The sequence below is a fragment of the Roseococcus sp. GW821-FHT12F05 genome (genome assembly GCF_058806835.1).
The window spans coordinates 166,659-223,164 of the sequence record NZ_JBXAQB010000008.1 but is presented as its reverse complement, the minus strand read 5'-3'; the positions used below and the strand labels follow the sequence as shown (position 1 = coordinate 223,164).

Annotated in this window: 49 protein-coding genes (2 of these 49 only partly in view); 35 read left to right on the top strand and 14 right to left on the bottom strand. The window is 71.1% G+C overall.

Annotated elements, in window-relative coordinates:
- On the top strand, positions 1-75 hold the final stretch of the coding sequence (locus AC1ROY_RS20360; protein ID WP_493150702.1) for an IclR family transcriptional regulator domain-containing protein. The gene continues 720 nt to the left of window position 1, outside the view; 75 of the gene's 795 nt are visible here — the last part of the coding sequence; its start codon lies beyond the left edge, outside the window; it ends in the stop codon at positions 73-75.
- Here AC1ROY_RS20360 and AC1ROY_RS20355 read toward each other — a convergent pair.
- Positions 64-1,047, bottom strand: coding sequence for an Ldh family oxidoreductase (locus AC1ROY_RS20355; protein WP_493150701.1), 984 nt, complete (start codon positions 1,045-1,047; stop codon positions 64-66). The genes AC1ROY_RS20360 and AC1ROY_RS20355 overlap by 12 nt on opposite strands.
- Positions 1,044-1,685 (bottom strand): GntR family transcriptional regulator, encoded by a 642-nt coding sequence (locus AC1ROY_RS20350; RefSeq protein WP_493150700.1) that lies wholly within the window; start codon positions 1,683-1,685, stop codon positions 1,044-1,046. Before AC1ROY_RS20350 ends, AC1ROY_RS20355 begins: the two co-directional genes overlap by 4 nt.
- Positions 1,686-1,799: 114 nt before the next feature.
- On the opposite strand from AC1ROY_RS20350, the gene AC1ROY_RS20345 reads away from it, so the two are divergent.
- The 15 genes from AC1ROY_RS20345 to AC1ROY_RS20275 all read left to right on the top strand — a co-directional run bounded on the left by AC1ROY_RS20345 (position 1,800) and on the right by AC1ROY_RS20275 (position 20,292).
- Positions 1,800-2,777, top strand: coding sequence for a Bug family tripartite tricarboxylate transporter substrate binding protein (locus tag AC1ROY_RS20345; RefSeq protein WP_493150699.1), 978 nt, complete (start codon positions 1,800-1,802; stop codon positions 2,775-2,777).
- Positions 2,777-3,937 (top strand): NAD(P)/FAD-dependent oxidoreductase, encoded by a 1,161-nt coding sequence (locus tag AC1ROY_RS20340; protein WP_493150698.1) that lies wholly within the window; start codon positions 2,777-2,779, stop codon positions 3,935-3,937. Before AC1ROY_RS20345 ends, AC1ROY_RS20340 begins: the two co-directional genes overlap by 1 nt.
- Positions 3,938-4,084: 147 nt before the next feature.
- Positions 4,085-5,041, top strand: a complete 957-nt coding sequence (locus tag AC1ROY_RS20335) for a Bug family tripartite tricarboxylate transporter substrate binding protein (protein ID WP_493150697.1) — start codon at positions 4,085-4,087, stop codon at positions 5,039-5,041.
- Positions 5,041-6,636, top strand: a complete 1,596-nt coding sequence (locus tag AC1ROY_RS20330) for a hydantoinase B/oxoprolinase family protein (RefSeq protein ID WP_493150696.1) — start codon at positions 5,041-5,043, stop codon at positions 6,634-6,636. The genes AC1ROY_RS20335 and AC1ROY_RS20330 overlap by 1 nt, the downstream gene beginning before the upstream one ends.
- Entirely contained in the window at positions 6,633-8,705 is a 2,073-nt protein-coding gene (locus tag AC1ROY_RS20325; protein ID WP_493150695.1) for a hydantoinase/oxoprolinase family protein, read from the top strand. Before AC1ROY_RS20330 ends, AC1ROY_RS20325 begins: the two co-directional genes overlap by 4 nt.
- The gene (locus tag AC1ROY_RS20320) at positions 8,702-9,655 is read left to right on the top strand and encodes a Bug family tripartite tricarboxylate transporter substrate binding protein (RefSeq protein ID WP_493150694.1); all 954 of its coding nucleotides are present in this window, start codon (positions 8,702-8,704) and stop codon (positions 9,653-9,655) included. Before AC1ROY_RS20325 ends, AC1ROY_RS20320 begins: the two co-directional genes overlap by 4 nt.
- Positions 9,656-9,662: 7 nt before the next feature.
- On the top strand, positions 9,663-11,732 hold the full coding sequence (locus AC1ROY_RS20315) for a hydantoinase/oxoprolinase family protein (protein WP_493150693.1): 2,070 nt from the start codon (positions 9,663-9,665) through the stop codon (positions 11,730-11,732).
- A complete protein-coding gene (locus tag AC1ROY_RS20310) occupies positions 11,729-13,294 on the top strand; it encodes a hydantoinase B/oxoprolinase family protein (protein WP_493150692.1) in 1,566 nt (521 codons plus the stop codon). The genes AC1ROY_RS20315 and AC1ROY_RS20310 overlap by 4 nt, the downstream gene beginning before the upstream one ends.
- 210 nt (positions 13,295-13,504) lie before the next feature.
- Positions 13,505-14,635, top strand: coding sequence for an ABC transporter ATP-binding protein (locus AC1ROY_RS20305; protein WP_493150754.1), 1,131 nt, complete (start codon positions 13,505-13,507; stop codon positions 14,633-14,635).
- A complete protein-coding gene (locus AC1ROY_RS20300; protein WP_493150691.1) occupies positions 14,628-15,512 on the top strand; it encodes a carbohydrate ABC transporter permease in 885 nt (294 codons plus the stop codon). The genes AC1ROY_RS20305 and AC1ROY_RS20300 overlap by 8 nt, the downstream gene beginning before the upstream one ends.
- The gene (locus AC1ROY_RS20295) at positions 15,505-16,320 is read left to right on the top strand and encodes a carbohydrate ABC transporter permease (RefSeq protein ID WP_493150690.1); all 816 of its coding nucleotides are present in this window, start codon (positions 15,505-15,507) and stop codon (positions 16,318-16,320) included. Before AC1ROY_RS20300 ends, AC1ROY_RS20295 begins: the two co-directional genes overlap by 8 nt.
- A gap of 17 nt (positions 16,321-16,337) precedes the next feature.
- Positions 16,338-17,615: an extracellular solute-binding protein gene (locus AC1ROY_RS20290; protein WP_493150689.1), complete on the top strand. Its 1,278-nt coding sequence runs from the start codon at positions 16,338-16,340 to the stop codon at positions 17,613-17,615.
- Positions 17,612-18,505, top strand: a complete 894-nt coding sequence (locus AC1ROY_RS20285) for a metallophosphoesterase family protein (RefSeq protein ID WP_493150688.1) — start codon at positions 17,612-17,614, stop codon at positions 18,503-18,505. Before AC1ROY_RS20290 ends, AC1ROY_RS20285 begins: the two co-directional genes overlap by 4 nt.
- Positions 18,506-18,516: 11 nt before the next feature.
- Complete coding sequence (locus tag AC1ROY_RS20280) at positions 18,517-19,794, top strand: extracellular solute-binding protein (RefSeq protein ID WP_493150687.1); 1,278 nt, start codon at positions 18,517-18,519, stop codon at positions 19,792-19,794.
- A 162-nt stretch (positions 19,795-19,956) separates the two neighbouring features.
- Complete coding sequence (locus AC1ROY_RS20275) at positions 19,957-20,292, top strand: hypothetical protein (protein WP_493150686.1); 336 nt, start codon at positions 19,957-19,959, stop codon at positions 20,290-20,292.
- A gap of 6 nt (positions 20,293-20,298) precedes the next feature.
- On the opposite strand, the gene AC1ROY_RS20270 is transcribed toward AC1ROY_RS20275, so the two are convergent.
- Genes AC1ROY_RS20270 through AC1ROY_RS20260 form a run of 3 tightly spaced genes read right to left on the bottom strand, consistent with a single transcriptional unit; the run spans position 20,299 to position 23,332 of the window.
- Positions 20,299-21,267: a Bug family tripartite tricarboxylate transporter substrate binding protein gene (locus tag AC1ROY_RS20270; RefSeq protein ID WP_493150685.1), complete on the bottom strand. Its 969-nt coding sequence runs from the start codon at positions 21,265-21,267 to the stop codon at positions 20,299-20,301.
- Positions 21,264-22,082 carry a D-glutamate cyclase family protein gene (locus AC1ROY_RS20265; RefSeq protein ID WP_493150684.1) on the bottom strand — a complete coding sequence of 273 codons (819 nt, stop codon included), beginning with the start codon at positions 22,080-22,082 and terminating at the stop codon, positions 21,264-21,266. The genes AC1ROY_RS20270 and AC1ROY_RS20265 overlap by 4 nt, the downstream gene beginning before the upstream one ends.
- Positions 22,079-23,332: a M20 family metallopeptidase gene (locus tag AC1ROY_RS20260; protein WP_493150683.1), complete on the bottom strand. Its 1,254-nt coding sequence runs from the start codon at positions 23,330-23,332 to the stop codon at positions 22,079-22,081. The genes AC1ROY_RS20265 and AC1ROY_RS20260 overlap by 4 nt, the downstream gene beginning before the upstream one ends.
- Positions 23,333-23,413: 81 nt before the next feature.
- Here AC1ROY_RS20260 and AC1ROY_RS20255 point away from each other — a divergent pair, with 81 nt between their 5' ends.
- The 10 genes from AC1ROY_RS20255 (at position 23,414) to AC1ROY_RS20210 (ending at position 33,392) form a co-directional block, all read left to right on the top strand.
- A complete protein-coding gene (locus AC1ROY_RS20255; protein WP_493150682.1) occupies positions 23,414-24,382 on the top strand; it encodes a Bug family tripartite tricarboxylate transporter substrate binding protein in 969 nt (322 codons plus the stop codon).
- Positions 24,383-24,812: 430 nt separating this feature from the next.
- Positions 24,813-25,565, top strand: a complete 753-nt coding sequence (locus AC1ROY_RS20250; protein WP_493150681.1) for an SDR family NAD(P)-dependent oxidoreductase — start codon at positions 24,813-24,815, stop codon at positions 25,563-25,565.
- Positions 25,566-25,719: 154 nt separating this feature from the next.
- Positions 25,720-26,769 carry an alpha/beta fold hydrolase gene (locus tag AC1ROY_RS20245; RefSeq protein ID WP_493150680.1) on the top strand — a complete coding sequence of 350 codons (1,050 nt, stop codon included), beginning with the start codon at positions 25,720-25,722 and terminating at the stop codon, positions 26,767-26,769.
- 5 nt (positions 26,770-26,774) lie between these two features.
- Positions 26,775-27,290 (top strand): cytochrome P460 family protein, encoded by a 516-nt coding sequence (locus AC1ROY_RS20240; protein ID WP_493150679.1) that lies wholly within the window; start codon positions 26,775-26,777, stop codon positions 27,288-27,290.
- A 294-nt stretch (positions 27,291-27,584) separates the two neighbouring features.
- Positions 27,585-28,502, top strand: a complete 918-nt coding sequence (locus AC1ROY_RS20235; protein WP_493150678.1) for a helix-turn-helix domain-containing protein — start codon at positions 27,585-27,587, stop codon at positions 28,500-28,502.
- Between the two features lie 3 nt (positions 28,503-28,505).
- Positions 28,506-29,621, top strand: coding sequence for an HlyD family secretion protein (locus tag AC1ROY_RS20230; RefSeq protein ID WP_493150677.1), 1,116 nt, complete (start codon positions 28,506-28,508; stop codon positions 29,619-29,621).
- Complete coding sequence (locus tag AC1ROY_RS20225; protein ID WP_493150676.1) at positions 29,618-31,195, top strand: MFS transporter; 1,578 nt, start codon at positions 29,618-29,620, stop codon at positions 31,193-31,195. The genes AC1ROY_RS20230 and AC1ROY_RS20225 overlap by 4 nt, the downstream gene beginning before the upstream one ends.
- An 85-nt stretch (positions 31,196-31,280) precedes the next feature.
- Positions 31,281-32,318: a helix-turn-helix transcriptional regulator gene (locus AC1ROY_RS20220; protein ID WP_493150675.1), complete on the top strand. Its 1,038-nt coding sequence runs from the start codon at positions 31,281-31,283 to the stop codon at positions 32,316-32,318.
- A gap of 192 nt (positions 32,319-32,510) precedes the next feature.
- Positions 32,511-32,843: a BufA1 family periplasmic bufferin-type metallophore gene (locus tag AC1ROY_RS20215; RefSeq protein WP_493150674.1), complete on the top strand. Its 333-nt coding sequence runs from the start codon at positions 32,511-32,513 to the stop codon at positions 32,841-32,843.
- 36 nt (positions 32,844-32,879) lie between these two features.
- The gene (locus tag AC1ROY_RS20210) at positions 32,880-33,392 is read left to right on the top strand and encodes a DoxX family protein (protein ID WP_493150673.1); all 513 of its coding nucleotides are present in this window, start codon (positions 32,880-32,882) and stop codon (positions 33,390-33,392) included.
- Positions 33,393-33,555: 163 nt separating this feature from the next.
- Here the strand turns inward: AC1ROY_RS20210 and AC1ROY_RS20205 are convergent, their stop codons facing one another.
- The gene (locus AC1ROY_RS20205; protein ID WP_493150672.1) at positions 33,556-34,803 is read right to left on the bottom strand and encodes a cupin domain-containing protein; all 1,248 of its coding nucleotides are present in this window, start codon (positions 34,801-34,803) and stop codon (positions 33,556-33,558) included.
- A 264-nt stretch (positions 34,804-35,067) separates the two neighbouring features.
- Between AC1ROY_RS20205 and AC1ROY_RS20200 the strand changes: the two genes are divergently transcribed.
- From AC1ROY_RS20200 to AC1ROY_RS20190, 3 genes are read left to right on the top strand one after another with little or no spacing between them, the layout of a single operon-like run.
- Positions 35,068-37,371, top strand: a complete 2,304-nt coding sequence (locus tag AC1ROY_RS20200; protein ID WP_493150753.1) for an FdhF/YdeP family oxidoreductase — start codon at positions 35,068-35,070, stop codon at positions 37,369-37,371.
- The gene (locus tag AC1ROY_RS20195) at positions 37,371-38,780 is read left to right on the top strand and encodes a cytochrome ubiquinol oxidase subunit I (RefSeq protein WP_493150671.1); all 1,410 of its coding nucleotides are present in this window, start codon (positions 37,371-37,373) and stop codon (positions 38,778-38,780) included. The genes AC1ROY_RS20200 and AC1ROY_RS20195 overlap by 1 nt, the downstream gene beginning before the upstream one ends.
- Positions 38,780-39,775: a cytochrome d ubiquinol oxidase subunit II gene (locus AC1ROY_RS20190; protein WP_493150670.1), complete on the top strand. Its 996-nt coding sequence runs from the start codon at positions 38,780-38,782 to the stop codon at positions 39,773-39,775. The genes AC1ROY_RS20195 and AC1ROY_RS20190 overlap by 1 nt, the downstream gene beginning before the upstream one ends.
- A gap of 249 nt (positions 39,776-40,024) precedes the next feature.
- Here AC1ROY_RS20190 and AC1ROY_RS20185 read toward each other — a convergent pair whose 3' ends face one another.
- The 3 genes from AC1ROY_RS20185 to AC1ROY_RS20175 form a co-directional block, all read right to left on the bottom strand.
- On the bottom strand, positions 40,025-40,408 hold the full coding sequence (locus AC1ROY_RS20185; protein ID WP_493150669.1) for a response regulator transcription factor: 384 nt from the start codon (positions 40,406-40,408) through the stop codon (positions 40,025-40,027).
- A gap of 129 nt (positions 40,409-40,537) precedes the next feature.
- On the bottom strand, positions 40,538-41,167 hold the full coding sequence (locus AC1ROY_RS20180; RefSeq protein ID WP_493150668.1) for a response regulator transcription factor: 630 nt from the start codon (positions 41,165-41,167) through the stop codon (positions 40,538-40,540).
- Positions 41,167-42,726 (bottom strand): sensor histidine kinase, encoded by a 1,560-nt coding sequence (locus tag AC1ROY_RS20175; protein WP_493150667.1) that lies wholly within the window; start codon positions 42,724-42,726, stop codon positions 41,167-41,169. Before AC1ROY_RS20175 ends, AC1ROY_RS20180 begins: the two co-directional genes overlap by 1 nt.
- Before the next feature lie 240 nt (positions 42,727-42,966).
- Here AC1ROY_RS20175 and AC1ROY_RS20170 point away from each other — a divergent pair, with 240 nt between their 5' ends.
- Positions 42,967-43,389: a hypothetical protein gene (locus tag AC1ROY_RS20170; protein ID WP_493150666.1), complete on the top strand. Its 423-nt coding sequence runs from the start codon at positions 42,967-42,969 to the stop codon at positions 43,387-43,389.
- Between the two features lie 101 nt (positions 43,390-43,490).
- Here the strand turns inward: AC1ROY_RS20170 and AC1ROY_RS20165 are convergent, their stop codons facing one another.
- Entirely contained in the window at positions 43,491-45,068 is a 1,578-nt protein-coding gene (locus tag AC1ROY_RS20165; protein ID WP_493150665.1) for an ABC transporter substrate-binding protein, read from the bottom strand.
- 5 nt (positions 45,069-45,073) lie between these two features.
- Positions 45,074-46,795 carry a gamma-glutamyltransferase family protein gene (locus AC1ROY_RS20160; RefSeq protein WP_493150664.1) on the bottom strand — a complete coding sequence of 574 codons (1,722 nt, stop codon included), beginning with the start codon at positions 46,793-46,795 and terminating at the stop codon, positions 45,074-45,076.
- Positions 46,796-46,906: 111 nt separating this feature from the next.
- Between AC1ROY_RS20160 and AC1ROY_RS20155 the strand changes: the two genes are divergently transcribed.
- Positions 46,907-47,899, top strand: coding sequence for a Bug family tripartite tricarboxylate transporter substrate binding protein (locus AC1ROY_RS20155; protein WP_493150663.1), 993 nt, complete (start codon positions 46,907-46,909; stop codon positions 47,897-47,899).
- On the opposite strand, the gene AC1ROY_RS20150 is transcribed toward AC1ROY_RS20155, so the two are convergent.
- The gene (locus AC1ROY_RS20150; protein WP_493150662.1) at positions 47,879-48,802 is read right to left on the bottom strand and encodes a LysR family transcriptional regulator; all 924 of its coding nucleotides are present in this window, start codon (positions 48,800-48,802) and stop codon (positions 47,879-47,881) included. The genes AC1ROY_RS20155 and AC1ROY_RS20150 overlap by 21 nt on opposite strands.
- A gap of 115 nt (positions 48,803-48,917) precedes the next feature.
- Between AC1ROY_RS20150 and AC1ROY_RS20145 the strand changes: the two genes are divergently transcribed.
- From AC1ROY_RS20145 to AC1ROY_RS20135, 3 genes are all read left to right on the top strand, one after another.
- Positions 48,918-50,963, top strand: a complete 2,046-nt coding sequence (locus tag AC1ROY_RS20145; RefSeq protein ID WP_493150661.1) for a hydantoinase/oxoprolinase family protein — start codon at positions 48,918-48,920, stop codon at positions 50,961-50,963.
- A gap of 5 nt (positions 50,964-50,968) precedes the next feature.
- Entirely contained in the window at positions 50,969-52,957 is a 1,989-nt protein-coding gene (locus AC1ROY_RS20140) for a hydantoinase B/oxoprolinase family protein (RefSeq protein WP_493150660.1), read from the top strand.
- A gap of 67 nt (positions 52,958-53,024) precedes the next feature.
- On the top strand, positions 53,025-54,017 hold the full coding sequence (locus AC1ROY_RS20135; protein ID WP_493150659.1) for a Bug family tripartite tricarboxylate transporter substrate binding protein: 993 nt from the start codon (positions 53,025-53,027) through the stop codon (positions 54,015-54,017).
- Position 54,018: 1 nt separating this feature from the next.
- Here AC1ROY_RS20135 and AC1ROY_RS20130 read toward each other — a convergent pair whose 3' ends face one another.
- Complete coding sequence (locus tag AC1ROY_RS20130) at positions 54,019-55,398, bottom strand: MmgE/PrpD family protein (RefSeq protein ID WP_493150658.1); 1,380 nt, start codon at positions 55,396-55,398, stop codon at positions 54,019-54,021.
- 99 nt (positions 55,399-55,497) lie between these two features.
- On the opposite strand from AC1ROY_RS20130, the gene AC1ROY_RS20125 reads away from it, so the two are divergent.
- Positions 55,498-56,490 carry a Bug family tripartite tricarboxylate transporter substrate binding protein gene (locus AC1ROY_RS20125; protein ID WP_493150657.1) on the top strand — a complete coding sequence of 331 codons (993 nt, stop codon included), beginning with the start codon at positions 55,498-55,500 and terminating at the stop codon, positions 56,488-56,490.
- A 6-nt stretch (positions 56,491-56,496) separates the two neighbouring features.
- On the opposite strand, the gene AC1ROY_RS20120 is transcribed toward AC1ROY_RS20125, so the two are convergent.
- Positions 56,497-56,506 carry the 3' portion of a putative bifunctional diguanylate cyclase/phosphodiesterase gene (locus tag AC1ROY_RS20120; protein WP_493150656.1) on the bottom strand. The gene runs 2,138 nt beyond the window's last position, so 10 of the gene's 2,148 nt are visible here — the last part of the coding sequence; its start codon lies beyond the right edge, outside the window; it ends in the stop codon at positions 56,497-56,499.

The following is a 56,506-nucleotide window of genomic DNA, read 5'->3' as shown; positions in this document are numbered from 1 at the left end:
GCCGAGGCGCTGCGCGAGAGGGCGCTGCCGGTGCTGCGCGCGGAGGCGGAGGAGATCGGCGCCCTATTGGTGTGAGCGCAGCAGCGCGAGCTGCTCCTCCGTGACGGCGATGCCATGCGCCGCCGCCTCGGCGCGCGCCTGCAGGCGGCGCTGGCCGGGGAGGCGCTCGGCGCCGGCCTCCATCAGCCGGGAGACCAGCAGGTCCACACGGGCCGCCGCATCGTGGCGACCCTCGATCAGGATCACGATCTGCCCGGCATTGGCCGTCAGCGCGCCGGGGTAACGAAAGGCCTCGTCCTCGAAGCCGAAGCGCCCGCCGGTCAGCGCGGCGGCGAGCAGTTCCACCATCATGGCGATCGCCGCGCCCTTGTGGCCGCCGAAGGGGAGGAGCGCGCCGCCGTCCTGCATCGCCTTCGGGTCGGTGGTCGGCGCGCCGTGCCGGTCGAGCGCCACGCCGGCGGGAATGGCGCGGCCGTCGCGCGCGGCCATCAGCACGTCGCCATTGGCGATGGCGCTGGTCGCCATGTCCCAGAGGAGCGGAGGGCCGTCGGCGCGCGGGCAGGCCAGCGCGATCGGGTTGGTGCCGAGCACGGCCTTCCGCGCGCCGAAGGGCGCCACGCGGCTGCGGCCATTGGCCATGGCGAGGGCGAAGAAGCCGGACTCGGCGAAGGGCTCGATGTCGGTGGAGAGGGAGGCATAGTGATGCGCGTTGCGGATGGCGGCGCAGGCAATGCCGTTGGCCGCCGCCGCTTCCAGCAGCCGCGCGCGGCCGGCCTCCAGCGCCACCTGCGCGAAGCCGCCGTTGCCGTCCACCGCGATGAGTCCGGGCTTGGGCTGCTCGACCACGGGCAGGGCGGCGCCGTCCAGGTAGCCGCTGCGCAGCGAGGAGAGGTAGCCGGGCACCCGGAAGAGCCCGTGGCTGTGCACCCCGTCGCGCTCGGCCTGCGCGACGGCGCCGGCGAGGATCGCGGCGCTCGCCTCGGGCATGCCATGCTTGGCGAAGGCCCGCGCCAGCAGCGCGTGCAGCTCGGCGTAGGCCAGCCTCACTTCTTCAGCCGCATCGAGGCCGCCAGCGATTTCCGGGACTTGGCGATATGCGCCTCCAGCAGCGCGGCCGCCTTCGCCGCATCGCCCGCGCGGCAGGCAGACAGGATCTCGCGATGCTCGATCTGCGGCCATTCCTTGCCCGTGGCCTGCGAGAGCCGGAGCCGCAGGAACCGGTCCGCATTGGCGAAGTTCGCCTCGATCAGCCCGAGCAGCGTCGGCCGGCCGCAGGGCGCGTAGAGCGCCGTATGGAACCGCCAGTTGCAGGTGGTCCACTGCGCGGGATCCTCGGCCAGGTCGTATTCGGCGAGGATTCCCTCCAGGTGCTCGAAGTCCAGCTCGCTCATGTTCGGGACGGCGAGCTTCAGCGCCAGGCCTTCCAGCGCCATGCGGATCTCCATCCGCTCCAGCGTCTCGTCGAGCGTGAGCGGCGCCACGCGGGCGCCGCGATGCGTGTCGTGGATGACCAGCGCCTCGGCCTCGAGCTGGCGCAGCGCCTCGCGCACGGGGATGCGGCTGGTGCCGAAGCGCGTGGCGAGCTCGTCCTGCCGCAGGCGCGCGCCGGGGGCGATGGCGCCGGACATGATCTCGGCGCGGAGGGCGGAGGTGATGGCCAGCGAGGCCGGCTGGGCTTCGGTCAATTTCTTGCATCCCTGGCGTGATCAAGCGTTAGCGCATCGCCGGATTGGATGTAAAGTTTGACTCTTGGATCCAATCCTGTTGGATTTGTATGTACCGCCGGACAGGAGCCGCCCATGCCCCATGCCAACAGACGCGCCGCCCTCGGCCTGATGATGGCGGGCGCCGCGGCCCCTGCGGTCCGGGCCCAGGCAGGGTATCCCAACCGTCCCGTCCGCGTGGTGCTGCCTTTCGCGGCGGGCGGCGGCACGGACGTGATGACCCGCGTGATCGCCGAGCATCTGGGCAACCGCCTCGGCCAGCGCGTGCTGGTGGAGAACATCACCGGCGCCGGCGGCAATATCGGCACCGAGCGCGTGATCCGCTCGACGCCCGACGGCTACACGCTGCTGCTCTCGACGATGAGCATCGTCTCCATCAATCCGGCGCTCTACCGCAACCTGCCGATCGACATCCCCAACGACCTCGTTCCCGTCTCGCTGCTGCTGGAGACGCCGCAGGTCGTGGTGGTGAATCCGGGCCGTCCCTGGCGCACGCTCGCCGAGGTGGCGGAGGCGGCCAGGGCGGCGCCGCGGACCATCACCTTCGCCTCGGCCGGCGCGGGGACCTCGACGCATCTCTACGGCGAGCTGTTCAAGCACGTGACGGGGACGGATATCGTGCACGTGCCCTATCGCGGCAACGGCCCGGCGCTGGCCGACGTGATCGCCGGCCATGTGGACATGATGTTCGACCAGGTGCCGAACTCGGCGGACCACATCCGCACCGGGACCGTGCGCGCGCTGGCCGTCACCAGCGTGGAGCGCATGTCCTTCGCGCCGCAGGTGCCCAACGCGGCCGAGGCGGGGATGCCGGGCCTGATGGGCACCTCCTGGTCGGGCATGAGCGCGCCGAAGGGGACGCCGCCGGAGATCGTCAGCCATCTCAATGCCGAGCTGCAGCAGGTGCTGGCCAGCCCGGCGGTGAAGACCCGCCTGGCGGAACTCGGCGCCACGGCGCGCGGCAGCACGGCGCAGGCCTATGGCGAGCTGGTCGCGGCCGAGCTCGCGAAGTGGACGGCGGTGATCCGCGCGGCCAATCTTTCGGCGAACTGATGACCGACATCCTGATCATCGGCGGCGGCGTCATCGGCTCGGCCGCCGCCTTCTTCCTCACGGGGAGCGGCCAGGCCGGGAAGGTGACGGTGCTGGAGCCCGATCCGCTCTACAGCAAGGCCGCGACGCCGCGGGCCTCGGGCGGCGCAAGGCGGCTGTTCTCGTGCCCCGAGAACATCGAGATGTCGAACTACAGCATCCCCTTCTACGAGAATTTCGCCGAGCACTGCACCGTCGACGGCGAGCCGCCGGAGATCGGCTTTCGCCGCGACGGCTACCTGTTCATTGTCCCGCCCGAGGGGGTGGGCATCATCGAGCGCAACCATGCGCTGCAGACCTCGCTCGGCGTGAAGGTGGACCTGCTCGACCGCGACGCTCTGCAGCGCCGCTTTCCCGCGATGAACGTGTCGGACATCGGCGCCGCCTCGCACGCGCCGGAGGATGGCTGCCTGGAGCCCAATGGCGCGCTCCAGGGCTTTCGCCGGAAGGCCCGCTCGCAGGGCGCGGAATACCTGGCGGAAAAGGTCGTCGCCATGACGGCCGAAGGCACCGCCGTCCGCAGCGTGACGCTCTCCAGCGGCGAGGTGCTGCGGCCGCAGCAGGTGATCTGCGCGGCCGGCACCTGGTCGGCCGACGTCGCCGCCATGGTCGGCATGTTCCTTCCCGTCGAGCCCATGCAGCGCCACGACCATTTCTGGGAATGCCGCGCGGAGATGCCGCGGCTGCCCTTCGTGAAGGACCTCAACGGCCTCGGCTTCCACAACTGGGACCGCGGCTATGCCGGCAGCGTCGTGGATTTCGGCATCCCCGCCGGCGAGAACTGGGAGGTCGACCACGACTACTTCCAGCGCGTCGTCTGGCCGCATATCGCGCACCGCTTTCCGATCATGGAGGAGCTGAAGCTGCGGGATTCCTGGGTCGGCCACTACGACCGCAACCGGCTCGACGGCAACATGATCCTGGGCAACTGGCCGGGGAAGCTGGACAATTTCTTCGTCGCCTGCGGCTTCTCCGGCCATGGGCTGATGCATGCGCCGGCCGTCGGGCGCGCGCTGTCGGAGCTCGTCCTGCACGGCGGGTACCGGACGCTCGACCTGACGCGCATGGGCTATCAGCGCGTCCTCGACGACGAACCCTATGCGGAATCCGGAATCCGATAGACGGTATAATGACTTCAAGGGAGGCAGCGGCGTCCATGGATGAGGCATTCCGTCGCTGGACGGGGCCAGGGAGTGGGCCGGCGCGTCTTGCCTCGGCGGACCCTGCATGCCGCAATGCCGGCCTGGGATCGTGACCGGAGCATGAGCATGCGCGCTGTCCGCTGGATGGGTTTGCTGGGACTGGTCCTGTTCGCCGGCATGGCGCAGGCGCAGCCGACGCGGCAGGTGCGCATCGTGGTGCCCTTCGCCGCCGGCGGCTCGGCCGACGTGCTGGCGCGCATCACCGCCCAGGCGCTCTCGGCGCGCTGGGGCCAGCCGGTGGTGATCGACAACCGTCTCGGCGCCGGCGGGCATATCGGCGGCGAGAACGTGGCGCGCAGCCCCGGCGACGGGCACACGCTGCTGCTCGGCAGCATCGGCATCCACGCGGCCTACACCGTCTACCGCAACCTGCCCTACAGCCCGAAGGACGAGCTGACGCCGGTCACGATGCTGGCGGAATTCCCCAACGTCATCGTGGTGCATCCCTCGGTGCCGGCCCAGAACCTGCGCGAGCTGGTGGCACTGGCCCAGGCGCGGCCGGGCACCATCACCTTCGGCTCCGCCGGCAACTCCACCTCGACGCACATGGCCGGCGAGCTCTTCATGCTCGTCACGGGGCTGCGGCTGATCCACGTGCCCTATCGCGGCTCCTCCCAGGCGCTGAACGACGTCATGGCGGGCAACATCAACATGATGTTCGAGAACCTGCCGACCATCCCGCCCGTGGCGCGCGACGGCCGCGTGCGCCCGCTCGCCATCACCAGCGCCACGCGCTCGCCCGCGCTGCCCGACGTGCCGACGGCGGCCGAGGCCGGCGTGGACGGCTATGTCGCGACGGCCTGGTTCACCATCGCCGCGCCCGCCTCGACGCCGGCGCCGCTGATGGAGCGGCTCAACGCCGACCTGCGCGCCGTGCTCACCGACCCCGCCATCCGCGACCGCTTCCAGACCTTGGGCGCGACGCCGATCGGGGGCAATCTCGACGAGACCCGCAGCTTCCTCGCCGACGAATCGGTGAAGTGGCAGCGCGTCGTGTCTTCTGCAGGGATACGTCTCGACTGATGTTCGATCCGGTACGGTTGGAGCTGCTCTGGACGCGGCTCGTCTCCATCGTGGACGAGGCGGCCGCCGCGCTGCTCCGTTCCTCCTTCTCGACCGTGGTGCGCGAGAGCCACGATTTCGGCTGCGTGCTGACGGATGCGCGCGGCCAGTCCATCGTGCAGGCCACGGACTCCGTGCCGAGCTTTCTGTGCACCCTGCCGAACACGGTGCGGCACTTCCTGAAGGAGTATCCGCCGGAGACGCTGGCGCCGGGCGACATCCTCATCACCAACGACATCTGGATGGGCACCGGCCACCTGCCGGACATCACGGTGGCCAAGCCGATCTTCCGCGACGGGGTGCTGGTGGGCTTCGCCGGATCCATCGCGCATTCGCCGGATATCGGCGGGCGCATCCGCTCGGCCGAGGCGCGCGACGTCTTCGAGGAGGGGCTGCAGATCCCCATCATGAAGGCCGTCGCGGCCGGCGTGCCCGATGCGACGCTCATGAAGATGCTGCGCAAGAACACCCGCGTGCCCGACCAGGTGCTGGGCGACCTGCACGCGCAGTTCGCCGCGCTGGACCTGATGGAACGGCGCGTGCTCGGCCTGCTGGCGGAACATGATCTGCCGGATCTCGCCGGTCTCGCCGAGGAGATTCAGTCGCGCTCGGAGCGCGCCACGCGCGCGGCGATCGCGGCGGTGCCGGATGGCGTGTATCGCGCCGCGGTACAGACGGACGGGCTGGAGCAGCCGCTGAAGCTGCAGCTCACGCTGACGATTTCCGGCGACGAGATCGTGGCGGATTATGCGGGCTCGGACCCGCAGGTGGCGCGCGCGATCAACGTCTGCCTCGCCTATACCTTCGCCTACACGGCCTTCGCGGTGAAGGCGGTGCTCTGCCCCGCGGTGCCGAACAACGAGGGCAGCTTTCGCCCGCTCACCGTGACGGCGCCGGAGGGCTGCATCCTCAACTCCACCCATCCCGCGGCCGGCGGCGCGCGGGCGCTGACGGGGCACTTCCTGCCGGCGCTGGTGATGTCCGCGCTGGCCGATGCGCTGCCGGACCGCGTGGTGGCCGGCGTCGGCTCGCCGCTGTGGTGCCTGGGCTTCTCGGGGTTCCGCGCGGATGGGAAGCCGATCGCCAATGCGCTCTTCCTCAATGGCGGCTACGGCGCCAGCGCCGCCATGGACGGCGCGAACGTGCTGAGCTGGCCCTCCAACGTCTCCTCCGCCTCGGTCGAGACCATCGAGCAGACGGCGCCCTGGCATGTGCGCTTCCGCCGGCTGCGCGAGGGCACCGGCGGGGCCGGAAGGCATCGCGGCGGGACCGGGCAGGAGACGCTCTACGAGAGCCGCTCGGACCAGCCCATCGCCGTCACCTTCCTGGCCGAGCGCACGCAGGAGAATTCGGCCGCGCCTGGCTTTGCGGGCGGCAGGCCGGGCGCGCCCGGGGCGGTGATCATCGACGGCGCCGTCGTCGATCCCAAGCGCCAGCACATCGTGATGCCCGGCGGCACGGTGGAGATGCGCACCCCCGGCGGCGGCGGGCACGGCGACCCCGCGAAACGCGACCCCGCCTTGACCGAAGCTGACAAATTGGACGGTTACGCTTGAGCTCCTCGCATGCGCTCGCCATCGACATCGGCGGCACCTTCACCGACCTCGTGCTGCACGACCCCGATACGGGCCGCTTCAGTGCCTATAAGGAGCTGACGACGCCGGACGAGCCCGCGCGCGGCGTCATCGCCGGCATCCGGGCGCTGCTCGATCGGGAGAAGGTCGCGCCGGCGCAGATCACCCGCGTGGTGCATGCGACGACGCTGCTGACCAACGCGCTCATCGAGCGCCGCGGCGCGCCGACGGGCCTGCTCACCACCGAGGGATTCCGCGACATCCTCGAGATCGGGCACGAGCGGAAATACGAGATCTACGACCTCTTCCTGCCGCTGCCCGCACCGCTGGTGCGCCGCGCCTGGCGGCTGGAAGCGAAGGAGCGCCTGCGGGCGGATGGCAGCGTCGAGATCGCGCTGGACGAGGCTTCGGTGCTGGCGGCGGCGGACCGGCTGGTGGAGGCGGGCGTCACCTCGCTGGCCATCGGCTTCCTGCACAGCTACGCCAATCCGGTGCATGAGCGGCAGGCGGCGGCGTTGATCGCGCGGCGGCACCAGTCGCTGCATCTGTCCCTCTCCAGCGATGTCTCGCCGCAGATTCGCGAGTACGAGCGGATCTCCACGACGGTCGCCAATGCCTATGTGAAGCCGCTCGCCTCCGGCTATCTGGACCGGATGGCGGCGGAGATTTCCGCGCTGGGCATCGGCGCACCCCTGTTCCTGATGCTCTCCAATGGCGGGCTCACGCATATCGACGAGGCCAAGCGCATCCCCGTGCGGCTGCTGGAATCCGGGCCGGCCGCCGGCGCGCTGGCCGCCGCGGTGCTGGGCGCGCGCAGCGGGGCCACGGATCTGCTGGCCTTCGACATGGGCGGCACCACGGCCAAGCTCGCGGTGGTGCGCGACGGCGTGCCGCGCGTGGCGCACAAGTTCGAGGCCGCGCGCGAGCGGCGCTTCACCACGGGCAGCGGGCTGCCGCTCAGCATCTCCGCGGTGGAGCTCATCGAGATCGGCGCCGGTGGCGGCAGCATCGCGGCGCTCGACCCGCTCGGGCTGCTGAAGGTGGGCCCGCGCAGTGCAGGCTCCGCGCCGGGGCCGGTCTGTTACGCCCGCGGTGGCACGGAGCCGACGGTGACCGATGCCAATCTCGCGCTGGGCTGCCTCGATGCGGCAGGCTTCGCGGGCGGCACCATGCGCCTCGACATCGAGGCCAGCGAGGCGGCGCTCGGTGCGCTCGGCACGGCGGCCGGCATGGGGATGGAGGACGGCGCCGCCGGCATCCAGGCCGTGGTGAACGAGACCATGGCCGCAGCGGCCCGCGTGCACCTGGCCGAGCAAGGCGGCGAGGGGCGCGACCACGCGCTGCTCGTCACCGGCGGCGGTGGACCGCTGCACGGGCCGGAGGTGGCGCGGCGCCTCGGCCTGAAGCGCGTGATCTGCCCGCCCGCGGCCGGCGTGGCCTCGGCGCTCGGCATGCTGCTGGCGCCGGCGCGCGTGGATCGCGTGGCGACGCTGGCGCGGACGCTGGATTCGCTGCCGCCCGAGGAGCTGGAGGCGCGCTTCGAGGCGCTGGAGCGTGACGCGCGCGGGATCATCGCCGTCACCCTCGGCGCTGGCGCCGAGGTGAAGATCGAGCGCACGGCCGATCTGCGCTTCGCCGGGCAGGGGCATGAGCTGGTCACGGTCCTGCCGCCCGGCCCCTACGACGCGGCCAGCCCGGCTGCCATCCGCGCGCTGTTCGAGGCCGCCTATCGCGAGGTCTTCGCGGGCGTGCCGCCCGTCGCCACGGTCGAGGTGGTGAACATCCGCCTCGCCGTCACGGCGGCCACGGGCGATGGCCGCCTCGATCCCGCCGTCGCCGCGACCGGCAGCGCCACGCCGCGTGCGATGCGCCGCGTCCGCTTCGGCGAGGCGATGCAGGAGGTCCCCGCCTATCGCCGCGAGGCGCTGGGCGCGGGGCAGGGGATCGACGGCCCCGCGGTGGTGGAGGACGGCATGTCCACACTGTTGCTGCCGCCGGGATCGCGCGCCACGCTGGAGGCTTGCGGCAATCTCGTGGTGGAACTCGCATGATCCGACGCCGTCTGATCCTCGCCGCGCCGCTGCTGGCGACGCCGGCCATCGCGCAGCCGCGTGGACCTATCCGCGTGCTGGTGGGCTTCGCGCCGGGTGGCGCGGTGGACCAGTCGGTGCGCATCGCTGCCGATGCCGTGGCGCGGCGCGGCGGACCCGTCGTCATCGCCGAGACGCGCAGCGGCGCGCTGGGCTTTCTGGCCGCGCAGGCGGCGTCGCGCTCGCCGCCGGACGGGCTGACGCTCGCCTCGGCCATCATGGGCATGATGTCCGTGGCGCCCGCCGTGCCCGGCTCGCAGATCCCGCTGGATCTGGACCGGGACCTCACGCCCGTCTGCAACCTCACGGGCACGCCGATGGCGCTGATCGTGCCCGGCAATTCGCCGGACCGCACGGTTGCCGACCTCGTGGCGCGCGCGAAGGCGCGGCCGGGCGAGCTCAGCTATGCCAGCACGGGCAACGGCTCCACCAACCAGCTCGCCGCCGAACATTTCGGGGCCGAGGCGGGGCTGCGCTTCGTCCATGTCGCCTATCGCGGCGGCGCGCCGGCGACGCTCGACGTTGCGGCCGGGCGCATCGACCTGATGTTCGCGAATATCGCGGAGGTGGTGGAGCTGATCCGCGGCGGGCAGGTGCGCGGCCTCGCGCTGGCGGCGACGAAGCCGAGCGCGATGGTACCGGACATGCCGCTGCTGACCGCCGATTACCCGGCGCTCGACATGAACAACTGGTTCGGCCTGATCGGGCCCGCCGGCATGCCGGCGGAGCTGGTGCAGCAGGTGGGGCATCTCTTCACGGATGCGCTGGCCGATCCCGCCACGCAGCCCATTCTCGCCGCGCGGGGGATGGACGCGATTCCGGAAGTCGGTCCAGCCTTCGCCGCCCGAATCCGACGTGACCGCGAGCGCTGGGCGCGCGTCGCGGCGCAGGGAAATATCCGCGCCGATTGAGGAACGCATGTCACTGTCTCTGGGAATCGACATCGGTGGCACCTTCACCGATCTGGTCCTGCACGATCCCATCTCCGGCCGCGCCACCATCTGGAAGGAGAGCACCACGCCGGACGATCCCGCGCGCGGCGCGCTGGCCGGCGCGCTGGAGGTGCTGCGGCGCGCGGGGCGCGAGCCGGGCGAGGTCGGGCGCGTCGTGCATGCGACGACGCTGTTCACCAATGCGCTGATCGAGCGGAAGGGCGCGAAGACGGCGCTCATCACCACCGCGGGATTCCGCGACGTGCTGGAGATCGGGCGGGAGCGGAAGTACGAGCTCTACGACATTTTTCTCACGATGCCGAAGCCGTTGGTGACGCGCGATTGGCGGCGCGAGGCGCGGGAACGGCTGGCGCCGGACGGCAGCGTGGAGATCGCGCTCGATCTGGATGCGGCGATGGGTGAGGTCGAAGCGCTGGTGAAGGATGGCACGGAAAGCCTCGCCATCGTGTTTCTCCACGCGCATGCCAATCCCGCGCATGAGCGCGCCCTGGGCGAGGCGGTGGCGAAGCGCTTTCCGGAGCTGTCGCTGTCGCTTTCGTCGGAGATCGCGCCGGAGATCCGCGAGTATCCGCGGACCAGCACGACCGTCGCCAACGCCTATGTGCGGCCGCTGGCCGATCGCTACCTCGCGCGGATGGAGTCCGAGCTGCGCAAGGCCGGCATTCCCGGCGGGCTCTTCCTCATGCTGTCCAATGGCGGCCTCACCCATGTGGCCGAGGCGCGGCGTGCGCCGGTGCAGCTGCTGGAATCCGGGCCGGCCGCCGGCGCGCTGGCGGGCGCCTGGTTCGGCCGGAATGCCGGGTTGGATCGCGTGCTGGCCTTCGACATGGGCGGCACCACGGCCAAGCTCGCGCTGGTGGATGACGGCGAGCCGCTGGTCGCCTGGGGCTTCGAGGCGGCACGGGAAAAGCGCTTTCTTCGCGGGAGCGGGCTGCCGATGCAGATCGCGACGGTGGAGCTGATCGAGATCGGCGCGGGGGGCGGCAGCCTGGCGCGGCGGAGCGGCCTGGGCACGCTCGCGGTCGGGCCGGAATCGGCCGGCGCGCAGCCGGGGCCGGCCTGCTACGGCCGCGGCGGGACGGAGCCGGCTGTGACGGATGCCGACCTGGCACTGGGCTATCTCGACGCGGGCTTCTTCCTCGGCGGCGAGATGCGCATCGACAAATCCGCTTCCGATGCCGCGCTGCGCGGGTTGGCGGAAAAACTCGAGGTCGCGGAGGAGCGCGCCGCCATCGGCGTGCACGACGTGGTGAACGAGAACATGGCCGGCGCGGCCCGTGTCGCCATCGCCGAGCGCGGCCGCGTGCCGCAGGACTATGCGCTGCTCGCGACCGGCGGCGCCGGGCCGGTGCATGCCTGGGCGGTGGCGAAGCGGCTCGGCATCTCGCGCGTCGTCTGCCCGCCGGGGGCGGGCGCGGGCAGCACCATCGGCATGCTCATGGCGCCGGCGCGCGTGGATCGCGTGGCGCATTACGGCGCGCGGCTCGATGCGGCCGAGCCGGCCGACATGGGCGCCATTCTCGGCGGGTTGGAGGGGGAGGCGCTGGAGGTGCTGAAGGGCACCGGCGCCGAGATCGAGGCACGCGCCGCCACGCGGCTCGCGGACATGCGCTATGTCGGCCAGGGCAGCGAGCTCACCATCGCGCTGCCCGATGATTTTTCGCGCGACGGCGTCCGCGCCGGCTTCGAGGCGTCCTACAGGCGGCTCTTCGGCCGCACGCCGCCGGGCGCGGCCGTCGAGTTCGTGGCGCTGCGCCTCTCGCTCACCGCGCCCATGCCCGGCGCGGGCGGCACGCTGGACCTGCCGCGGCACGCGAAGGGCGCGGCGCTGAAGGGGAAGCGGCGGGTGTACTTTTCCGAGTCGGGCGCGCCGGTCGAAGCCTCGGTCTACGACCGCTACGCGCTGTCGGCCGGCGATGTCATCCAGGGGCCCGCGGTCTTCGAGGAGAACGAGAGCACCTTCATCATCGGCCCCGGCGCCACCGCGCGCCTGCTGCCCGACGGAAGCATCCTCGCCGAGGAGACCGCGCCATGACCCGCACCTTCGATGCCATCGAGCTGGAGCTGCTGTGGCGCCGGCTCATCTCGCTCGTCGACGAGGCGGCAGCGGCGCTGGTGCGCACCAGCTTCTCCACCCTCGTGCGCGAGAGCTACGACTTCTCCTGCATCGTGACCGACGTGCGGGGGCAGTCGCTCGTGCAGGCGACGGAGAGCATCCCGAGCTTCATCGGCACGCTGCCCGCCACCGTGAAGCATTTTCTCGACTTCTTCCCGCCGGAGAAGCTGGAGCCCGGCGACGTGCTCGTCACCAACGACATCTGGCTCGGCACGGGGCACCTGCCGGACATCACCGTCGCCAAGCCGATTTTTCTGGATGGACGGCTGGTGGCTTTCAGCGCCTCCACCGCGCATGCGCCGGACATCGGCGGAAAGATCCGCAGCCCGGAGCCGCGCGAGGTCTTCGAGGAAGGCTTCCAGATCCCGCCGATGAAGCTCATGCGGCGCGGCGAGGCGGACGAGACGCTGGTCGCGCTGCTGCGCAAGAACGTCCGCACGCCGGACCAGACGCTGGGCGATCTCTGGGCGCAGGTCGTGGCGCTGGACGTGATGGAGGAGCGGCTGCTCACCCTCATGCGCGGCCACGGGCTGACCGACCTCACCGATCTCGCGGCGGAGATCCATGGCCGCTGCGAGCGCGCGATGCGCGCCGCCATCGCGGCCCTGCCGGACGGCACCTATCGCAGCGAGTTGCAGACGGATGGCGTGCTCGACACGCCCATCACGTTGAAGATGGCGCTGACCATCAAGGGCGACACGATTTCGATGGACATGACGGGCAGCGATGCCCAGGTCGATCGCGCGATCAACTGCGCCATGTGCTACACCTATGCCATGTGCATGTACGGGGTGAAGGTCTGCACCGAGCCCTCGCTGCCGAACAACGAGGGTGCCTTCCGGCCCATCAGCGTGGATGCGCCCGCCGGCTGCATCGTGAACCCGGTGTTTCCGGCCTCCGGCGGCTCGCGCATGCTCATCGGCCACTACCTGCCGATGCTGGTCTTCGGCTGCCTCGGCCAGATCGTGCCGGAGCGCGTGATGGCCGCCTGCGGCTCGCCCATGTGGGGCATGAACCAGTCCGGCGTGCGCGAGTTGGCGCCCGGCGTGCTCAAGCCCTACGCCAACATGTTTTTCTATAACGGCGGCATGGGGGCGAACGGCGCCGGGGACGGGATTTCCTGTCTCTCCTGGCCGTCGAACGTATCTTCTACGTCGGTGGAGGTCAGCGAGCACATCGCGCCTCTGCGCTTCCACCACAAGCGCCTGCGCGAGGGCAGCGGCGGCGCCGGGAAGCACCGCGGCGGCCTGGGCCAGGAGATCCTGATCGAGACGCGCAGCGAGACGCCCATCGCCGTCTCCTTCCTTGCGGAGCGCACGGTGATCCCGGCCTTCGGCATCGAGGGCGGCGCGGCCGGCGCCTGCGGCGAGCTGCGGATCAACGGCGAGAAGGTCGATCCCAAGCGGCAATACGTGCTGCGGAAGGGCGAGACCATCCTGCTCGCCACCCCCGGCGGCGGGGGGCACGGCGTCCCGGATTGACGGGTGGTCTGAGCGGGATGACCGGAGGCGCGAAGGCGCCGGAGGTCTGAATCCCGCGACCATGGTCTCGACAAATCCGGCGAGGGGTGAGGCGGGAAAACCAGCCTGAACCCGGCCTTGTCCCTTGTCGCCGGACGTTCATCGAAGTGCTGCGTCGCTGACATGAAGCACCCGTAACCACCCCCCCGCAGCACGGAGGTGGTGAGCACGATGTCAGGAGTGGCCCTGCGCGGCATCCACAAGCGTTTCGGCGCAACGGATGTGCTGCGCGACGTGACGCTGGAAGCGAAGCAGGGCGAGTTCCTCGCGATCCTGGGCGCGTCCGGCTGTGGCAAGTCCACGCTGCTGCGCATCCTCGCGGGGCTGGAGACGGCCGACGAGGGCGAGGTCTGGGTCGACGGCAAGCGCATGGACGCGCTGCCGCCCAAGCAGCGCAACCTCGCGATGGTGTTTCAGTCCTACGCGCTCTACCCCTACATGACGGTGGGGCAGAACATCGCTCTGCCGCTGGAGATGCGCCGGCTTTCGGCGTTGCAGCGCGTGCCGCTGCTGGGCCGGCTGATGCCGGGGACGGGGGCCGCGCGCCGCGCCATCGCGGGCGAGGTGGAGGCGGTGGCGAAGCCGCTCGGCCTCGTGCCGCTGCTGGCGCGCAAGCCCGCGCAACTCTCGGGCGGGCAGCGCCAGCGCGTGGCGCTCGGCCGCGCCATGGTGCGCCGGCCGGCCGCCTTCCTGATGGACGAACCGCTCTCCAATCTCGATGCGCGCATGCGCGGCGAGGCGCGCTCGGAGATCGTCTCGCTGACGCAGCGCCTCGGCGTCACCACGCTCTACGTCACGCACGACCAGAACGAGGCCATGGCGATGGCCGATCGCGTGGCCGTGATGCAGGCCGGCCGGGTGCTGCAATTCGCCCCGCCGCAGGAGCTCTACGACGAGCCGGCGAGCCTGGATGTCGCGCGCTTCGTCGGCTCGCCGCCGATGAACGCGCTGCCGGCGCAGATGCACGCGGACGGCGCCATCGAGGTCGCGGGCACGCTGCTGCCGTGGCGCGGGCAGGGGGCGCCGGGCACCGTCACCTTCGGCGTGCGGCCGGAATCCTGGCAGCCTGCTGGACACGGCATTCCCGCTGATGTTGCGCGGCTTGAGCATCTGGGCGCCGAGACGCTGATCCACGTCACGGTCGGTGGCCACCCCGCCATCGTCCGAGTGGCGCCGGAAGTCGCACGCGGCCTGACGCAGGGCGAAAGCCTGCGCCTTGCCGCCTCGCGCGCGCTGCTCTTCGGGCCGGGTGGTCTCCGCCTGCCGATGCACGCGACCATCCGGGAGGTGGCCCTTGGCTAGCCCCCACCGCGCCGAGGCCATCGCCGCCTATGCGCTCGCCGCGCCGGCCTTCCTGCTCATGTGGGCGATGCTGCTCGGGCCCGCGGTCGCCGTCGCGCTGCTCTCGCTGACCGACTGGAATTTCGGGGAGCCCACGATCGCCTTCGCCGGGCTCGGCAATTACGAGGAGCTCTGGGGCGACCGCGTCTTCTGGATCTCGCTGCGCAACACGCTGATCTATGTGGGCCTCGCCGTGCCGCTGACGGTGGGGCTGGGCCTCGCCGCGGCCATCGCCATCGAGAGCGGCGCGCGTGGCCGCGCCTTCTACCGCGCCGCCTACTTCCTGCCCGTCGCCTCCACGCTGCTGGCGATGGCGCTGGTCTGGGAGTTCATGTTCCACCCGACGGTGGGCTTCGTGAACCAGGCCTTTCGCCTGGTCGGCCTGCCCACGGACGACTGGCTGCAGAACCCGGACACGGCGCTCTACGTGCTGATCGTGATCGGCGTCTGGCAGAATCTCGGACTGGCCATGGTGCTCTTCATGGCGGGGCTGAAATCCATCCCGCCGGACCTCTACGAGGCCCTGGCGATGGACGGCGCCGACGGCGCCTGGGAGCGGTTCCGGCGCGTCACCTGGCCGATGCTCGGGCCGGCGCTGGTCTTCGTCGTCGCCATCACCGCGATCCGCAGCTTCCAGGTCTTCGACACGGTGGCCGTGCTGACCGAGGGCGGGCCGAGCAAGTCCACGGAAGTGCTGCTCTACACCATGGTGCAGCAGGGCTTCACCTTCCTGCGCAGCAGCTACGGCGCGGCGATCACCATCGTCTTCCTCGCCTTCACCCTGCTGGTGACGCTGGCGCAGACGAAGCTTTTGGACAGGCGCGCCCACTATGGTTAAGGCTGCGCTCCGCCACACCGTCCTGATGGCGGGCGCCGTCGTCATGCTGGCGCCCTTCGTCCTCATGATCTCGCTCTCGCTGAAGTCGCCGGGCGAGATTTTTTCGCCGCACTTCACGCTGTGGCCGCAGCAATGGGCCGCCTGGGAGAACTACCACGCCGCCTTCACCAAGGTGCCGCTCGCGCGCTTCCTGCTGAACGGCTTCATCGTCACCTTCTGCATCTTCGCGGGACAGGCGATCACGGCGCTGCCCATGGCCTATGCGCTCGCCAAGCTGCGCTGGCGTTGGCGCGAGACGACCTTCGCGCTGGTGCTGCTGGCGCTGCTCGTGCCGCCGCAGGTGCCGGCCATCCCCCTCTACATCGGGATGTGGCAGCTCGGCCTGCTCAACACCTACGCGGCGATCATCCTGCCGAGCACCATCAGCGTCTTCGGCATCTTCCTCATGCGGCAGTTCTTCCGCACCGTGCCCGACGACCTGATCGCGGCCGCGCGGATGGACGGGCTGTCAGAGCTGGCCATCGTCTGGCGCATCATGCTGCCGACGGCGGCGCCGGCCATCGCGGCCTTCGCCTGCCTCTCCTTCATCTGGAACTGGAACGAGTTCTTCTGGCCGTTCCTCGCGGTGCAGGACGAGAACCTGATGACGCCGCCGCTCGGCATCGCCTTCTTCTCCAACAACGAGGCGGGCACGGCCTATGGGCCGCTGATGGCGGCGGCCTGCGTCGTGACCGCGCCCCTCGCGATCGCCTTCCTCCTCGCCCAACGCGCCTTCATCGCCGGCGTGACCATGACGGGCGTCAAGTGAACAAGGAGCCTTTGCCCATGATTCCTCGCCGCACCCTCCTCGGCGCGAGCCTGGCCGTGCCTGCCGTCGCGCGCGCGCAGTCGGCCACGCTCACCGTCAGCTACTGCAACCCCGTCGTCTTCCGCGAGCCGATGGAGCGCATCGCGGCCCTCTTCGAGAGCCGCACCGGCGCGAAGGTCACGCTGCGCGCCCCCGAGGAGGACTACGAGGTCCAGCTGCAGCGCACGCTGCGCGACGCGGTGACGAACAGCCTGCCGGACCTCTCGCTGCAGGGTCTCAACCGGCAGCGCACGCTGCTGGAGCGCGACCTGCTGGTGGACCTCAAGCCGCTGCTGGACGCCGACCCTGAAACCCCCACGCTCGGCTACTCGCCGACCCTGCTGACCATGGGGCAGGCGCCCGCGCCGGGCGGGCGCGTGGTGCAGAGCGGCGTCGGCTTCGCCATCTCCACGCCGATCCTCTACTGGAACGCCGAGCTCGTGCGCCGCGCGGGCGGCGACCCCGCGAGCCTGCCGCGCGACTGGGACGGCGTCATCGCGCTGGGCCGCCGCATCGACGCGCTCTCGGAGGAGGTCCGCAGCCTCTTCTTCAACTGGACCGTCACCGGCAACTGGATGATCCAGGCCCTCGTCTTCGCCCAGGGCGGCGCGATGATGGATGCGGCCGAGACCCGCGTGACGCTGGCCGATGCGCCGGCGCTGACGGGCCTCTCCGTGCTGCGCCGTCTCGTGGACGAGGCCGCGATGCCCGACCTGCGCCTCGCCCCCGCCGAGACCGAGTTCATGGCGGGACGCCTGGGCCTCTTCATGGGCAGCACGGCGCGCATCGGCGCCTATACGCGCGGCATCGGCGAGCGCTTCCCGATGGTCTGCTCGCCCTTCCCGATCCCGGTCGAGGGCGGCCGCGTTCCGGCCGGCGGTGCGGTCGCCGTGCTGCACGCGCGCGACGCGGCAAAGCAATCCCTGGCCTGGCAGTTCCTGAAGCTCGCCACGGGCCCCGACGGCGCCAATCTCATGGTCCGCCACACGGGCTACATGCCCGCGACGACCGTGCCCGCGGAGCGCGAGGACTTGCTCGCGCCCTTCTACCGCGCCAGCCCGAACCACAAGGTCTCGCTGGACCAGCAGGGCGTCATGACCGGCTGGTACGCCTTTCCCGGCCAGAACGCGCTGCGCATCACCGACCTCATCAACGACCACGCGCAGGCCATCGTGGCCCGCCGCGAGACGCCCCAGGACGCCGCCACCGCCATGACCCGCGAGATCACCGCCCTCCTGCCGCGGCGGCGCGCATGAGCGCCGCCGCCCGGATCCTGCTGCTCTCGGACATCCACCTGTCCCGCGCGCGGCCGTACTTCCACGCGAACTGGGAGCTGATGCTGCGCGCGATCGCGGAGATGCCGAAGCCGGATCTCGTGATCGTGACCGGCGACCTCGCGCTGGACGGCCCCTCGCGCGAGGATGATATCGCCTTCGCCCGCGCGCAGCTCGATCGGCTGCCGGCGCCCTGGCATGCGGTGCCCGGCAACCACGACGTCGGCGGCAACCCGCCGGACGCGCGCGGTGAGCATGTGGTGGACGACCACCTGCGCGACGCCTGGCTGCGTCACTTTCCCAGCGACTTCTGGTCCATCGACATTCCCGGCTGGCGGCTGATCGGCCTCGACAGCCTGATCTGCGGCAGCGGGATGCGCGCCGAGACGGAGCAGGCGGAATTCCTCGACGCCGCCGTCGCCGGCGCCGAATCCCGCCGCGTCGCGATCTTCATGCACAAGCCGCTCTGCCAGCACGACGTGCTCGAGGCCGAGCCGAGCACCACCTGCTGGTTCCCGAACACGCGCGAGCTCATCCAGCGCCATGTGCGCGATGGCCGCATCCAGCTTCTCGTCAGCGGCCATCTGCACGAGGCGCGCGACCGGATCGTCTCCGGCACGCGGCATCTCTGGCTGCCGGGCCTCGCCTTCGTGAACGACGCGGTCTGCGAATGGCAGGTCTCGCGCGGTGGGCGGCGGCGCGTGGGCTTCGTCACGGCCGTGATGGAATCGGCGCCCGTCCTCACCTGGCACGAGCCCCATGCGCTGCTGAACATCGACATCGGCAACTGGCTCCGGATGGGCGGGATCGGCCTCTACAAGCCGCTCGCCGGCGAGGACCAGCCGTACCCCGGACTTTTCCCCCAAAGCTGAGAGGACTCCCCATGCGACTGGAACGCCGCGCCCTTCTGGGTGCCACCGCCGCCGGACTTTCGGCCCCGCTCCATGCCCGCGCGCAGTCGCAGGGCGTGGAGCTCTCCGTGCAGTATTCCATCCCCGAGGTTTTTCGGGGGCTGATGGACGAGCTCGGGGCGAAGTTCACGCAGAAGAATCCGGGCATCCGCGTCGCCTTCCGCGCGCCGGAGCAGGATTACGAGGCGATCCTCCAGCGCAACCTGCGCGACGCCGTCACGCGCCAGCTTCCGGACGTGGCCTTCCACGGCCTGAACCGGCAGCGCACGCTGGCCGAGCGGAACATCCCGGTCGACCTGAAGCCCTTCATGCAGGCCGAGCCTGATATCGCCGCGCAGGGCTATTCGCCGACGCTGCTCTCCATGGGCCAGGTCGGCGAGGCGCAGACGGGCATCGGCTTCGCGATCTCCACGCCGATCGTCTACTACAACGTCGATCTCATTCGCCGCGCCGGCGCGGATCCCGAGAACCTGCCCGGCAGCTGGCAGGGCATCGCCGAGCTCGCCCGCACCGTCCACGGCAGCGCCGAGAACGTGAACGGGATGTTCTTCGACTGGACCGTCACGGGCAACTGGTGCTGGCAGGCGCTGGTCTTCAGCCATGGCGGCACCATGCTCGACGCCGAGGAGCGCCGGGTCGCCTTCGCCGACGCGAACGGCCAGCGCGGCATGGCCGCGCTGAAGACCATGCTGGAGGTCGGCCGCATGCCGGACCTGCGCGCAGCCACCGCCTTCAGCGACTTCTTCGCGGGGCGGCTGGGCATCACCATCCAGTCCACCGCGCAGCTTGGTCGCTTCAACCGCGAGATCGGCGGGCGCTTCCCGCTGGTCTGCGGCCGCTTCCCCATCCCCGGGCCCAACGCCCGCCTGCCGGCCGGCGGCAATGTCGCCATGATGTTCACCCGCGATGCCCAAAGGCAGCGCGCGGCCTGGGAGTTCATCAAGTTCGCCACCGGCCCCGAGGGCGCGACGATGATGGTGAACCACACTGGCTACATGCCCGCCAGCACCATCCCGGCCGAGCGCGAGGAGCTGCTGGGCCGCTTCTACCGCGAGAACCCGAACCACATGATCAGCCTGCGCCAGCAGGATGTGATCACCGGCTGGTACGCCTTCCCCGGCCAGAACGCGCTGCGCATCACCGACGTGATCAACGACGGGCTGCAGTCGGTCGTGGCGCGCCGCGCGGAGCCGGAGGCCGGCCTGACGCGGATGGCGGCGGAGGTGCAGGCGCTGCTGCCGCGGCGGTGAGGTGGGAGGGGCGGGGGCCTGTGTCCCCGTCCTCTCTCCGCGTGACAGACGCGATGGAGGGAACCCCGCAGCGACACTATGATGCGACATGTAACGGCTAGAAGCGTTCCCATCGAAACGGCCGGTCACGCGACCGTGCCCCGCCATCGAGAGGAGACCGCCATGAGCCGAGCGTTCCGCGTCCTTGCCGTGCTCGCGACCGCCAGCATGACCGCCTGCGCCGTGGCCCCGGGCCCCGTCGAGCAGCAGGCCACCCAGGCGAACATCGCCTGCCAGCAGGGCTACTACCAGGCCTGCCAGCAGGCGGCCTATCTGGCGCCCGCCGCCAATGCCGAGCGCGCCCAGAACCAGCAGGCGGCCAATGTCGGCACCGCCGTGGCCGCGGGCCTGGTGGGCGTGGCCGCCGGCGCCGCGATCGCCAGCTCCTCCGGGCCCTACTACGGCCGTGGCTACTATGGTCGCGGCTATTACGGCCGGGGCTACTATCGCCGCTGGTAGCCGAGGTCAGTCCACCCTGGCGCCGGACACCTGAACGACCCGGCGCCACTTCTCCAGCTCGGCCTGCTGGAAGCGCTGGGCCTCGGCCGCCGTGCCGCCGGCGGGCAGGGCGCCGACGGTCGCGAGGCGCTGGCGCACGTCGTCGCGGCGGACGGCGCGGTCCACCTCGGCGGCGAAGCGCTCCAGGATGGGCGCGGGGGTGCCGGTGGGCGCCGCCAGCACCACCCAGGAGCCCAGGTCGAAGCCGGGGATCGCCGCCTCGGCGATGGTGGGCACGTCCGGCAGGCCGGGCCAGCGCTGGGCGCTGGTGACGGCGAGGATGCGGATCTGGTTGCCGCTCATGTAGCTGAGCCAGGTGGGCAGCCCGTCGATGACCATCTGCACCGTGCCGGCGACGAGCGCCTGCGCGGCCGGCGCGCCGCCGCGGAAGGGCGCGTGCTCCAGCTGGATGCCGGCCTCGCTGCGGAACATCTCGGTGATGAGGTGGCCGGTGGAGGCATTGCCGCTGGAGCCGTAGGCGAGGCGGCCGGGCTCGCGCCGGGCGAGGGCGATGAACTCCTGGAGGGTATTGGCCGGCACGCCGGGGTGGACGACCAGCACCTGCGGGAAGCTCGCGACATGCGAGACCATGACGAAGTCGCGCGCCACGTCGTAGGGCAGCCGCGCGTACATGTGCGGGTTGATGGCCAGCGTGCCCGGCGATCCCACGAGGAAGGTGTAGCCGTCGGGCGCGGCGCGGGCGGCGGCCTCGGTGCCGATATTGCCGCTGCCGCCGGTGCGGTTCTCCACGACGAAGCTCTGGCCGGTGCTCTCGCCCACGGCCTGGGCGGCGATGCGCGCCACGACGTCGGCCGCGCCGCCGGCGGCGAAGGGGAGGATCAGGCGCACGGTGCGCGTGGGCCACACAGGCTGTTGCGCCGAGGCGGCGCCGGTCGTGAGCGCCAGGCAGGCGGCAAGCAGCAGGCGTCGCATCATCCGAGGCTCCGGTCCGAGATGGGAAGGTCGGTCAGGAAGAGGTGCCCCGGCGCATGCGTGATCATCTCCGGGATGCCGCTGGCCAGCGCGGCGGCCTGGGCGGTGATGCCGCAGGCCCAGAAGCAGGGCGTCGTGCCCGGCTCCGGCTCGGGCGTGCGGCCCCAGTCGCAGGCGCCGAGGTCGGCGATGCCGATGGCGGCGGGGTCGCCGACATGCGCGGGCCCGCCATGGCAGAGCGGGTAGTTCGAGGTGAGCTCGATCACGCGCTGGAGCAGATGGGTCGGCACCGCCCGGTAGGAGACGACGACGGGGCCGTGGAACACGCCGGCGGGGCGCGTCGCGATGCTGGAGCGGTACTGCGCGGGAAAGGCGGTCTCGCGGACGAGGTGGGGGAAGGGGATCTTCGCGTCGATCATGGCCGCGTCGAGCGAGAGGTTGCAGCCGGTGAGGAAGGCGACGTGGTCGTCCCGCCAGGTCTCGCGCAGGTTCGCGACGCGATCGACCATCACGCCGTCGCGGTAGATGCAATAGGCGGGGATGTCCGTGCGCAGGTCGGAATCGGGGGCCGCGAGACGGGCGAAGGGCTCGCCCGGGTCGGTCACGTCGAGCAGCGGGAAGGCGCGCGGGTTGCGCTGGCAGAAGCGCATGAAGTCGAAGGCATGGCGCTCCGGCACGATGGTGACGTTGGCCTGGTGGTAGCCCAGCGCCATGCGCTTGGTCGTGCCGGTCCAGCGCCCCGCGCGGACGGCGGCGCGCACCTGGGACGGCGAGGCATGCGCGAGCTCGTCCCGCTGCAGCGGCGCGAGGAGGGTCATCCGCAAAGCTCCACAAGGGCATGCGCGACGGTGCGCGCGGTGGTCGACAGCTCCGTAACATGCACCCGTTCGTCCGGTGCCGGCCACTCCGGGTAGCGCTTGATGTCGCCCGCGCCGAACTGGATCGAGGGGATGCCGGCCGCCGTCATGATGTTGCCGTCGCCGAAATTGCCGATCCGCTCGACGCCGCCGACCTGCGGCTCCTCGCCCGTCGCGGCGCGGTAGCCGTGGATCATGGCGGCGACCAGCGGATGCTCGTCCGGCAGCTCGGTCGGGTCCATGAAGAAGGGATCCTCGGGGCCGTTGGCGGGGATGATGACCTCGCAATCCAGCGCCGGATGCTGCGCCTTGAGGCCGGTGACCACCGCCTCCACGTCGCGCGTCACGCTCTCCAGCGTCATGCCCGGCACGGTGCGGACCTGGAAGATGAGGTCGCTCGCCGTGCCGTAATGGTCCTTGCCGATGGCGTCGTAGCGGATCATCGGGAAGCCCGGCAGCTGCGGATGCGCGCGGAACTTCGCCCAGCCGTTGTGCGGCAGCGGCGAGAGGCTCGGGCCGAAGGCGCCGACCATGAGGGCCTGCTGCTCGATCGGGTTGAAGTAGCCGGCCCGCGCCTCGTCGGTGAAGCGGAAGAAGAGGCCGGGCGTCTTCGTGCGCAGCCGCACGCGCACCGAGCCCACGATCACCGAGCCGATGGTGTTCGCCGAATGCTCGAGGTTGATGCAGTAGTCGGCCGTCACGCCGTTCTTCACCAGCGTGCGCGTGCCCGTGCCGCCGACCTTGTGCGCCGCCACCGGGCAGAACAGCACGTCGCCCCTGAGCCGGATGCCGGCCTTCTGGATGGCCAGGATCGCGGAGAAGGAGGCCGCCAGGTTGCCCTTGTCGTCCTGCGCGCCGAGGCCCCAGATCCAGCCGTCCTCGTACTTCGCCTCGTGCGGATCGACGGTCCAGCCCGGCATCATCACGTTCACGTCGAGATGGCCGTTGATCATCACCGTGGGCCCGCCGCCGGTGCCGCGCAGGCGGCCGATGGACTGGCGGGTCATGCGCTCCTTCTGCAGCGGGTGCTGCACGGGCATCTCCGTGATCTCGAAGCCGGCCTCGCCCATGCGTTCCGCCATGAAGTCCATGACGGGGCCTTCCTCGAAGTGCTGGCTCGGAATCCGGATCATCCGGCGCAGCAGCTCGACCATCGCCGTCTCGTCGATGGCGGCGAGCGCTTTCGCCGAATTCGTGAGAGTATCCATCATGCCGTCCTTGACGCGTTTTTCCGTGGCAAGCTTCAATCAGAACGCCCGCCTTGTGAAGCCGGGCCTTATAAGGAGTCCACCATGCGGAGCCTTCGTCGCGCCCTCGTCCTGGCATTCTCAGTCATTATAATCTTTCCTGCGCTGGCGCAGCCTCGCTTCCCCACGCAGCCGCTGCGCATCATCGTGCCCTTCGCGCCCGGCGGCGCGCCGGACATCGTCGCGCGCGTCCTGGCCGAGAGGGCCGGCACCGAGCTCGGCCAGCCCGTCCAGGCCGAGAACATCACCGGCGCCGGCGGCAACATCGGCATGCAGGCGGGCGCGCGCGCCAATCCCGACGGCCACACGATCCTGCTGTGCACGCTGGGCTGCGCCTCCAACCTCTACCTCATGGACAATCTCGGCTGGGATCCGCGGCGCGACATCCGGCCCGTCATCATGGGGGGCATCGTGCCCAACGTGCTCGTCGTCGGGCCGCAGGTCGCGGCCGCCAATGTCGCGGAGTTCCTGGCCCTGGCGCGCGCCCGGCCGGGGCAGCTCACCATGGCCTCCTCGGGCGTCGGCTCCGCCTCGCACCTCGCGGGCGAGATGTTCAAGGCCATGGCCAACGTCTCCATCGAGCACGTGCCCTATCGCGGCTCCACCGCTGCGCTGCCCGACATCATGGCGGGACGCGTGGATTCCATGATCGTCAGCCTTCCCGAGGCGCTGGCGCATATCCAGTCCGGCCGCCTGCGCGCGCTCGGCGTCAGCTCCGCCACCCGCTCGGCGACGCTGCCCGACGTCCCCACCATCGCCGAGGCCGGCGTGCCCGGCTACGACGCCGTCGCCTGGTCGGCCCTGGTCGTGCCCGCGGCCACGCCGGACGCCGCCGTGGCGCGCCTGCACGCCGCCTTTGCCGCGGCGCTGCGCGACCCCGCCGTGCAGCGCCGCCTCGCCGAGCTCAGCATCGACGCCCCCGGCGGCAGCCCCGAGGACCTCCAGCGCTTCCTGAACAACGAGATGGAGGCCTGGGGCCGCCTGATCCGCGAGCGGGGGATCCGGGCCGGCTGAAGCGTGATGGCCGGAGGCGCGAAGGCGCCGGAGGTCTGAATCACGCGTCCGAACAAGCGTGATGGCCGGAGGCGCGAAGGCGCCGGAGGTCTGAATCACGCGTCCGAGCGAGCGTGATGACCGGAGGCGCGAAGGCGCCGCAGGTCTGAATCACGCGCCCGGACCATCCGGGCCCCCCCAAACCTTCATATGGGGGGACCAGACCAGGAGTGGGGGCGAACCACCCCTGCGTAGAATGGTCCCGCCGCCGCCCCGCCTGCCAGTCTCGCCATATGGAGGGCGCCCCGACCCCGGCCGGCGAAGGGCGAAAGGGTGCCGCCAGCCTCCGAGGGGCGGCGCGCGACCTCCATCGGTTCCGGCGCGCGGGCGGCCCAAGGCGCCTGCGCGCCGGCCGACTGCGGCGCGGCCCGGAGAGCAGGAGTGGGATGCCATGGACAGGATCGCCCTCGTCACCGGCGGCAGCCGGGGCCTCGGCCGCAGCACGGTGCTCAGCCTCGCGGAGCGCGGCGTCGACGCGATCTTCACCTACAACGCCAACCGGGCGGCCGCCGACGAGGTGGTCGCGGCGGCCGGCGCGATGGGAGTCCGGGCCGTCGGCCTGCAGCTCGACACCGGCGACGTCGGCGCCTTCGACGGCTTCGTGGGGCGCGTGCGGTCCGCCCTGGCGGAGCTGGGCGCCGAGCGCTTCGACTATCTCGTGAACAATGCCGGCATCTCGCACCACGCCGCCTTCGACCAGACGACCGAGGCGGAGCTGGACGGCCTGTACGACGTCCATTTCAAGGGCGTGTTCTTCCTGACGCAGAAGCTCCTGCCCCTCATCCGGGACGGCGGCCGGATCGTGAACCTCTCGACCGGGCTCACCCGCATCACGGTTCCGGGCAGCGCCGCCTATGCCGCCATGAAGGGCGCCGTCGAGGTCCTGACCCGATACCTCGCGAAGGAGCTGGGCCCGCGCGGCATCGCGGTGAACACCGTCGCGCCCGGCGCCATCGCGACCGATTTCAGCGGCGGCATGCTGCGCGACAATCCCGAGCTGAACCGGCGCGTCGCTGACATGACGGCGCTCGGCCGGGCCGGCCTGCCGGAGGATATCGGCCCGATGGTCGCCTCGCTGCTCTCCGAGGAGAACCGCTGGGTCAATGCCCAGCGCATCGAGGTCTCCGGCGGCATGGCCCTGTAGGGTCTCGTCGAAGCCGGCAATCGCGGACAAGAGACCGTCACCCTGGACAATCCCGGACGGCGGCCCACGGCCTACATCCTCCTCGTCAGGGCGCGCGGCGCTGCGGGCGGCAGCCTGCGGGGCGGCGGTGCCCGAGATGAGGAAGGGATCCGCCATGTCCGACGACATCACCCATCGCCGCCGCCTGCTGGGCGCCGCGGTCATGACCGCAGCCGCCGCCGGGCTCGGCGGCATCGGCCCCGCGGAGGCGCAGTCCGGCAGGCCGGCGCAGGCGATCATCCCCGCGATCCCGGCGGGGACGAACACGTCCTTCGGGGCGCTGAAGCAGGTCGAAGCCGGGGCGCTGAATATCGGCTATGCCGAGCTCGGCCCCGCCGGGGGCCCCGTGGTCGTCCTGCTGCACGGCTGGCCCTACGACATCCACACCTATGTCGATGTCGCGCCCCTGCTGGCGGCGAAGGGCTACCGGGTGATCGTGCCCTATCTCCGCGGCTACGGCACGACGCGCTTCCTCTCCGCCGACACGGCGCGGAACGGCCAGCAGGCGGTGGTCGCCGTCGACGTCATCGCCCTGATGGACGCGCTCGGGATCGGGAGGGCGACCCTCGGCGGCTGCGACTGGGGCGCGCGGACGGCCGGCATCGTCGCGGCGCTCTGGCCGGAGCGCTGCAAGGCGCTGGTCTCCGTGAGCGGCTATCTGATCGGCAGCCAGGAGATCAACCGGACGCCGCTGCCGCCGGCGGCCGAGCTGTCGTGGTGGTACCAGTACTACTTCGCCACGGAGCGCGGCCGGATCGGCTACGACCGGTACCGGCGCGACTTCTCGAAGCTCATCTGGCGGCTGGCTTCCCCGCAATGGCGCTTCGACGACGCCACCTTCGACCGCAGCGCGACCTCCTTCGACAACCCGGATCACGTGGCCGTCGTCATCCACAATTACCGGTGGCGGCTCGGCCTGGCCGAGGGCGAGGCGCGATACGACGACCTGGAGCGGCGGCTGGCCGCCGGCCCGGTGATCGGCGTGCCGACCATCACCCTGGAGGGGGATGCCAACGGCGCCCCGCATCCGGATCCCGGCACCTATGCCCGGAAGTTCTCGGGCCCCTATGCGCACCGGCTCGTCACGGGCGGCATCGGGCACAACCTGCCGCAGGAGGCGCCCACGGCCTTCGCCCAGGCCATCGTCGACGTCGACGGGTTCTGAGGCGGATGGTGCCGCGTCACGCCGGATGGCTCGCGGGCGCGGCGGCGCTCGCCCTGGGGGCCGCCGCGGCCTTCGTCCCGGGCCCCGCGGAGGGGAATGTTGACGACGCCTCGCCGATCTACGGCGTGACCATCCCGCGCGGATACCGGCAGTGGCAGCTGATCGCGCCGGCGCAGGAGGCGGAGCCCCTGAACGAGCTCCGCGCCGTGCTCGGCAATGCCGCCGCGATCCGCGCCTACAACGAGGGGACGCTGCCCTTTCCGGACGGGACCGTCCTGGTGAAGCTGGCCTGGCGGCATGTCCCGTCGCCGGAGTTCGAGCCCGCCTCCGTCCCCGGCGCGGCCACGACGGTCCAGGTCATGGTCAAGGATTCCCGGAGATATGCGGCCACCGGCGGCTGGGGCTTCGGCCGCTTCGTCGACGGCCGGCCCGTCGACGCGGCGCAGCACGAGACCTGCTTCGCCTGCCACGAGGCGCGCGTGCGTGGCCACGACTACGTCTTCACGCGCTTCGCGCCCTGACCTTCGAGGATGCCCCCGGCACCTCGCGGTCAAACCTTCGTATAGGTCCGATAGACCTGCGGGGAAGCGCAGCCGCCCGCAGGTAGAATGGTTTGGCGGCGGGCCCCTTTGCCAATCTCGTCTTCGTGGAGACAGCCCCGTGCTGATCGCGACCCGAAGGAGATGGCGATGCTGGCGAGTGAATGGGAACACGGCGCTGCGGACGTCTGGCGGCAGCATGCGACATCCTTCGGGGCCCCCACACCCTTGGGCTCCCCTTTGGGCTCGAAGCCTCGCCCCTCCCGGCTGAACGGCATGCGCGGGGCCGGCGGCGCCTGCGCGGTGATCGAGGACGAGGCGTGCTGGCGCCGCCCGGCCGGGATCGGGGGCGATCGGCCGGCCTCGGCCAAGGTCCTTGCCTCCCGCTGGCGCGCCTCGGAAGCCGGCCAGAGGGAGGTCAGCGCCACGGGCCCCGCCGGCTATCACACCATCGCCATCGCCCTGCGGCACATGAGCCTCGCCTTCACGGTCAACGGCCGCCTTCTCCACGACGGGCGGGTGGTGCCGGGAATGGTCCAGGTCTCCCGTCCTGGCGAGCGCGTCGGCGCGATGTTCGACGGGGCCTTCGACCTGCTCCATCTCTTCGTCTCCGATTCCCTGCTGGCCGAGTGCCGCGAGGCGATCGGCGACCTCGACGGCCAGGTCGAGCTGCAGGATCCCACCTTCGCGCAGGATGCCGTGATCGAGCGGCTGGCCCATGCGCTGCTGCGGGTGGAGGATGCCGGCGAGTTCGGCCGGCTCTATGCGGAGACGCTGGGCCTCGCAATCGTCTCGCGGCTGCTCGGGCGGCAGAACGGGAGCATTCCGGGCCCGTCCGGCACGGGGGTCGCGCCGCTGCCGAAGTGGCGCCTGCGGCGCGTCACCCAGTTCGTCGACGCCAACCTGGACCAGCCGGTCTCGCTCGCCGACCTGGCGCAGGTCGCGGGGCTCAGCCGCATGCATTTCGCGGCGCAGTTCCGCGCGGCCACGGGCTTCCGCCCGCATGAGTACATGCTCCGGCGCCGCATCGAGCAGGCGCAGGACCATCTCGCCGCCACGGAGGTGCCGCTGGTGGACGTGGCGCTCTCCGTCGGCTTCCGGACGCAGGCGCATTTCAGCACCGTCTTCAAGCGTTTCACCGGCGCCACGCCCCAGGAATGGCGCCGGCAGGCCGGTTCCCTCGGAAGGAGCTGAACCATGTCGGGCACAGAAGCCGCGAAAAGCCCGACGGTCGGCGCGACGCTGCGCCGCCTGGCCCTGCCCGTGCTCGGCACGGTGCTCGCCGTGGCGGGCGTCGTGGTGGTGTCGTCCTACTGGACGACCTGGCTGGGGGACGAGTCGGTGCAGACGACGGACGACGCCTCGATCCAGGCGAACATCTCGCAGCTCAGCGCCCGTGTGGCGGGCAACATCCTGCGCCTCGGCGTCACCGACTACCAGCGCGTCCATGCCGGCGACCTCCTGGTCGAGATCGACCCGGCGGACTTCCAGGCGGCCGTGGCCCAGGCCGAGGCCGCGCTCGCCGGCGCCACCGCCACGCTGGCCAACCTGCAGAACCAGAAGGCCCTGCAGGAGGCCGCCATCGCCACCGCCATCGCCCAGCGCGACGCCGCCGTCGCCCAGCGCGTCGTCACCCAGAAGGAGCGCGACCGCCAGGTCACCCTGCTCGCCGGCGGCATCGCGGGCACGCGCCAGCTCGTCGAGCAGGCGACGGCGGCCTACGACAAGGCCGTGGCCGACCTCAACGCCGCCGAGGCCGCGATCGTCGCCCAGCGCCGGCAGCTGGAGGTGCTGAACGGCCAGGGCGCGGAGCTGCTCGCGGCGCAGCAGGCGGCGGCGGCCGCGCTGCAGACGGCGCGGCTGCAGCTCGGCTACACGCGGATTGTGGCGCCCTATGACGGGATGGTGGGGGCGCGGCAGGTCCAGCTGGGCAACTACGTGACGCCGGGCACGGCGCTGATCCCGCTGGTGCCGCTGCCGCTGGTCTATGTGACGGCGAACTACCGCGAGACGCAGCTGACGCACATCGCGGTGGGGCAGCGGGCGGAGGTGACGGTGGACATGTTCCCCGGCGCGGTGCTGCTGGGGCGGGTGGACCGCACCTCGCCGGCGAGCGGGTCGACGTTTTCGCTGCTGCCGCCGGACAATGCGACGGGGAACTTCACCAAGGTGGTGCAGCGCATCCCGGTGCGGATCCTGCTCGACCCGGGGCAGCCGCTGATCGACCGGCTCAGGCCGGGGAGCTCCGTCACGGCCTCCGTCCATGTCAGGGAGATGGCCGCGGAGGCCGCCCCGCCCGCGACCGGCCGATGAGCGGCCAGGCCCAGGCCGCGGCGCCGGCGGAGGCGGCCGCCCCGCCCGTCCGCCTCCGCTTCGCCGTCGCGGCGCTGCTGCTCGGCTCCTTCCTGGTGGGTGCCGACACGCGCCTACTCTCCATCGGGCTGCCCGACCTCCGGGGCGCGCTGCATCTGGGCTTCGACGACGGCTCCTGGCTGAACACCATCGCGACGGCGCCGCAGATCCTGTTCGCGCCCGCCACGGTCTGGCTGGTCACCGCCTTCGGCCTGCGGCGGACGCTGATCGTGCCGTGCCTCGTCTATGCGGGGATCTCGGTGGTCACCCCGCTCGCGCAGAACGACATGGCGATCCTGGTGCTGCATTTCCTGCGCGGCATCCTGCTCGGCATCCTGCTGCCGGCGACGATCGGCATCGTGATCCGCTACCTGCCGCCCCGCCTCTGGCTGGCCGGGATCGCGATCTATGTCGCGCGGCTTCCCATCACGCAGAGCGGCGGCGTCGGCCTCGAGGGCTTCTACGTGGTGCATCTCGGCTGGCAGTGGCTCTACTGGCAGGACGCCATCGTCGCGCCGCTGATGGCGCTGCTCCTCTGGATCGGCGCGCCGCCGGAGCCCGTCAACCGCGAGCTCGTGAAGCGCGCCGACTGGGGCGGCATGCTGCTGCTCGGCGGCGGCATGGCGATGGTCTATGTCGGGCTGGACCAGGGGAACCGGCTGGATTGGTTCCACAACGGCATGATCGCCAGCATGCTCGTCGGCGGCGGGCTGATGATCGCGGGCTTCCTCGTCAACGAGGCGCTGGTGGAGCAGCCCTGGGCGCATGCCTCGGTGCTGCTGACGCGCAACGTCGCGCTCGGCGTGATCTTCGTCCTCGTCTACATCCTCACGAGCCTCTCCGGCTCGCTGCTGATGACGGGCTTCCTGACCTCGGTGGCCGGGCTGCGGCCCGAGCAGTTCGGCGGGATGCTCCTGCTCTGGTCCGTCCTGCCCGTGGTGGTGATGCTGGTGGTCGCCGTGAAGCTGCTGCGCCGCATCGACGTCCGGATCGTCATGCTGATCGGCCTGCTCGCCTTCGGGCTGGCGAGCTGGTTCGGGACGCGGCTCACGCACTTCTGGGCGGCGGACGACTTCATTCCCATGGCGCTGGCCCAGGCGGTGGGCCATGCCTTCGCCTTCCTGGGGGGGATCGCGCTGATCCTGTCCAATGCCGATCCCAGGCGCGCCGTCGCGCTGGCGGCCTATATCCAGGTCGTGCGGCTGGGCGGCGCGGAGATGGCCGTCAGCCAGATGACGACCTGGCTCAGGATCCGCGAGCAGATGCATTCGAACACGCTGGGCCAGCACGTCATCGTCGGCGGCATGGACACGGTGCATGCGCTGGCCCAATGGGCCGGGGCGCTGCGGGCGCATGGCGGACCGGCCCGGGCGGCCGTGGGCGAGCTGGCCGCGGTGGTCCAGCGGGAGGCGACCGTGCTGTCCTATATCGACGGGTACTGGGTCACGCTTCTGGCGGTCGTGCCGGGCTTCGTCGTCCTGGCGCTGATGAAGCGCACGCCGCCGGGGCCGTTCACGGCGCCGGTGGGGAAGTGAGGCGGTTCGGGGGGCCTCCGCCGGGTTTCGCGCGGGTCGAGCGATGCCTGTTTCGTGATGGCGCAAAGGCGTCGTATTCCGTTGCATGACACTGGTGCCGGCCGGTTGCGCGACGTCCATCGCCGCCGCGCTCCGTTCTTTCCGCCGGCCCGGCAGGAGGTGCACCGTGATGACGGAACCGCGACGCGAGTTCCCCCAGCGACCGAAGCTGATCTCCATCGACGACATCGTCGACGTGCCGCTGCTCAGGCCGACGGCCACGACCCGGGAGCGGGGCTGGAGCGGCGTCACGGTCGATCTGTATCGCCCCCGCCTGAACCGTTCCGAAAGCTACCCGGGACTCGACCATCATGTGATCTCGTACTTCCCCTCGGGGGCGGCGCGGATGATCCAGAAGCGCGCAGGTGTCGCTCACGACAGCGTGATGTCCATGGGCGCGTCGCTGCTCATGCCCGCCGGCCTCGCTTCGACATGGGAGGGTGATTCGGCCGCAACGGCACGGCTGCGCATCCCCGTATCGCTGGTGGACTCCGCGGGCGAACAGCTCGGGCGGCGATGCGCCACGCGATTCGAGATCCGCAATGTCTTCGAGATGCGCGATCCGGTGATCGAGCGCGTGGCGGTCACGCTGCTGGCGGAGATGGAGCGCAAGCCGCACCCGGCCCAGGCCCTCATCGTCGACGGCCTGTCCTGCGCGCTCGCGGCCCATCTGCTGCGGAGCTACAATACCTTCGACGCGCCCGAGCCCTGCGAGGCGCCGCCGCTCGGCCGGTTGGACATCGCCAGGATCGACGAGTTCATCGAGGACAATATCGAGCGCCCCATCAGCCTGGCCGAGCTGGCGGCCGTCGTGAACGTCAGCCGCTTCCACTTCGCCCGGATCTTCAAGCGCAGCACGGGCAAGACGGCCATCGGCTATGTGGAGCAGTGCCGGATCCAGCGGGCCAAGGCGCTCATCGCCGACAGCGATACCCCGCTCGCCGAGATCGCCCTGATGACCGGCTTTGCCGACCAGAGCCACTTCACCCGGCGCTTTCACAAGCACACCGGCTGCACGCCGGCGGCCTATGGGCGGGACCAGGGTCGCCGACGCTTCGGGAGGCGGTCCGCCCGCCTCGGCTAGGACCGGCCCCGCGTTGCGGGGAAAGTCGGCCGCGAGCAATCCGAGACCAAGCGGCGCAGCTTCGCGCAATCGGCGACCTTGGTCGGGTGATAGCCAGCATCGGTGCCGCAACGGCAAGCATGGACCGGTTCGACGTCCTGCTTTCGCTGCTGCGGCCGACGCGTGGCTTCATCCTGAATTCGGAGAAACAGCATGTCTGATCGTACGATGCCGGCGCTCATCGCCGGCGCCTTTGCCGCCGCGCTCGGCGCCCTGACCTCGGTGCCCGCCCATGCGCAGCAGTTCACCGCGCAGCAGCAGAGAATCCAGGCCGAGAACACCACCCGGGTCCGCTCCGGCTCCGTGGAGCCCTGCTTCGGCGTCGCCCTCCGGGGCCAGAACGACTGCTTCGCGGGCGCGGGCACGACCTGCGCCGGCACGAGCACGAGCGACTACCAGGGCAATGCGTTCCGGCTCGTGGCCAAGGGCACCTGCACCACCATCTCCACCCCGCGGGGGCCGGGCAGCCTGTCGCCCAAGGCCTGAGCCTTCGTCTTGCGGCCGGGCCCACAGGAACCCGTGATGAGCGCTGCCGCCCCTTCCTCCCTGGCCGGAGCCGGGCGGCTCGGCCAGCACGTCATGGGGCGGATCGAGAGGATCGCGCGCTTCGCGGCGCCGCCGCTGCTGCGGATCGCGCTCGCGCTGCCCTTTCTCCGCTCGGGCCTGACGCGCTGGGACGGCTTCCCGTCGCTCTCCATCGGCACGCCGTATCTCTTCGAGGAGCAGTTCAAGCTGCACATCCTCGGTGGGATCTACGACTTCCCGGCGCCTGACACCTTGGCGCTGCTGACGGCGGTCGCCGAGATCGTGTTCCCGCTCCTGCTCCTCCCGGGGCTCGGCACCCGGCTCTCGGCCCTGGCGCTTCTGGTGATGACGGGCGTCATCCAGCTCGTCTTCCCGGAGGGCTGGGCGAATTTTCACCTGTCTTGGGCGGCGCTGGCGGCGGCGGTCCTGGCGCTCGGCCCCGGCGAGGTGTCGGTGGATGGGTGGGTGGCCAGATGGCTTCATGAGCGCAGCCGGACGGACGCGCGCTGATGGATCGGCGCCCCGTGCCGCAGGCGACGGACGGTGTCCGCGGGACAGGCTCGACGCGGAGGCCGCACAGAACGGATACGGCCACCGCAGGCATGCTTGCGGTGGCCGTATTCGATCGGGATCGTCCGGCTGCCGCGGGCGTAACCCCGCGGCAGCGGATCCCTCAGACCCGCGCGAAGGGCGGGTTGTTCTTCGGGAAGCGCGCGACCACCGCGGGATCGAGGTTGAAGTGCTGCGCCACCATCGCCGGCGGCGTGCGCGCCAGCCAGTCGGCGAGGCCGACCTCCTGGTACTCCGCGGTCCGGAAGATCGCCAGGAACACCAGGTCGGTGTCGCCCGTGTTCTGGATGTAGTGGCCGCTGGCGCGCGTGACGTTCCCCACGTCGCCCGCCCGGAAGTCGGAGGTCATCGCGCGCGGCCCCGCGCCGAACACCGTCATCCGCCCCGTGCCCTGCAGGTAGTACTGCCACTCGTCGGCATTGGGGTGCCAGTGCATGGTCCGGATGCAGCCGGGCTTCACCGTCTCGATGGCGGCCGCGACGGTGGTCGAGGCCTTGAACATCGAGCTGTCCGCCAGGCGGATCGAGCCGAAGGCGCTCTCCTTGAAGGGCCGGCTGGCGCCGAGCGAGTAGGTGAAGGGATTGACCGGCTCGCCGGCACCGGCCACCGCCGCCTGGTCCGCGGCCAGCGGCCCGGGCTCCTGCCCCTGGAAGATCCAGAGGTCGTGCAGCGGGATGGAGCGGAGGCTCTCGGCCGGCACGCCGAAATTGGCGGCGAGCACCTCGGGCGGCGTGTGGGCCAGCCAGTCCGTCACCAGCAGCGTGTCGTATTCCGACTGGTTGCCGCTGTCGAAGGCGAGGACGAACTCGGCGCCGTCCGGCCCGAGCCCCTGGAGCGAGTGCGGCAGGCCCGCCGGGAAGAACCAGAGGTCGCCCACGCCCACGTCCTGCACATAGGGCCGGCCCTTCTCGTCGAGCACGGTGATGCGGCAGCGGCCGTTGGTCATGTAGGCCCACTCGCCCGAGAGGTGCCAGTGCAGCTCGCGGATGCCGCCGGCCGCGAGGCGCATGTTCACGCCGGCGATGGTCGTCGCGAGCGGGAATTCGCGCTGCGTCACCTGCCGCGCCCAGCCGCCGGCCTGGATGCGGCGGGTCTGGATGTTGAAGGACGACCAGAAGGGCGGCTGCGAGCCCACGTCGGTCGCCGGCGGATTGGTGGCGGAGGGGAACTGGTCCGCGAGCGGGGCCGAGCGCGGGCCCGGGTCGCGCAGCGCCTGCGGGCTGGCATTGACCGCGCCCTGCGCGGGCAGGTCCGGGTTGCCGAAGGTCTGGGCCGCCGCCTGCGAGGCGATCAGGGCGCCGCCGCCCAGGCCGCCATAGGCGAGGAGGCTGCGGCGAAGAAGTGAATCCATGGTGATGCTCCTGCTGTTCTGCCGAAAGGAAGCAGGCCGTCGGCCGGGCCATTCGCCCGGTTGTCTGGCCGCGGGTGCAGCATTCGGGGGTCGGGGCCTTCCGGTCTTTCCAAAACGCCGGGCTTTGGCGGCTTGCCACGGTCCCGGGCGGCACGCCGGCGTCGCGGGGGCGGCGGATCCGCAAGGCACGGGCGAATGCGAAAGACCCGCGGCGGCGATTTCGGCTTCCTGCCCGTCATCGACCACCGGTGCAGCGAGGCCAGCATGACCACCCGAAAGGAAATCCGGCACTACAACGAGCCCGCCGGCGGCTGGGGCGCCCTGAAGGCGACCGGCGACGCGCTGCGGCTCCAGGGCATCGCGCTCAGCGGCAGCCGCACGCTGGCGCGCATGAACCAGCCCGAGGGCTTCGACTGCCCCGGCTGCGCCTGGCCGGACCCCAAGCACACCTCCTCCTTCGAATTCTGCGAGAACGGCGCCAAGGCGGTGGCCTGGGAGGCGACGGAGCGGCGCTGCACGCCGGAATTCTTCGCGCAGCACACCGTCACGGAGCTCGCGGGCTGGAGCGACTACGAGCTGGAGATGCAGGGCCGGCTCACGCATCCCATGGCCTATGACGCGGCCACCGACCGCTACGTGCCGATCGGCTGGGACGAGGCCTTCGCCACGGTCGGCCGCCACCTGCACGCCCTGCCGACGCCCGACGCCGCCGAGTTCTACACCTCCGGCCGGAGCTCCAACGAGGCGGCCTTTCTCTACCAGCTCTTCGTGCGCGAGTACGGCACCAACAACTTTCCCGACTGCTCCAACATGTGCCACGAGGCCACGAGCGTCGGGCTCCCGCAGTCCATCGGTGTCGGCAAGGGCACGGTGCTGCTCGAGGATTTCGACAAGACCGACGCCATCTTCATCTTCGGCCAGAATCCCGGCACCAACAGCCCGCGGATGATGACCTCGCTGCGCAACGCCTCGCGGCGCGGCGCCAGCATCCTCTCCTTCAACCCGCTGCGCGAGCGCGCGCTGGAGCGCTTCCAGTCGCCGCAGAATCCCATCGAGATGGCGACGCTGACCTCGACGCCGATCAGTTCGCAGATCTTCCAGGTGCGCGTGGGCGGCGACGTGGCGGCTCTGAAGGGCATCATGAAGGCGCTGCTGGAGGCCGACCGCGCGGCCCGCGCCGACCGGCAGCCGAGCCTGCTCGACCTCGACTTCATCCAGGGCCACACCCAGGGCTTCGCGGCGCTGGAAGCCGACCTGGAGGCGACCTCCTGGGAATCCATCGAGCGCAAGTCCGGCCTGACCCGCGCCGGCCTCGCGGAGGTCGCGCGGATCTACGCCGCGGCGCCCAGCGCCATCCTGGTCTACGGCATGGGCATCACGCAGCACCGGCGCGGTTCCGAGGCCGTGCAGCAGATGGCGAACCTGGCCCTGCTGCGCGGGAACATCGGCCGTCCCGGTGCGGGCATCTGCCCGGTGCGCGGCCATTCCAACGTGCAGGGCGACCGCACCGTGGGGATCGACGAGAAGGCGCCGGCGCCGCTGCTCGACGGGCTGGAGCGGCGCTTCGGATTTCGGCCTCCGCGCGCGCACGGCCACAACGTGGTGACGGCGCTGGAAGCCATGATCCGCGGGGAGTCCCGGGTCTTCGTCGGCCTGGGCGGCAACTTCACCGCCGCGATACCCGACTGGCAGGCGACGCAGCCGGCCTTCCGCAACCTCGCGCTGAGCGTGCAGATCTCCACCAAGCTCAACCGCAGCCACCTCGTGCACGGGCGCGAGGCGCTGATCCTGCCCTGCCTCGGCCGCACGGAGATCGACATCCAGGCCGAGGGCCCGCAATCGGTGACCGTCGAGGATTCCATGTCGATGGTCCATGCCTCCGCCGGCCGCAACACGCCGGCCTCGGAGCATCTGAAGAGCGAGCCCGCCATCGTCGCCGGCATGGCCCGCGCCACGCTGGGCGCGGCGTCGAAGGTGAACTGGGAGGAGATGATCGCGAATTACGACCGCATCCGCGACGCGATCGAGGACGTGCTGCCCATCTTCCAGGGCTACAACGCGCGCATCCGGGTGCCGGGCGGCTTCCACCTCGAATCCCCCGCCCGCGACCGGATCTGGAAGACCGCCTCCGGCAAGGCCAACCTCAACGTCTTCGCGGGCGTGGACGAGGACGAGCACGAGGCGAATCCGGATGCGCTCTGGCTCACCACCCTGCGCAGCCACGACCAGTACAACACCACGATCTACAGCCTGTCGGACCGCTACCGCGGCATCTTCGGCCAGCGCGACATCGTCCTGCTGAACCCGGAGGAGATCGAGCGGCGGGGGCTGAAGCCGGACCAGCGCGTGGATCTCGTCTCCATCTCGCCCGACGGCGTGGAGCGCGCGGTGCGCAACCTCAAGCTGGTCTCCTACAACCTGCCGGACCGCTGCTGCGGGGCCTACTACCCCGAGACGAACCCGCTGCTGCCGCTCCAGGGCTACGACCCGCAGAGCTTCACGCCCGCCTACAAGGCGATCCCGGTCGTGATCGCGCCGGCCCAAGGGCACGGCATGGAGGCCGCGTGATGGACGCGCTGATCCTCTCCCGGCTGCAATTCGCCTTCACCATCGGCTTCCACATCCTCTGGCCGACCTTCAGCATCGGCGTCGCCGCCTTCGTCGCCTGGCTGAGCTTCCGCTGGTGGCGCACGGGCGATCCGGTCTTCCGCGACCTGCTGCGCTTCTGGTCGCGCGTCTTCGCGCTCTCCTTCGGCATGGGCGTCGTCACGGGCATCGTGCTCAGCTACGAGGTCGGCACCAACTGGGCGGGCTTCTCGCGCGCGACCGGCAACGTGCTCGGCCCGCTCTTCATGTACGAGACGCTGACGGCCTTCTTCCTCGAGGCCGGCTTCATCGGCATCGTGCTGTTCGGCGAGGGCCGCGTCAGCAAGGCCGCGCATTTCTTCGCCTGCTGCATGGTGAGCCTCGGCACGCTGCTGAGCGCGGGCCTCATCCTCGCGACCAACTCCTGGATGCAGACCCCGGCCGGCGCGACCATGGACGCGCAGGGCATCTTCCACGTGGACAACTGGGCGGACGTGATCTTCACCGCCTCCTACCCCTACCGCGTCATGCACATGGTCTGCGCGAGCTTTCTGACCGGCGCCTTCCTCGTCGCCGGCGTCTCCGCCTTCCAGCTGCGCGGCAAGTATCCGCGCGCGGCGCAAAGGGCCTTCTCCATGGCGATGTGGGCCGCGCTCGTGCTGGCGCCGCTGCAGATCGTGCTGGGCGACATGCACGGGCTGAACACGCGCCAGCACCAGCCGGTCAAGATCGCGGCGATGGAGGGGCTCTGGCACACCCGGCAGAACGTGCCCGCCGTGCTCTTCGCCTGGCCGGACATGGAGGCCGAGACCAACCGCTACTCCGTGGAGATCCCGCACCTCGCCAGCCTCTACCTCACGCATTCCTGGAGCGGCGAGGTGCAGGGCCTCACCTCCGTCGCGCGCGAGGACCGGCCCTATGTCCCGATCGTCTTCTTCGCCTTCCGCATCATGGCCGGCATCGGGATGCTGCTGCTCGGCACCGCGCTGCTGGGCGCGTTCCTGCGCTGGCGCGGGCGCCTCTACACCTCGCGCCGCTTCCAGTATCTGGCGATCGCCGTCTCGCCGCTCGGCTTCCTCGCGGTGCTGGCGGGCTGGACGGTCACCGAGGCCGGGCGGCAGCCCTGGGTCGTCTACGGCATGCTGCGCACGGCCGATGCCGTCTCGCCGGTGGCCGCCGGCGCGGTGAGCGCCACGCTGCTCGCCTTCATCGCGGTCTACGCGCTGCTGTTCCTCACCTTCGTGTGGATCGCGACCCGGCTGATGCTGCGGGGGCCCGTCTGCGGCAAGGACGCGCCCCGGGGCGAGCCGGCCGCCCTCGGATATCCCGCCGCGACGGCGCCCGCCATGGCCCAGGCGGCCGGCGCCGCCGCCCCTCAAGGAGACCGCTGATGCTCACCGACCCGCTGTTCTTTGCGGCGCTGGCCGCCTTCACCATCGCCGTCTACGTGCTGGCCGACGGCTTCGACCTCGGCGTCGGCATCATCTTCCTCGTGGCCCCGCGCGAGGCGGACCGCGACGTGATGATGGCCGGGCTGGAGCCGGTCTGGGACGGCAACGAGACCTGGCTCGTCATGGGCGGCGCGCTGCTCTGGGCGGTCTTCCCCGTCGCCTACTACGTGTTCCTCCCGGGCCTCTACCTGCCGGTCATGCTGATGCTCCTGTCGCTGGTGCTGCGGGGCGTCGCCTTCGGCAACCGGGCGAATTCGCGCTTCCGCTTCGCCTGGGACTGCGTCTTCTCCGCGGGCTCGGTCCTGGCCGCCTTCTGCCAGGGACTCGTCCTGGGCGGGGTGATCGGCGGCGTGCCGATGGCGGACGGCATGTTCTCCGGCGGGCCCTTCAGCTTCCTGAGCCCGCTCGGCGTGCTCTGCGGCGTGGGGCTGGTCGGCGGCTACGCGCTGCTCGGCTCCAGCTGGCTGATCTGGCGCACCGAGGGCGCGACGCAGGTCTTCGCGCGCGAGATCGCCCATGCGGCGCTGCTGCTCACCGCCTTCATGATGGTCGCGGTCAGCGGCTGGACGGCGCTCGCGGAGCCCGAGATCGCGGCGCGCTGGTTCTCCTGGCCGAACATCGCCTGGCTCGCCCCGGTGCCGGTGGTGACCGCGCTGGTCTTCTGGGCGGCCTGGCGCAGCCTCTGGGGCAGCAGCGAGCTGCGGCCCTTCCTGCTGGCCATCGCGATCTTCCTGCTGGGCTTCGGCGGGCTGATCGTCAGCCTCTGGCCCTTCGTGGTCCCGCGCAGCGTCACCATCTGGGCGGGCGCGGCGGATCCGCAGAGCCTGCGCTTCGTCGGCGTCGGCCTCCTGGTGGTGCTGCCGATCGTCCTCGCCTACCAGGCCCACACCTACTGGGTGTTCCGGGGCAAGACGGTGGTGGAGCAGGACTACTGACCGCAGGGAGCGCCGCCCCTCCGGCAAGGGCCGGGGCGTGATCCGGATCTGCGGATCGCGCCCCGGAGCCGTTTCGCCCGCTCCGACCGCTGCAGCCTAGGCCCGCCGCCAGCCCCCAGGGCGTGGCCGTTCATGCGGCGATGCCCGGACAGGCCGCGGGTGGCCTGGCGCGATGATAGGGGGATGGCTCCCTCGAGGGCCGCCTGGGGATGCCGTCCTGGCGGAGGGGCCGCCCCGGCCGGGCCGGCGTCAGTGAAGCGCCGCGGGGCCCGAGAGGGCGGAGTGGATGCTGGAGATCAGCACCTCGTCGTTCACGGGCTTACCGAGGAAGTCCGCGGCGCCGCCCGCCAGGGCGCGCAGGCGCGTGGGCTCGTCGAGATACGAGGTCAGGAAGATGATCGGCGGATGCCGGCCGAGCGCGTTGAGCGCGGCCTGGAGCTGCAGGCCGGTGAGGCCCGGCATCATCATGTCCACGATCAGGCAGGCTGGCGCCACCTCGCCCGCCGTCTCCAGGAAGGCCTCGGCCGAGCCGAAGAGCACCACCCGGAAGCCGAGCGCGTGCAGCAGGCCTTCGAGGGCCTCGCGGATGCCTTCGTCGTCGTCGATCACGGCAATGGTGGGTTGGTCTGACAAAGATGCCTCGGAATGACGTGCCGGATGAACTCCGGAGCCCTCATTTGGCTCCCGCGGGGCCAAGAAAACATCATACGATGGTCTAGGTCGTTCCGGCCTGGCATCCAGGTCCCGTGAGTGGACACGGCGTCATGCTTTCGGGATCAGCCGCGCCTTGTCGATGAGGTTGGCGAGCGACGACGCCCCCATCTTCCGCATCATGCTGCCGCGATGCAGCTTCACCGTGATCTCGCTGATGCCGAGCTCGAAGGCGATCTGCTTGTTCAGCAGCCCTGCCGTGACGCGGTCGAAGACCTCTCGCTCGCGCACCGTCAGCGTGGCCGCCAGGGCGGCGGCCTGCTGCGCCTCGGCCCGGCTGCGGCGGTCCGCGCGGTGGCGCTCGATGGCGCCGGCGACCGCGTCCAGCATGTCCTGGTCGCGGAAGGGCTTGGTGAGGAAGTCCACCGCGCCGGCCTTCATCGCGCGCACGGACATGGGGATGTCGCCATGCCCGGTCATGAAGATGATGGGCAGGTCGTTGCCGCGGGCCGTGAGCTGGGCCTGCAGGTCCAGCCCGCTCATGCCGGGCAGCCGCACGTCCAGCACCATGCAGCCGGGACGGTCGGGCAGGGCGGCCGACAGGAGCTCGCGCGTCGAGGAGAAGCTCAGCGCCTCGAAGCCCACCGAGCGCAGCAGCTCCGTCAGCGCCTCGCGGATGAAGGGGTCGTCGTCGACGACGACGACCAGGGGCTCGTCCGTGGCGGCGGGAGCCTTGGCCATCACGCCTCCCTCCCGTCGTCGGCCGGCAGGATGATCTCGAACACGGCGCCTCCGTCGGGGTGGTTTTCGGCCGTCAGGCGGCCGCCCTCGGCCTCGATCGCCGAGCGGCTGATGGCGAGGCCCATTCCCATACCGCCCTCCCGCGTGGTGAAGAAGGGGTGGAAGAGGCGGCCGAGATCCTCCTCGCCGATCCCGGTTCCGCGATCGCGCACCGCGAGGCGGACCTGGTCGGGGCCGTCCCGCCCGATCGTCACGGTGATGACGCGCTCCGGCCCCGGCGTGCCGGCCATGGCATGGGCGCCGTTCGCGAGGAGGTTGATCAGCACCTGCTGCATCTCCACCCGGTTCGCGCGGATCGCGATGCCCTCTCCGCCCTCGATGCGGACCGTGACCGACCTCTGGCCGAGCTCGTGCTCCAGCAGCGCGACGGCCTCCTCGCACAACCCGCGGAGGTCGATGGGCTCGCGCTCCTTCTGCCCCTTCACGAGGAAGGCGCGGGTCTGCCGCACGATCTCGCTGGCGCGGTTGCCGTCGCGCACGGTCCGCTCGATCGCCTTGGTGGCGTTCTCGAGGTCGGGCGGGTCGCGGCGCAGCCAGCGCAGGCTGGTCTGCGCGTTCATGACCAGGGCGCCCAGCGGCTGGTTGAGCTCATGGGCGATCGAGGCGGAGAGCGCGCCCACCGTCGCGGCGCGCGAGGCCCGCGCCAGCTCGGCCTGGGCGGCGAGCAGCGCCTGCTGCGCCTCCTCGCGCGCGGTCATGTCGACCAGGCTGACGACGACGCGGTCGAAGCCGTCGGGGTCCGGCGGGAAGCCGATGCCGATCAGGATCTTCCGCAGCCTTCCGTCGACGCCGCGGATGCGGCCGACGCCCTCGAAGCCGTCCCGGTGCTCGAACACCGCCTGCAGGACGCCCGGCAGGACGGATTCGCCCTCGACATGGAAGGGCTGGAGCGGTCCCAGCACATCCGCCGGACTGGTGCCGCCGAGCAGCTCCAGGGTCGCCGCATTGACGTCGGTGGTGACGATGCTCTCGCTCATCTCGCGCGGGAATTCGGGATGGGTGCGGATGTGCTCGGCGATGTCCGTGACGCCCTGCGACCGCAGGGCCTCGAGCTTCTGCCAGACGCGAGAATAGTCCTGCTCCCACAGCGAGAAGGGCGCCTGGGCGAAGATGGCGCGGTAGCGCCGCTCGCTGCGGGTGAGGGCCTCATGGGCCCGGACCAGCCGCTCGCGGGAGGCCTGGTCCCGGATCAGGAGCCCCGCGGTGACGGTGATGGCCGCCAGCGCGACCAGCATCCGCAGGACGGCCGGGAAGGTCGCCTGCGTCCCGTGCGAGATGGCGAAGGACAGCAGCGTCAGCGAGAGGAAGACGGCGGTCGCCGTCAGGATCGCGCGGCGGCTGCCGCCGCCCGCCACCAGCATCATCGCCACCACGTAGAGGACGGCGACGGCGCTCTGGATGGGCGTCAGGCTGTCGACGAGGAAGACCGACAGGCCCAGGAGCCAGCCGGCGATCCAGGTCGCGGGATGGCGCCGGGGCGACCCAGCTCCGTGTTCCAATCGATCGTCCCAACCTTGGTTTGAACGTAACGATATCGCCATGCGGCGAGGCGCGTCCACGCCCATCGGCGGCGGGCGGCACGCCGGTCCCTACACCAAGGTGTAGGGCGGGCCACACCTCGAAGCAGCCCATCGAAACGCACGGACAATGGAGGAACGGCCGGGTGGAATCCTAGGTTTCTCTCGTCGCCGATGGAGCGGCTCAGACCGGAACCACCCTCAACCGAAGGAACTGCCGAGATGCACAACATGAAGATCCTGGCCGCGCTCGCCGCGGTCGTCGGCCTCGGTGCCTGCACCAGCACCCAGCAGAGCCCGATGCGGGCGCTGCTGGACGAGACCGGCACGATCGTCTCCTACCTGCCCGAATCCGAGGTGCGCGACACCCCGCCCGGCACGGCCTTCCGCCTCAACCTCAACGGCCGCGACCAGACCGTGACCCTCGGCCCGCGCGTGAGCCCGGGCACCTCCGCCGGCACCCCGGTGATCGGCCAGATCGGCCGGGACGGCGCGCCGCGCCTCTCCTTCGTCGGCCCCGGCGTCGGCGACCTGGCCCCGGGCGGCACGCCCTATGTAGAGCGCATCGACAACGGCCGCCCGATCATCGGCTACCATCGGGCGCCCGATCCGTCCGGCCGCCCCGCGCTCGAGACCACGCCCTGAGCGACTGGCCGGCGGCGCCGCGAGGCGCCGCCGGCCGCCTCCTTATCCAATCCGGGGCGGCTCGCCACCTGGGCGCCCTGGTGCCCGGCGAAATCGCGCCGTCACGCCGCGGCCGGCCGCGCCAACCAGGCCCGGGTCTGCTCGTCCGCGCGGGCGGTGTAGGCCAGCCCGCGGCGCGTGGCCCAGATGTTCTTCTGGATGTGCAGCGGGATGAGGGCCACGTCGTCCATCGCCGCGCCGACGGCCTCGCGGAGCAGGGCCTCCCGGCGTGCATCGTCCGGCTCGGAGACGGCGCGCTCGATGAGGGCGTCAAGGGATGGGTTGCTGTAGCGGCCGTAGTTGAGCGTGCCGAAGCCGCGGTCCGGCGCGAAGCTGGCGGCGACGATGCGCAGCGCCAGCGAGGAATCGCCGCTGGCATTGCCGACGCCGCCGAGGGCGACGGAATAGTTCCCCTGGTTGAGCCGTCCGGCGAAGAGGTTCCAGGGCTGCGGCTCGACCGCCGTGCGGATGCCGACGCGCTGCCACATCTGCCCGATCGCCTGCATCACCTGCCCGCCGTTGAGGTAACGGTCGGTCGGGCCGTTGAGCGTGAGGCGCAGGCCGTTGGGATAGCCGGCCTCGGCCAGCAGGGCGCGCGCGCGGTCGGGCTCGAAGCCGGGGACGGGGCGCGCGGGATCGTAGGAGGTCCCGCCCGGGGGCATGAACTGGCCGGTGGGGATGGCCGCGCCCTGGAGGATGCGGTCCACGATCGCCTGGCGGTTGATCGAGATGGAGAGCGCCTGGCGCACGCGCCGGTCGTCGAGGGGGTTGCGGGGCAGGGCCTCGCCGTTCGGGCCGGCGATGGCGGCGGTGCGCTCGGCGGAGCGGCGGTCGAGCCAGAGGTAGATGAGGCGCAGGCCGACGGTCTCGCTGATGGTGACGTCGCGCTCGCCGCGCAGCCGCTCCAGGTCGCCGCTGGGCACGGCGTCCACGAGCTGCACGTCGCCGGCGAGCAGCGCGGCCATGCGCGGGCCGGCGCCGGTGATGGGGCGATAGGAGACGCGCTCCCAATGCGGCGTCCCGCCCCAGTGGCCGTCGTGGCGCGCGAGCTCGGTGACGGCGCCCTGCGTGTGCGAGACGAGGCGGAAGGGGCCGGTGCCGATGGCGGCGGTGCCGCGGTTGAACTCCTCGGTCGTGGCGCTGGCCGCGATGCGGGCCGGCAGGATCTTCACCTGCGCCATGTTGCCCGGCGTCAGCGGCTCGACGGTGCTGGTGACGATCTCGATGGTGTGCGGATCGACCACGCGGGTCTCGGCGATGCTGCGCGTGTAGGTGGTGAAGGGCGCGATGGCATTGGGCACGCGGCCCGTGCGCGCGATGCTGGCCACCACGTCGTCGGCGGAAAAATCCTGCCCGTCATGGAAGCGGACGCCGCGGCGCAGGCGGAAGCGCCAGCGGCGGTCCTCGACGCGCTCCCAGGATTCCGCGAGGGCGGGGATGACGCGCGAGCGCTCGTCGAGATCGGTCAGTCCGTCGAAGATGTGCGAGGCCAGCCCCTTGTTCGGCGCGGCGTCGTGGAAATGCGGGTCCATGCTCGTGACCGGCGCGGCGACGCCGACGGAGAGCGTGCGCGTCTCCTGCGCGAGGGCAGGGAGGCCGGCCAGCAGCGCCGGCGCGGCGAGGAGGGAACGTCGCTGCATCGGTGTCACCATCCCATCGCGCGGGCGGCGCGGCGCGGGTCGGCGCCGCCATAGATCGTGCCGGAGCGGAGATCCGCATGGATCGCGCAGACGCCGGACACGTTGGTCGAGATCGCCGGCCGCATGTGCACGAGATGTCCCTTCGCGGCCAGGGCCTCCGCGACATCGGCGCCGAGCGAGGCCTCGAGGTCGAGCCGCCCCGGCTGGTAGAGATGCGGCTCGAAGGTGTGCGGCATGGAGTGCGTGACGAAGCGCGGCGATTCGATCGCGGCCTGGATCGGCATGTCGAACATAGTGTGGTTCAGGAAGACCTGCAGCATCGCCTGCGGCTGGAGATCGCCGCCCGGGCCGCCGAAGGGCATGACGAATTCGCCGGCGCGGATGGCCATGGAGGGGTTGGGCGTCAGCCGCGGCCGCTTGCCCGGCTGCACGCTGGAGGGGCTGGAGGGATCGGCCCAGGATTGCGAGCCGCGCGAGGAGGGCACGAAGCCGAGGCCGGGGATCACCTCGCTCTCATAGGAGGTGTCGCTCGGCGTGGCGGAGACGGCGTTGCCCCAGCGGTCCACCGCGCAGGCATAGGAGGTGTCGCCCTCCACCGGCGGCACGGCGCCGACGACGGAGGAGGCCATGTTGCCGGGCACGCCCGGCGGCGGCATCTCGGGATAGGCCTTGTCCGGGTCGATGCGCCGGCGCTGCTCGGCCGCGTAGGCTTCGGAGAGCAGGAGGTCGAGCGGCACGTCCACGAAGCGCGGGTCGCCGAACCAGCGGTGCCGGTCGGCGAAGCAGAGCTTCATCGCCTCGGCGATGGCGTGGATATAGGCCGCGCTGTTGTGGCCGAGCTCCGGCAGGTCCAGGCCGCTGACGGTGCGGATCATCTGCAGCAGCGTGGGGCCCTGGCACCAGGGCGGGCAGGAGAAGATGCGCGTGCCTGATATCTCGATCGAGACGGAATCCTCGACCTCCGAGCGGTAGTCGGCGAGGTCCTCCATCGCCAGCCAGCCGCCGTTCTCCTCGTGGTAGCGCACCATCGTCCGCGCGATGTCGCCGGTGTAGAAGGCCGCGCGCGCCGCCTTCAGCCCGGCCGCATGGCCGCCGCGCGCCGTCGCCGCCTCGCTCTCGTCGCACATGTATTGCAGCGAGGCCGCGAGGTCCGTCTGCACGAAGAGGTCGCCCTCCTCGGGCGGCCGGTCGTTCGGCAGGAAGATCTCGGCGTTCTGCGGCCAGAGGCGGTACTGGTTCTGAAACTGCGCGATGAACTGCGCCATCATCGGGTGCACGCAGAAGCCCTCGCGCGCGGCGCGGATGGCCGGCTGCACCACCTCGTGGAAGGGCATGGTGCCGAAGCGCTCCAGCGCCAGGATCCAGGCGTCCGGCGCGGCGGGCACCACGGTGCGCAGCAGGCCGAGGGGGATGCGGTTCTCCGGGACGAAGACCTCCGGCCGCGTCGCCCGGGGCCAGGTGCCGAGGCCGCTGACCGCGACGACGTCGCCGCGCTCCTTCATGTGGATCAGCATGGGCGCGACGCCGGAGACCTGCACCTGGTCCGCATGCACGACGCCGAGCGTGATGCCGGCCGCGACCGCGGCGTCCACCGCATTGCCGCCCGAGGCGAGCATGGTGGCGCCGGCCTCGGTGGCCAGGTAGTGCCCGGCCGAGACCATCCATCGCTTGCCCGCGACCATGGGCTGCATCGGCATGGCTGTGCCGGCCATGGGCGTGATGGGCATGGGGTATTCCTTATAACTTCCTGCCGAATATTCGCCGAAGAGGCTTTCCCCGTCGAGACGCCTGCCGCAGGATGACGACCGCAGCGTTTCATCAGCCGGAGGCCGAAGCCCATGTCCGACCCGCATCCGCTCGGCCGCCGGACCCTGCTGGGAGGCGCGGCCGCCCTCGGAGCGGCCGCCGCGCATGCGCAGTCGGGCGGGCTGCCGGCGGGCACGGTCAGCATCGTGGTGCCCTATGGCGCGGGCTCGACCAACGACATCATCGCGCGGCTGGTGGCGCCCGAGGTGTCGAGCCTGCTGGGCCACACCCTGGTGGTCGAGAACCGTCCCGGCGCCGGCGGGACGCTCGGCATCGGGCAGGTGGTGCGCGCGCGGCCGGACGGGCTGACCCTGGCGCTGGTCTCGGCGAGCTCCATCCCCATCAACAAGGCGCTCTACCGCAACCTGACCTTCGATCCCGCGCGCGACCTGACGCTGCTGGTCATCGCGGGATCCACGCCCAATGCGTTGGTCGTCTCGGCGCAGAGCGGCATCAGCAGCCTCGCCGAGCTGATCGCCCTCGGGAAGCGGCCGGGCCAGCCGCCGCTGCGGCATTTTTCGCCCGGCAACGGCACGTCTCAGCACCTCTCCTGCGCGCAGCTCGCGACGCTGACGGGCATCACGGTCGAGAACGTGCCCTATCGCGGCCCGGCCGAGGGGCTGACGGGACTCATGGCCGGCGAGACGAATTTCGGCTTCGCCTCGGTGCCCTCCGTGGTCGGGCTGATCCGCGACGGGCGGCTGCGCGCGCTGGGCACGACGGGGCCGCGGCCCTCCACCTTGGAGAACGTGCCGACCCTGGTCTGGATGGGCTATCCGAGCTTCGGCGACACGGATGTCTGGTACGGCATCGCCGGTCCGCGCGCCCTGCCGGCCGAGACGCAGACGCTGCTCCGCTCCGCCTTCGGCCGCGCGCTGGCGAGCACCGGGCTGAAGGAGCGCCTGCAGCGCGCCGGCTTCGACCCCGTGCCATCAAGCACGCCCGAGCAGCTTGACGCCTTCGTCCAGACCCAGGTCGCCTTCTGGGCCGACCTCGTGCGCAGTTCAGGCGCGACGCTCGACTGACCGGGGCCGGCCGGCCGGTGATTTCTGGTCCTCGTCCAGCACCTTCTGCACCGCCCGGACCAGTTCGGCGGACAGCCGCGAGAGCGGCTGCCGCTGCGTCATCAGCGTGACCGGCAGGAGGATGGTCGGGCGGAAGGGCCGCCAGGCGATGCCCGTCAGGCCGAGATGGCGGATGAACCGGTCCACCACCGCCAGGCCGGTGCCCTGCTGCACATGGCAGGCGGCGACCACGCTCATCTCCACCTGCAACGCGGTGTCGCGCTTCATGCCCGAGCTCTCGAAGGCCTGGTCGAGCAACTGGCCGAAATAGGTGTCCGAGCCGAAGGAGATGAGCGGGTGGGGCGCCAGGTCCACCGGCGTCACCACCGTCTTCTCCAGCAGGGCGTGCCCCTGCGGCATGATGCAGATCATCTCCGGCGCGCCCAGGCTGCGCACCGAGAGGCCCGGAAGCTGCTCCGGCGAGAGGGCCAGGCCGAAATCCACCTCGCCCGCCGCCACCGCCTCCGCCACGCCGCGGGCCGACTTCAGGTGCGAGGAGATTCGCACCGCCGGGTGCGTCCCGCGGAACCGCTGGATCGCCATGGGCAGCAGCGCCGTGGCGCTGGTGGAGGAGGCCGCGACGCGCACGAGGCCGGCGCCGCCGGTGCGGATCTCGCCGGTCAGCCGCTGGAAGGCGGAGATGTCGCGCATGATGCGGTCCGCGTCCGGCATCAGCCGCTCGGCCTCCGGCGTGGGATAGAGGCGGCCCTTGATGGGGCGCATGAGGCGGAAGCCCAGCCGCCGCTCGGCGAGCTGCATGGCCTTGCTGACGGCGGGCTGCGAGATGCCGAGGAAGGCCGCCGCCCCCGTCAGCGTCCCGCTGCGCATGACGGCGTGGAAGATCTCGAGCTGGCGTGCGTTCATGATGGCATCCCCGAAAACCCATAACCGATGGTTATGATATCTTCGTACCTTTTCCATCGACCGCCGTCACGGGTCCGCCATACTGCCCGCCTCGACAGTGGAGCTTGGCTTTCTCATGGGTCACCGCGTGGGCGTCGATATCGGCGGCACCTTCATCGATTTCTGCCTCTGGGACGAGGATGTCGGAGAACTGCACAGCCTGAAGGTCCTCACCACGCCGGACACGCCGGGCGCCGAGCTGCTGCGCGGACTGGACCTGCTGGAGGAGCGGCACGGCGTGGCGCCGGCCGACATCACCAGCTTCGTGCACGGCACCACGGTCGGCATCAACACCGTCATCCAGCGCAAGGGCGCGAACCTCGCCCTGATCACGACCGAGCGCTTCGAGGATGTGATCGAGCTGGCGCGGCTGCGCATGCCCGAGGCCTACAGCCTCTTCTCCCGCCGCGGCGCGCCGCTGGTCTCGCGCGACAAGATCTTCGGGGTGAAGGAGCGCGTGCTGGCCGACGGGACCGTGGAAGCGCCGCTGGACGAGGCCTCCGTCGAGGCCGCCATCGCGAAGGTGCTGGCCAAGGGCGTGGACGGCGTCATCGTCTCGCTGCTCAACGCCTACCGGAACCCCGATCATGAGGAGAAGGTGGCCGCGATCGTCCGCCGCCTGGCGCCCGACCTCTTCGTCTTCCGCTCCAGCGAGGTCTGGCCGGTCATCCGCGAGTACGAGCGCACCACGACCGCGCTCATCAACGGCTATGTCCATCCCAAGATCCGCGACTACCTGGACCGGCTGATCGGCGGCCTGGAAAGCCGCGGCGTCACGGCGCAGCCGCTGGTGACCAAGTCCAACGGCGGCATCATGTCGGCCGAGCTCGGCAAGCGCTCCTGCGTGGGCATGGTGCTCTCCGGCACGGCCTCCGGCGTGATGGGCGCGGCCTGGACGGCGCGCGAGGCCGGCATCCCCGACGTCATCACGCTGGACATCGGGGGCACCAGCGCGGATGTCGCGCTCATCATCGACGGGCAGCCGCAATTCGGCCTGGGCGAGAAGATCGGCGACCTGCCGCTCTACATTCCCAGCGTCTCCGTCTCCTCGATCGGCGACGGCGGCGGCTCCATCGCCTGGGTGGACGGCTTCGGCGTGCTGAAGGTCGGCCCCGAGAGCGCCGGCTCGCAGCCCGGCCCGGCCTGCTACGGGCGCGGCGGCACGCGGCCCACCATCACCGACGCCTTCGCGGTCTGCGGCTTCCTCGGCCAGCACGACCTGGCCTATGGCGCCTTCCGGCCGGACGTGGCGCTGGCGCGCAAGGCGATCGAGACGGTCGCCGGCCCCATGGGGCTCGGCGTCGAGCAGACGGCGGAGGCGATCATCCGCATCGCCATCTCCGGCATGTTCGCCGAGGTCAACAAGATGGTCGCGCGCTACGGCGTCGATCCCCGCGACTTCGCGCTGCTCACCTTCGGCGGCGCCGGCCCCATGCTGGGCTGCTTCCTGGCGCGCGAGCTGGGCATGAAGCGCGTGCTGATCCCAACGCGGCCCGGCGTGGTGAGCGCGCTCGGCGGCCTCGTCGCCGACGTGAAGAACGACTTCATCCGCACGCTCTTCATCGCAGCCGACAAGGCCGACGCGCCGCGCCTCGGCAAGGAGGCCGCCTCGCTGCACGCCCAGGGCCTCGCCTGGCTGCGCGACGAGCAGGGCTTCGCCGGCGAGGCCGCGCCCTCCTGGTTCGCCGACATGTGCTACCGCGGCCAGTCCTTCGAGATCGAGGTGCCGCTGCAGCACGCCTGGGTCGAGGCGACCGATATGGCGGCGATCGCCGAGGCTTTTCACCACGCGCATGAGGGCATCTACGACTTCTGCGATCGCGGCGCGCCCGTCCAGATCGTGAATCTGCGGCTGGTCATGGCCGGCGCCTCCGTGAAGCCCACGCTGCGCCGGTTGCCGGAAGCGGGCGCCGAGCCGCCGAAGGCTGCGCAGGTGCTGCGCGTCTTCTTCGACGACGGCTGGCATGACGTGCCGCTCTACCGGCGCGCCGATCTCGCGGCCGGTCACCGCTTCACGAGCCCCTGCGTGGTCGCGCAGGACGACACCACGAGCTGCATCCCGCCCGGCTTCTCCGCCGTCGTGGACGCGACCGGCAACATCATCCTCGAAGCGGCGGAGTGAGCGTCATGGCGATCGACAAGGTCACGCTGGAAATCCTCGCCAACCACACGCGCGCCGCGGCCGAGAACATGGCCTACACGCTCTACCGCACGGCGCATTCCACCTTCGTCAAGGAGACGGAGGACTTCACCATCCAGCTGCTGGACCGCAACGGCTACACCGTCGCGGTGCCGCTGGACCTCGGCGCCACCTGGTATCCCGGCCTGGACTACAGCCAGGCGATCCCGATGGTGGAGGGCGGCTACAAGCCGGGCGACATCGGCTTCACCAACGATCCCTATTCCGGCTACCTCTCGACCCACACGCCCGACCTCAACATCTGGAAGCCCATCTTCCACGAGGGCGAGCTGATCTGCTTCTGCTCCGGCCATATCCACAACACCGACATGGGCGGCGCGGTGCCGGCGAGCCTGTCGCGCGCGCTCACCGAGATCCACCAGGAGGGCATCCGCTTCGCGCCCTCCAAGCTCTACCGCGAGGGCGTGCTGAACCAGGAGCTCGTCGACGTGATGATGCTCAACGTGCGCAAGCCCGAGCAGAATCTCGGCGACCTCAAGGCCTTCGTCGGCGCCATGAACACGGGCGAGCGCAAGGTGCGCGAGATGATCGCCAAGTTCGGCGCGGCCACGCTGACGGAGGGCATGGGGGCGCTGCTCGACTATGCCGAACACCAGGCGCGCAACATCCTGAAGTCCATCCCGGACGGGGAGTACTTCTTCGCCGACTATGCCGACGAGGACGGGCCGGAGGGCTATCCCGCGCGGCTCTGCGTGAACCTGAAGATCCAGGGCGATTCCGCCATCCTGGACTTCACCGGCACCGACCCGCAGCTGACCTCCTCGCTGAACGTGCCGACGGGCGGAAATCCGCACCACACGCTGATGCTGGTGGGCGTGTACTACGTGCTCTACTCGCTCAACCCGGGCCTGCTGCTGAACTACGGGCTGGTGCGCCCCTTCCACTGCATCCTGCCGGAAGGGACGATGGTGAACCCGGCCTTCCCGGCGGCGGTGGGCATGCGCAGCCTGACCTGCGCGCGGCTGCGCAGCCTGGTCTTCGGCGCCTTCGGCCTCGCCATGCCCGAGCGCATGCCGGCGGCGCCCGCGGGCTCCAGCTCCATCGTCAACGTCATGACGCATGACGACCGCACGGGCGAGGCGCTGATTGCGGCGGTGAATCCGGTGGTGGGCGGCGGTGGCGGCATGCCGCATGGCGACGGCACGGACGGCTCGGGCGCCGATGCGGCCTATCTGAAGAACACGCCCATCGAGATCACCGAGGCCGAGGTGCCCATCCGCTTCCGCTGCTATGGCCTCGCCTCCGGCACGGGCGGCGCGGGCCGCTGGCGCGGCGGCATGGCGACGCAGATGGAGTTCCAGGTCTTCACGCCCAACACGCGCATCACCGCGCGCAACCGTGACCGCTGCCGCTTCCAGGCCTGGGGCATCCTGGGCGGCAAGGCCGGCAAGGCGTCGGAGATGATGCTCAATCCCGGCCGGGCGGACATGAAGCTGCTCAACAACATCGACACCTTCACGGCGGGCCCCGGAGACATCATCCGCATCACCTCGCCCGGCGGCGGCGGCCGTGGCGACCCGCTGGAGCGGGAGCCTGCGCGCGTGCTGCGCGACGTCGTCTGCGCCTACATCACGCCGGCGGCCGCGGAGGCCGACTACGGCGTCGTCATCCGCGACGAGGTGGTGGACGAGGCCGCGACGGAGGCGCTGCGCAGCAGCCGGCGGACCAACGAGCCGCATCCGCATTTCCACTTCGGTGCCCAGCGCGAGGCCTTCGAGCGCATCTGGACGCCCTCCGCCTACAAGGCGATGACCGCGATCCTCGCGAGCCTGCCCATCCACTGGCGCTACTTCGTGAAGCGCAAGCTGATGGAGGCGATCAAGGCGGAGGGCAGCGGCGAGGCCGAGGTGCAGGCCGCCTGGCAGGTCATCGTGGATGGCTTGCCGCAATTGCGTCCCCGCATGGCGGCCGAGTGATTATAAAGAACAACAACAAGCCAGAGTCCGGTTGAACCCGTCGATGAGTTGAGAAGGTGCAATCGTCATGCCTGAGACCACCGGTCTGATCCACCGCCGGCCCCTGCTGCTCGGCGCTGCCGGCGCCCTGGCGGCGCCTGCGGTGCAGGCGCAGGGGACATGGCCCAGCCGTCCCATCCGCTTCGTCGTGCCGCTCGGCGCGGGCGGCGCGACCGATATCGTGATGCGCATCCTCGCGCCGAAGCTCGGCGAGATGCTGGGCGTGCCCATCGTCGTCGAGAACCGCGTCGGCGGCGGCGGCCTGGTCGGCACCGACAACGTCGCGAAGTCGCCGCCGGACGGCTACAGCTTCGTGCACGCGGCCGTCTCCTCGGTGGTCATCGCGCAGACGCTCTATGCGCGCATGCCCTATGATCCCGAGAAGGACCTCACCAACATCTCGCCGACGGTCTTCGTGCCGCTCTGCCTCTCCGTGACGAAGCAGAACCTCAACGTGACCTCCCTGCAGGAGCTCATCGACGAGATGAAGCGGCGCCCCGGCGCGCTGAGCTTCGCGAGCAACGGCACGGGCGCCACCAGCCACCTCGCCGGCGCCAACCTGCTGCGCCTCACCGGCTGCCGGGCCGAGCACATCCCCTACCGCAGCGGCGCCGAGGCCATCACGGCGCTCGTCACCGGCGACGTGCAGTTCGCCTTCGACATCGCGGCGCTGCACGGCCCCTACTACCGCGACGGCCGCATCCGCACGATCATGGCGACGCCCGAGCGCCAGCCGCTGATCCCCGACGTGCCGAGCAACGCCGAGGCCGGCCTGCCGGAGCTCAAGGCCTATTCCTGGTTCGGCATCTTCGGCCCCGGCGGCCTGCCGCCGGAGATCACCGGGCGCATGTCCGCCGTGATGGGCGAGGCGCTGGCCGATCCCAGCATCAAGGCGCGGCTGGACCAGCAGGGCATGCCGCCGATGCTCGGCTACGACCTGGCGCGCTTCAACGCCTTCATCGCCGAGGAGCGGCTCTTCTGGCCGCCCATCGTCCGCGCTTCGGGCGCGCGGACGGAGTAGGTCAGTCGAGGGCCGCCATCAGCTCGGAGACCCGCTCCAGCTCGCCGAAGCGCGCGAGGTGAGCGAGCGCGGCCTCCATCGCGGCCGGCGTCAGGATGCCGCCCGCGCAGTCGCGGAATTTTTCCGCGAGCTCGGCATCGTTCAGCGGCGCCTTGGGATGGCCGCGCGGATCGAGCACCGCCGCACGGCGCTCGCTGCCGTCGCGCAGCGTGACGACCACGGTGCCGCGCTCGAAGCTTTCCGTGATGGGACGATCGGCGGTCAGCTCCGGATCCACCACCATCTCCACGCAGCCGATGATGTGCGCCAGCTCCGGCCGGGCCAGCGCCGCGGGCGCGAAGCTGCCCTTGGTCAGCGTGCCCTCCTCCAGGGCGGCGGCCATGCAGTAGGGCAGGCTGAACCGGGCCTCGTTCGCGTCCCGGGGCGTGCGGTAGCGCAGGTTGGCGGCGGCGACCTCCGACACCTCGGCGCGGATGGCCGTGATGTCCTCCGCGCGCAGGCCGAGCGAGAGCAGCGCCTCCACCGGCCGGTGCGTCGAGGCGCAGCAGGGGTAGAATTTCTGCCAGGCGCCGTATTGCGCCATGGCGTCCGGCGCGCCGATCCTTTCCAGCGCCGCGTCGAGGCCGAAGACCTCGTGGCCCGCCATCAGCTCGATATAGCCCCAGCGCCCCTGCAGCGGCTCCTCGATGCCGGTCACGCCCGAGGCGGCGAGCTGCGCCGCGACGATCCCGTTCTTCGCCGCCAGCCCCGCATGCAGCGGCTTGGCCATGCTGCCGAACTGCCGCTTGGAGCCGCCGGCCATGCTGGTGGCGAGCGAGATGGCCATGGCCATCTTCCCGGCATCCAGCCCCATCAGCCGCCCGCAGGCCGCCGCCACGCCCATGCTGCCGATGGAGAGCGTCGTGTGCCAGCCGCGCCGGTAGTGCTCGAGGTTCATCGCCTCGCCGAGCCGCGCCAGCACCTCGAAGCCCACCAGGAAGGCGTCGAGCGCATCGGCGCCGGAGGAGCCTTTCGCCTCGCCGAGCGCCAGGATCGCCGGCACCAGCGCGGCGCTCGGATGCGAGAGCGCCGGGTCCAGCACGTCGTCGTAGTCGAGCGAATGCGCGGAGGTGCCGTTCACCAGCGCGGCCCAGGGCGCGGCCTGCGCGATGCCGCCGATCACGTGGCAGGGCCCGCTGCCCCATTCCGCGACGGCCCGGCGCGTGGCCACCGTGCAGGCCTCGTCGCGCCCTGCCACGATCACCGCCAGCGTATCGACGAAGGCGCGCCGCGCGCCGTCCAGGCTGCCGGCGGGCCAGGCGCGCGGCACCTCCGCGCACCAGGCCGCCAGCCGGGCCGTCCCGTCCTCGATGTTCCGGATCGCCGCTTCGCCGATATCCATGGGACGTTTTCCCGCGCTGCTTTGCTTGCCGGCCATGATAGCTATCGTGCCGGCGAAGCAGCAAGCCATGTCAGCCATTCCTTATAAGGCCAGAGCCGCATGACCGACCGCCTCCTCCTCCCGCGCCGCGCGATCGTCGCTGCCCCCCTGGCCGGCCTCGCCGCGCCGGCGGTGCACGCCCAGGGCCAGTGGCCGACGCAGCCCGTCCGCATCATCGTGCCCTACGGCCCCGGCGGCGGCACGGACGTCACCATCCGGCTGATGGTGCCGCGCATGAGCGCCTTCCTCGGCCAGACCATCGTGGTCGAGAACCGACCCGGCGCCGGCAGCACGCTGGGCACCGACTACGTGGCGAAATCGCCGCCGGACGGGAGCGTCTTCGTGCACGGCACGCTCTCCTCCACCGGCATCGCCCAGGCGCTCTACCCGAACCTGCCCTACGACCCCGTGCGCGACCTCGCCGCGGTCGCACCCACCGTCTACGTGCCGCTGACGCTCTGCATCACGCAGGCGCGCTGGAACGTGGGCAATGCGCAGGAGCTCATCCGGACGCTGCTCGCCAATCCCGACCGCTACCAGTACGGCTCCAACGGCGTGGGCGCGACGGGCCACCTGGCCAATGCGAACTTCGTCACGCGCATCGGCGCGCGCGTGGAGCACGTGCCCTACCGCAGCGGCGCGCAGACGCTGGCGGCGCTCATCTCCGGCGAGATCCAGTTCGTGCAGGACATCTACGGGCTGCTGCGGCCCTACCACCTCTCCGGCCAGGTGAAGTGCGTCTTCGTCACCGCCGACCAGCGCACGCCGCTGATGCCGGAGGTGCCGACCATGCAGGAGGCCGGCGTGCCGCCCTACGACGCCTATTCCTGGTTCGGCCTTTTCACGGCGGCCGCGACGCCGCGCCCCATCGTGAACCGCATGGCCGCCGCCGTGGAGGACGCGCTGAGCCAGCCCGAGATCGCTGCGCGCTTCGAGGAGATGGGCACGCCCGGCATGAAGGGCTGGACCCCCGAGCGCTTCGCCCGCTACGTCCAGGACGAGGTCGTGAAGTGGGGCCCCCTGGTGCGCGCCTCCGGCGCCCGCGTGGACTGAGCGGATTCAGCGCCGG

Bases quoted from the DNA above. Each gene is read 5' to 3' on its own strand.
- AC1ROY_RS20215 (WP_493150674.1), top strand. From the start codon at position 32,511: ATGTCTGATCGTACGATGCCGGCGCTCATCGCCGGCGCCTTTGCCGCC.
- AC1ROY_RS20240 (WP_493150679.1), top strand. From the start codon at position 26,775: ATGGTGCCGCGTCACGCCGGATGGCTCGCGGGCGCGGCGGCGCTCGCC.
- AC1ROY_RS20280 (WP_493150687.1), top strand. From the start codon at position 18,517: ATGCGACTGGAACGCCGCGCCCTTCTGGGTGCCACCGCCGCCGGACTT.
- AC1ROY_RS20225 (WP_493150676.1), top strand. From the start codon at position 29,618: ATGAGCGGCCAGGCCCAGGCCGCGGCGCCGGCGGAGGCGGCCGCCCCG.
- AC1ROY_RS20340 (WP_493150698.1), top strand. From the start codon at position 2,777: ATGACCGACATCCTGATCATCGGCGGCGGCGTCATCGGCTCGGCCGCC.
- AC1ROY_RS20170 (WP_493150666.1), top strand. From the start codon at position 42,967: ATGCACAACATGAAGATCCTGGCCGCGCTCGCCGCGGTCGTCGGCCTC.
- AC1ROY_RS20210 (WP_493150673.1), top strand. From the start codon at position 32,880: ATGAGCGCTGCCGCCCCTTCCTCCCTGGCCGGAGCCGGGCGGCTCGGC.
- AC1ROY_RS20190 (WP_493150670.1), top strand. From the start codon at position 38,780: ATGCTCACCGACCCGCTGTTCTTTGCGGCGCTGGCCGCCTTCACCATC.
- AC1ROY_RS20135 (WP_493150659.1), top strand. From the start codon at position 53,025: ATGCCTGAGACCACCGGTCTGATCCACCGCCGGCCCCTGCTGCTCGGC.
- AC1ROY_RS20140 (WP_493150660.1), top strand. From the start codon at position 50,969: ATGGCGATCGACAAGGTCACGCTGGAAATCCTCGCCAACCACACGCGC.
- AC1ROY_RS20265 (WP_493150684.1), bottom strand. From the start codon at position 22,082: ATGACCCTCCTCGCGCCGCTGCAGCGGGACGAGCTCGCGCATGCCTCG.
- AC1ROY_RS20320 (WP_493150694.1), top strand. From the start codon at position 8,702: ATGATCCGACGCCGTCTGATCCTCGCCGCGCCGCTGCTGGCGACGCCG.
- AC1ROY_RS20180 (WP_493150668.1), bottom strand. From the start codon at position 41,167: ATGGCCAAGGCTCCCGCCGCCACGGACGAGCCCCTGGTCGTCGTCGTC.
- AC1ROY_RS20205 (WP_493150672.1), bottom strand. From the start codon at position 34,803: ATGGATTCACTTCTTCGCCGCAGCCTCCTCGCCTATGGCGGCCTGGGC.
- AC1ROY_RS20330 (WP_493150696.1), top strand. From the start codon at position 5,041: ATGTTCGATCCGGTACGGTTGGAGCTGCTCTGGACGCGGCTCGTCTCC.
- AC1ROY_RS20295 (WP_493150690.1), top strand. From the start codon at position 15,505: ATGGTTAAGGCTGCGCTCCGCCACACCGTCCTGATGGCGGGCGCCGTC.
- AC1ROY_RS20220 (WP_493150675.1), top strand. From the start codon at position 31,281: ATGACACTGGTGCCGGCCGGTTGCGCGACGTCCATCGCCGCCGCGCTC.
- AC1ROY_RS20245 (WP_493150680.1), top strand. From the start codon at position 25,720: ATGTCCGACGACATCACCCATCGCCGCCGCCTGCTGGGCGCCGCGGTC.
- AC1ROY_RS20165 (WP_493150665.1), bottom strand. From the start codon at position 45,068: ATGCAGCGACGTTCCCTCCTCGCCGCGCCGGCGCTGCTGGCCGGCCTC.
- AC1ROY_RS20195 (WP_493150671.1), top strand. From the start codon at position 37,371: ATGGACGCGCTGATCCTCTCCCGGCTGCAATTCGCCTTCACCATCGGC.
- AC1ROY_RS20255 (WP_493150682.1), top strand. From the start codon at position 23,414: ATGCGGAGCCTTCGTCGCGCCCTCGTCCTGGCATTCTCAGTCATTATA.
- AC1ROY_RS20335 (WP_493150697.1), top strand. From the start codon at position 4,085: ATGCGCGCTGTCCGCTGGATGGGTTTGCTGGGACTGGTCCTGTTCGCC.
- AC1ROY_RS20315 (WP_493150693.1), top strand. From the start codon at position 9,663: ATGTCACTGTCTCTGGGAATCGACATCGGTGGCACCTTCACCGATCTG.
- AC1ROY_RS20260 (WP_493150683.1), bottom strand. From the start codon at position 23,332: ATGATGGATACTCTCACGAATTCGGCGAAAGCGCTCGCCGCCATCGAC.
- AC1ROY_RS20310 (WP_493150692.1), top strand. From the start codon at position 11,729: ATGACCCGCACCTTCGATGCCATCGAGCTGGAGCTGCTGTGGCGCCGG.
- AC1ROY_RS20150 (WP_493150662.1), bottom strand. From the start codon at position 48,802: ATGAACGCACGCCAGCTCGAGATCTTCCACGCCGTCATGCGCAGCGGG.
- AC1ROY_RS20270 (WP_493150685.1), bottom strand. From the start codon at position 21,267: ATGATGCGACGCCTGCTGCTTGCCGCCTGCCTGGCGCTCACGACCGGC.
- AC1ROY_RS20305 (WP_493150754.1), top strand. From the start codon at position 13,505: ATGTCAGGAGTGGCCCTGCGCGGCATCCACAAGCGTTTCGGCGCAACG.
- AC1ROY_RS20285 (WP_493150688.1), top strand. From the start codon at position 17,612: ATGAGCGCCGCCGCCCGGATCCTGCTGCTCTCGGACATCCACCTGTCC.
- AC1ROY_RS20275 (WP_493150686.1), top strand. From the start codon at position 19,957: ATGAGCCGAGCGTTCCGCGTCCTTGCCGTGCTCGCGACCGCCAGCATG.
- AC1ROY_RS20230 (WP_493150677.1), top strand. From the start codon at position 28,506: ATGTCGGGCACAGAAGCCGCGAAAAGCCCGACGGTCGGCGCGACGCTG.
- AC1ROY_RS20145 (WP_493150661.1), top strand. From the start codon at position 48,918: ATGGGTCACCGCGTGGGCGTCGATATCGGCGGCACCTTCATCGATTTC.
- AC1ROY_RS20125 (WP_493150657.1), top strand. From the start codon at position 55,498: ATGACCGACCGCCTCCTCCTCCCGCGCCGCGCGATCGTCGCTGCCCCC.
- AC1ROY_RS20155 (WP_493150663.1), top strand. From the start codon at position 46,907: ATGTCCGACCCGCATCCGCTCGGCCGCCGGACCCTGCTGGGAGGCGCG.
- AC1ROY_RS20235 (WP_493150678.1), top strand. From the start codon at position 27,585: ATGCGCGGGGCCGGCGGCGCCTGCGCGGTGATCGAGGACGAGGCGTGC.
- AC1ROY_RS20200 (WP_493150753.1), top strand. From the start codon at position 35,068: ATGACCACCCGAAAGGAAATCCGGCACTACAACGAGCCCGCCGGCGGC.
- AC1ROY_RS20160 (WP_493150664.1), bottom strand. From the start codon at position 46,795: ATGCCCATCACGCCCATGGCCGGCACAGCCATGCCGATGCAGCCCATG.
- AC1ROY_RS20345 (WP_493150699.1), top strand. From the start codon at position 1,800: ATGCCCCATGCCAACAGACGCGCCGCCCTCGGCCTGATGATGGCGGGC.
- AC1ROY_RS20250 (WP_493150681.1), top strand. From the start codon at position 24,813: ATGGACAGGATCGCCCTCGTCACCGGCGGCAGCCGGGGCCTCGGCCGC.
- AC1ROY_RS20290 (WP_493150689.1), top strand. From the start codon at position 16,338: ATGATTCCTCGCCGCACCCTCCTCGGCGCGAGCCTGGCCGTGCCTGCC.
- AC1ROY_RS20130 (WP_493150658.1), bottom strand. From the start codon at position 55,398: ATGGATATCGGCGAAGCGGCGATCCGGAACATCGAGGACGGGACGGCC.